The sequence below is a fragment of the Tessaracoccus caeni genome (assembly GCF_029211185.1).
GTDB lineage: Bacteria > Actinomycetota > Actinomycetes > Propionibacteriales > Propionibacteriaceae > Arachnia > Arachnia caeni.
In genome coordinates, this window is record NZ_JARGDO010000009.1 from 55,195 (window position 1) to 110,759 (window position 55,565).

The window sequence follows — 55,565 nt, forward strand, 5'->3', positions numbered from 1 at the left end:
CATCGGTGACCTTCGCAACCGCCGCCCCGGTGACATGTCCGGCGGCCAGGCGCAGCGCGTCGCCATCGCGCGGGCGCTGGCGGGCAAGCCGAGCGTGGTGTTCGCGGACGAGCCCAGCGGCGCTCTCGACCAGGCCACCGGCCACGAGGTGATGCAGTTGCTCACCACGACGGTGCGGCTGGCCGGTGCCAGCCTCGTCCTGGTCACCCACGACATCAACGTCGCTCGCTGGTGCTCCCGGCTCGTCGAGATCCGCGACGGGCTGGTGCACAGCGACCGTCGCCTCGACCGGCAGGCGCCGACCGCATCCCTGGCGGGTGAGCAGCGATGAGCCAGACCATGACGCGCCCGGCGCCGGCCCGCGTGACGGGGCTGGGCGGGCTGACGCTGACCCTCACCAAGGCCCGCTTCGCCGCCCGCCAGGGCGACTCGACGCTCTATCTCTCCGCCACGGTCGCCTACCTGGTCACGTCCGCGCTGGCCCTGACCGTCGCCGGCGGCACCTGGATGTTCTACAACCGCTACCAGGATCCGGCGCTCAACCCGTTGCTGGAATCCATCGGCCCAGACGGCGTGATGCTGTCGTTGTCCTACCTGATCCTCGCGCTGCTGGCTTGCGCCCTGGTGGTGCCGTCCATGATCTCCCTCGCCGCCGCGGCGGCGGTGCTGGGTGCCCGAGGCCGCGAACGACGCCTCGCCGCGCTGCGGCTGCTCGGCCTGTCGTCGGGCGACGTGACCCGGATGTCCCTGGTGGACACCGTCCTCCAGGCGGTGATCGGCAGCCTGGGCGGCCTGGTCATCTACCTCGTGAGCCTGCCCGCCTGGCGTGCGCTGGTGATGCAAGGCAAGGCCATCGACGCCTCCGAGATGATGCTGCCGTGGTGGATGATCCTGGCGGTGCTCGCCGGCACCATTCTGATCGGGCTGGCGTCGACGGCCTGGGGACTCCAGCAGGTGCGCATCTCGCCGCTCGGCGTCTCCCGCCGCTCCGTGCCGCCGGCCCTGCGGATCTGGCGGCTGTGGGTGTTCCTCGGGCTGGTCGCCCTGTTCTTCGTGATCAACACGCTGGTGCCGCTGAACAGCGGGATGATCGCATGGCTGGTGATGATCGGCGTGATCGTCGTGGTGGTGCAAGGACTCAATCTGGTCGCGCCGTGGCTGTTGCAGCAGGTGGCTAAGCTCTTCGCCCACTCGTCGAATCCGTCGATCATGTGGGCGGCGCGACGCATCCAGGCCAACGCGAAGACCACCTGGAAGCGTGCCGGCGGCATCAGCCTGCTGTGCTTCATCGGTGGCTTCGTCGCGCTCACCCCGATGAGCCTCGGGACCGGGGCCTCGCAGGACGTCTTCGACGCGCTGACCTGGGACTTCACCAAGGGCGTCATCATCACGCTCGCGGTGGGCTTCGTCCTGACGTCGATCTCGATCTTCATCACGCAGGCGTCCGCAGTGTTCGAACGCGCCGAACAGACGGTCGCCATGGACAAGATGGGCGCCCCGGCCACCTACACCACCCAGGTGATGTGGCTGGAGACCCTCGGCCCGGTGATCATCGCGGTGGTCATCGGCGCGGGCCTCGGCGCGCTGCTGGCCATCCCGATGTACAACATGGCGACGAGCATGGGGCGGCAGTCCTCCGACGGCATCCTCGCGATGGGGGTCGTGATGGCGATCGGCATCCTGCTCGCCATGCTCGCGCTGGCCGCCTGCAGCCCGCTGCAGCGCCGGGTGCTCTCGGAGCACCGGAGGGCCAACGACTAGCGCTTATGTATTGCCTCGGGCGTCCGTCGACCTCATCGTCGGCGGACGCCTTCTTTTTCCGCACGAATCAGTGACATTATTCTTGGGGCAAAAGAGGAGGAATGCTGTGGGGCGAACAGCCGTCAACCGGGTTCATCGCGCGGAGGTCGCGGAGGTCCGACCGTTGACCGACGGACTGGTCCGGGTGGTCTTCGCCGGCCAGGGACTCGAGGGTTTCGTCTCATCGGGCGTCGGCGACGAGTATCTGCGGCTCTTCCTACCAACCGAGGGCTATGACGAGCCGGTACTTCCCGAGCCTACCGACGACGGCTACTGGCGGTTCCCCGACGGCGTCACCAGCACCACCGTGCGCACCTACACGGTGCGGGCGTGGGACGAGGCGGCTCGCCGGCTGACCATCGACTTCGTGGTGCACGACGGCGGCGTCGCGGCGCGATGGGCGATCGGCGCTCGGCCGGGCCATGTCGTCGGGGTGAACACCCCGCGCGCCCTCTACGCGGCGCCCGAGAACATCGACTGGCAGCTGCTCGTCGCCGACGCGACGGGGCTGCCGGCCGCGCTGCGCCTGATCGAGCAGGCGCCGGCGGGCGTTCGCACGCGCGTCGTCCTCGAAGTGGCCGGACCAGATGACGAACTGCCCGTCACCGTGCCCGACGGCGTCGAGCTGACCTGGGTGCACGGCGGCAACGGCCACGGTGCCAGCCGGCTGGTCGACGTCGTGCGCGCCAGCGAGTTCCCCCGGGCCCCGGGCTACGTGTGGGTGGCGGGTGAGGCCAGGGTGACCCGCGCCGTGCGCCGTTACCTGCGCCACGAACTAGGCCTGCCCGCGGCCGCCTACAAGGTGGTCGGGTACTGGACCGAAAAGGCCGAGCAGTGGATGGAGCGCTACGAGGCGCTGCCTGAGGAGCTACGCGCGCGGCTGAGTGCGATGTGGGCCGACACCAACCGCGACTCCGAGGAGATCGCCGACGAGTACGAGGCCATCCTGGAGGCGCGCGGCCTCTGAGGGCACTCCGGTGCGACGCGCCACTAGGTCTGGTCGAGACCGGGGGAGTCGTCGCTGCGGCGCGCGAGCCTGCGCACGTCGATGCCGCGAAGCCGCGCGAACTCCGCCGAGGCTCCGGTGATCAGCAGATCCGTGCTGCAGAGGGCGGGCACGTCGGCGGCGCCCATCAGGGTCAGCAGCGTGCGGATCTGGTCGATCCAGGAGGTCAGCTCGCCGATCAGCGCATCCACGCCCTCCTCGAGAAGGACGTGCAGGAAGTGCCCGCTGACGCCGACCGCCCGCGTGCCGAGAGCCAGCGCCCGCACCACGTCCAGCGGCGTGCGCACCCCGCCCGAGGCGAGCACCTCCACGGGCTGCCGCGCGGACGGCTGGGCCGAGAGCGCGGAGGAGAACGGCAGAGCTTCGAGCAGGCATTCGACGGTGGTCTGCCCCCAGCCGGCGAGGTAGCCGTACTCGCGACCGGCGCGCCGGCGGTTCTCGATGGCAGCGAAATCGGTTCCGCCGCGTCCGCTCACGTCGACGGTGCGCACGCCCCGCGCGACCACCTGGGCGATGCTCCTCGCGGAGAGCCCGAACCCCACTTCTTTGACGACGACCGGCACGTCGACGCCGTCGACGATCTCCTCGATCCGGTCGAGCCAGCCGCGGAAGTCGCGCTCGCCCTCGGGCATCACCAGCTCCTGGGCCGGGTTCACGTGAATCTGCAGTGCGTCGGCGTCCAGCAGCCCCACCGCCTGGCGCGCCTGCTCGACGGTGACCCCGGCGCCGACGTTCGCGAAGAGGAAAGCCTCAGGCGCGTTCTCTCTGATCACCCGGAAGGTGGGCGCCAGTTCGGGACTGCGGAGCGCGACGCTGACCGATCCGCTGGCCATGGCTACGCCGGTCGCGGCTGCGGCTCGCGCCAGATCGGCGTTGATCCTGCCGGTCTTCTCGCTGCCGCCCGTCATCGCGTTGATGTAGAACGGTGCCGGCCAGGCGCGCCCGGTGACGGTGGTGCCGATGTCGACGGCGTCGCGGAAGAGTTCGCTGAAAGAGTGGTGCATGAATCGCACGTCGTCGAAGCCACCGCGCCTTTCACCACGCAGTTCTTCGGCGATCCGGACGTGCTCGTCCTTGCGGTTGCTGTCGCCGTTGCTCATCGGAATCACCCCATCTGCCCTTCGGGCTGGTGGACATGCAGGTTGAGCACCCGGATGTCGGCCCTCTCCCATGCGGCCAGCAGCCCATCGACGTTGGCGTCGTCGTCGATGAGCACGATGCCGCAATCGCCTCCGCCGGCGCCCGAGGTCTTCGCCGCTCCGCCGTGCTGCTCCGCCGTCTCGATGAGATGGCGCAGCGTCGGCGTCTCGATCGTCATGCCGGTGCGTTCCCCGAGCTCCCTCAGCAGCTCGCGGTTGCGCCGGATCGCGGCGAGGATGTCGTTGGTCCGTCCCTCGTCCAGCGCCTCGATGAGCGCGTCGACGCACCAGCGGCTCTGCGTGAGGAACTGCAGGTAGTCCAGCCCGCTCTGGGACTTGCGTGCCTGCACGGCTCCCACCAGACGCGACGTCGACGCCGGCGAGCCCGTCCATCCCACAAGCAGCCGGAGGCCTTCGGGCGGCGGCACGCGTCGCACGGATAGGCCGGGCCATTCCATGGTGAGCAGCTCTGCCGACGTGTGGTCGCGTCGCGCGGCGCGGACCCATTCCCGGTCGAAGGCGGTGTAGGCGATCCATCCTCCGAACATGCTGGCGACGATGTCGCCGCCGGAGCCCGACCGCTGCACCTCGATGCTCGCGAGCAGGGCGAGTTTCAGCTGCTCCATGCGGCTCAGATCCAGGCGATAGTGGGCGCACAGCGCGCGGACGGTGGCGACCGTCACCGCGGCGGAGGAGCCAAGGCCGAACTTGCGGCCGGAGTCGTCGTCGAGCTCGCTGGTGATGTTGAGGTCGAAGATCTTCAGCGGTTCGCCGAGCGCCAGCGCGACCTCCTCCACGACGCGGATCGCCGCCAGCACGAAGCTGAACGGGGCGTGATCCGGCTCGACGACCATGTCGCTGTCGCGTCGGTACCACTCCAGCCAGCTGCCCGCGTGGAGATCCGACGTGATCCGGCCCGTCTCGGCCGCGTCCCGCACCCGCACCGTGACGTAGCGGTCAACGGCGACCAGCACGGCGGGAAAGCCCGCCTCCACGACGGCGTACTCGCCGGCGACATAGAGCTTGCCCGGCGCCCTCACTTCAGTGGCCCACGCGTGGCTCATCAGATCACCTTCAGCGCGGGGCCGGCATGGGTCACGATCGTCCGCAGGTTCGGCACCGACGGGGCCAGCCTCTCGCGCAGCCGCGCCGCCAGCGCCTCAGCCTGATCGGCGCGGGTGAGCACCTTGACGTTGGGTCCGGCGTCCATCGTCGCCCACGCCGGCACCCCGGCTGCCCTGGCATCCCGGACGGCCCAGAGCGCCGCGTGGCTCGCATCCGTCAGGTAGTCGACCGGCGGGGTGGCCGCGCGCATGGTGGCGTGCATGCCCAGCGCGTTGGCCTCCGCCACCTCGCCCAGCCGGGCGAGATCCCGGTGGGCCACGGCGTCCAAGGCCTCCGCCAGCTGGTCGGCGTGCCGGCGCACCCAAGGCTCGTACTCCGGCGACGTCTGCACCGTCCGGCGCATCGCCTCACGACTGGAGACGGCCTTCTGACCCGCATCCAGGACGAGCACGACGATGGCCAGCTGGGCGGCGAAGTCGTCACCGTCCGCGCTCACGCCCAGCGGCTCCGCGTAGGACGACGCGTCGTCGGTGCCGGCATGCCAGATGGCCAGCCCGCCGAAGATCGAGCGCGACGCCGAGCCGGAGCCACGCCTGGCCAGCCGGGACAGCTCTCGGGGGTCGAGGCTCAGCCCCGCCGCTGCGGCCGCGGCACCCGTCAGCGCCGCGAAACCGGAGGCGGAGCTGGCGAGCCCAGCAGCTGTCGGCACCGTGTTCAGCGAGGTGATCTCCGCCGGAGCGCCGATGCCCGCGCGCTCGCGGACCAGGTCGAGCAGCGCCACGATGCGGGCGAGGGCTCGCTCTGTCACCGGTACGCCGTCGATGGTGGCCCGGTCCGCGTCGCCCTCGTGGGCGTCGTCGAGGAACCGGACCGTCGTGGTGGCGTACAGCTCGTTGAGCGTCAGCGAGAGGCTCGACGTGCGGGGGAGGATGAGCCGGTCGTCGGCCTTGCCCCAGTACTTGATGAGGGCGATGTTGGCGTGCGCGGTCGCCGTCGCGGTGCCAGGCCGGGTCATGCGGCCACCTCCTCGCTCGACGGGGCGTGGCTCCAGGTGGCGTCAGCGCCGGCATCCCGCATCGCAGCCTCCACCAGCTGGGCGTCCTGGCGGGTGCGGGCGAGCGCGATGACGCAGCCGCCACCGCCTCCGCCGGTGAGCTTGCCGCCGAGGGCCCCGGCGCCCAGGGCCGCAGAGACCAGCGCGTCGAGGCGATCGTTGCTGACCCCGAGCGCCGAGAGCAGCGCGTGGGACTCCGTCATCTTGGCCCCGAGGCGCTCGACGCGCCCCTCACGAAGGTCGTCCAGCGCCTCGGTGGTGATCTCGCCCAGCCGAACCAGGCGTTCGTTGGTGGCCTCGAAGAACTCGTCGTATTGCCGCCGCACTTGGGCGACCGTTTCACGGGTGCTGCCCTGGATGCCGGAGTCGGCGATGACGATCCAGGCGTTGAGCGTCAGGTCCAACTGGGTGGTGCGTCCGGCCTGGAAGTGGACGGGTGCCGTCGCCGAGGTGGCCACGGCATCGAGCCCGGAGGGACGCCCGTGGGCCACCTTCTCGGCCTCCTGGGTCAGGTCGAAGATCTCCTCCGGGGTGGCCGACGCGTCGTAGGCGTCGAGGACCGCGCGAATGACGGCGCCCGCCGCTGCGGCCGACGAGCCGAGCCCCCGCTGCGCCGGGAACTCCGACTCCGTGGTGAGGGCCAGCCGCGCCTCCGGTGCCCCGACGAACTCCGTCGCGACGGCGGCTGCGCGCTGGATGCTGGCGAAGTGCGACGGGGCATCGCTGAGGGCCCCAGACCAGCCGAGCGCGGTGAGCGTGCTCGGCGCGTCGTTCTCCCTCACCGGCTCCACCGTCGCCCGCATGCGCAGCGACCGCAGCGGCAACGCGATGGCGGGGTGACCGTAGACCACGGAATGCTCCCCGAAGAGGATGATCTTGGCCGCGGTCTGGCCGAGTCCGACGTGTGGCGTCACGAGAGCCCTTCTCATAGCAGGTTCTGCACGATCCAAGGGGAGGCGTACAGCGTCATGAACTGTACGCCGTAACCCACGCCCAGCTTGTTGAAGGTGCCGCAGGCGATGCCAACGAGAAGAACGCCGAAGATGTTGGCCACGCCCGCGTCGAGGAAGGCCAGCAGCAGGATGAAGCCGACGAACAGGCCGAGCACCGCCTCGTGCGGGATGTAGCGCATCACGAAGTAGGTGATCTGGTACGAGTAGCGCACCGCGATGATGTAGGTGACCACCAGCGCCAGCAGTGCTCCGACGAGCACCGCCGCGACGAACTGCCCGGTGCTGAGCAGGTGGTGCAGGTTGTTGTCGAGCGAGAGCACCGGGGGAGCGTTGAACAGCGCCTGCGCGGGGCCGATCGCCACCGGCGACAGCGGAATGCCGACGGCGAGCAGCGGGATGATCGTTCCGGACAGATAGGCCGCGTGCGCGATGCCGTTCATCGCCGTGATCGAGCGGTTGGCCTTCGTGAGGCGATCGCCGCCGCGCCCCTCGGCGGCCCTGCCCAGCAGGAAGGTCAGCCCGACGGGGCTGAGCACGAACAGGGGGGTGGTGATCAGGGACAGCAACCCGGTGCGCGCGGCCTCGCCCTTGGTCAGGATGTTGTGGGGGACCAGCGACTGTCCCTTCAGCTCCCGGCGCGAGATGTTCAGCTGGACGGGGCGGCGACGCGGCAGCGCGTCGCGCTTCTTGCGGTTGAGGAGGCCGAGGATCGACACCAGCATGGGTCCGATGGTGATGCCGAGGAAGAACGACACCGAGATGCTGCCGTCCTCTGGGATGACGCCCTGCGCGCGATACAGCGAGAGCAGCCCCTGGAACAGCAGCGACAGCGGGACGATGGCGAGCAGCGACAGCAGCCGGTTCGCGCCCAGCAGCGCCAGGACCACCGCGCCGATGACGAACAGCAGCGAGCCGTATTGGCGCAGGGTCTCCGCATAGGGGGTGATCGCCGTCGCGATGGCCAGGCTCACCGGGATCGCCACGACGGTGCCGATCGCGCTGCCGGCCGCCATCTTCTTGATGGTCTCCGCCGCCCTGCCCTGTTCCTTCAGATAGAGCGAGTCCTCCATCATCGGGGTGGACAAGACGCCGCCCGGCAGGCCGACGAGGGCGGTGGGGATGGCGTTGGTGAGATTGAGGGTGACGATGGCCGCGATGAAGAAGGTGAGCACCACGATCGGGGCGACGCCGGCCAGCACAAGCGCGAGGGTCACGGGCACCAGCACGCTGGTCTCGTCGGTGCCGGGGATGAAACCGATGAAGGTGTAGAGCAGGATCGCCGCGACGGCCGCGATCGGCAGCTGGACGAGCAGAGAGACGTCCATATCAGGAGGCGGATGTCGTGGTGGTGGACCCCGCCTCGGCAAGGGCCGCGCTGCTGTCGTCGGCGAGGTCGTCGTCGCCGACGATCCGCACGTCGCGCTTGGGGGAGATGAGCACGGCGCAGACGATGAAACCGATCACGGATCCGCCGAGGCCCCAGAGGAACAGGTTTGCGGAGAGAGCGGTGGCGATGAGCAGCGCGATGGCGGTGGTGGCCGCGCAGCAGATGAGCGACCAGGTCAGGTGTCCGGCCGAGACCAGGTCGTTCCACACCTCGATGTACTGCTCGTCGTGATCGAGCGGAGGGGCATCGGGTGAATCAAATTTAGGCACGACAACGTAGCTTAATTCTTCGGTGGGTTGTTGACAATCGCGCGGGCTGGCGGCGGAAAACGCGGAGTTCCTGAGAAATTTTGATTTTATTCTCAGAATTGAGAGACTTTGTTCGTGTCATTGAACTCGGCTCGGGGGAACCTGCTGTGAAGAAGAAGATCGTTGCCTTCGGGGTGGCCTCGTTGCTCGTCGCCGGTGGCGTGATCGCCGGCGCGGTGCTGCATAACGACGTCCAGCTCGACATCGACGGCGAGGTGATCGCCGCCGGCGGATTCAATGCCACCGTCGCCGACGTGTTGGCGGCGCAGAACGTCGAGGTGTCCGACGAAGACCTCGTGCTGCCCTCGCTCGACTCTGCGGTGTCCGACGGAAGCATGGTCACCGTGCGCTACGCCAGGGACATCGTCTTGGATATCGACGGCGAGCCTCTGACCATCACCACCACGGCCCTGACCTTGGACGAGGCTCTCGACGCCGCCGCCCTCGCCGACCCCGAGGGCATGGAACAGGCCTGGCTGTCGGTGTCCCGCTCGGCTGCCGTTCCGCGTTCGGGCCTGGACGTCGACGTGCGGATGCCCAAGACCGTCACGCTGAGCGTCGGCGGTGAGAAGGCCGAGGAGCTGACCAGCACCGTCGCCACCGTGGCCGACCTGCTCGCGGAGCAGAACCTCACCGTCGGGGAGACCGACAAGCTGACGCCGAAGGCGGGCACCGCGCTGGTCGACGATCTTGAGATCGTGCTCGACCGCGTCGTCGTGACCACGGAGACCAAGACCGAGAAGACCGCCTTCACGACGATCGAGAAGAAGGACTCCACCCTGCTCAAGGGCACCACCGAGGTGGCGACCAAGGGCAAGAAGGGCAAGATCAAGCGCACCTACGAGGTCACCACCGTCAACGGCAAGGAGACCGATCGGGAGGTCGTCAAGGAGAAGGTGCTGGCCGAGCCCGTCGACAAGGTTGTCAAGGTGGGCACCAAGGTCGAGGTGAAGACCTCCAACAGCTCGTCCTCCAGCGGTTCCTCCGGTGGCTCGTCGAGCGGTGCGGGCATCAACATGGCCAACGAGGGCATGTGGGACAGGATCGCCCAGTGCGAGTCCAGCGGCGACTGGAGCATCAACACGGGCAACGGCTACTACGGCGGCCTGCAGTTCAGCCTGGAGACCTGGCGCGGCGTCAATGGCCAGGACTTCGCGGAGTACCCCCACCAGGCGACCCGCGCGGAGCAGATCACCGTGGCCAACCGCCTCTACGCCCAGCGCGGCACGCAGCCCTGGTCCTGCGCCTAGGCTCTACGGCCTTCAAGGGTCTTCAAGATCCCGTCGGCAGGCATCGCGCCTGCCGGCGGGACTTTTTGTACTGGAGGAAGTGGCAGGATCGGGGGAGGAGGTGCCATGGACACACACGCCGACGGCGACGTCACCGGGGGCACGACGCGAGGGTGGGCTCGCGTCCTCGTCCCAGCCTTGATCCTGCTGGTCTGGCTCGTCGGAGCAGGGCTGGGCGGGCCCAAGTTCGGCCAGGTGGACGAGGTGTCGTCCAACGACCCGACCGCCTACCTGCCGAGTTCCGCCGACGCCACCACCGTGCACAAGGCGCAGTCCCGGTTCACCGACTCCGACGCGATTCCCGCCATCGTCGTTTTCGCGGCCACTCGGGAACTCGGCGACGACGATCTGGCCGCGCTCGCCGAGGCCCTCGACGACGCGCAGTCCGTCGACGGTGTGGCGGAGGGTTCCTCGCCGGTCCTCCCATCGGAGGACGGGATGGCCGCTCAGGTCTTCGTGCCCATCGACGCCGACTCCGATGTCGCCGACGTGGTGGTCCATCTGGGCGCGGCCCTTCGCGCCGCCGCACCCGACGGAGTGGACGTGTTCGTCACCGGGCCCGCGGGTTTCTCGGCCGACCTTGTGGAGGCCTTCGGTGGCATCGACGGCATCCTGTTGGGCGTCGCGTTGGCTGCGGTGTTCGTGATCCTGATCGTCGTCTATCGCTCGCTGCTGCTGCCCCTGGTGGTGCTGTCGACCAGCGTTTTCGCGCTCTGCGTCGCGCTGCTCACCGTGTGGTGGCTGGCCAAGGCCGGGGTTCTCCTGCTCAGCGGGCAGACCCAGGGCATCCTGTTCATCCTGGTGATCGGCGCCGCCACCGACTACTCGCTGCTGCTCGTCGCCCGATTCCGCGAGGAGCTGCGCCTGACGAGCAACCGCAGCGCGGCCCTGTGGACCGCCCTCAAGGGATGCGTCGAGCCCATCACCGCCTCCGGTGGCACCGTGATCGCTGGCCTGCTGTGCCTCCTGCTGAGCGATCTGAAGTCGAACAGCGGGCTCGGACCGGTGGCTGCGATCGGGATCCTTTTCGCCATGGTCGCTGCGCTCACCTTCTTGCCTGCGGCGCTGGCGCTGCTCGGCCGGGCGGCCTTCTGGCCCCGGATCCCGCGCTTCGATCCGGACGCCGACGCGCACCGCGACCAGGTGCTCACCACCGGTCTATGGGCGCGAGTGGCCCGGTTCGTCGCCGCGCATCCGCGGCCCGTGTGGATCGTCACCACGCTCGTCATGCTGGCCGGCAGCCTGGGCGTGCTGCAGCTCCAGGCGACGGGCGTGGCCCGTTCCGATCTGGTGCTGGGCGCCTCTGAGGCCAGAGACGGCCAGGCGGCGCTGGGCACCCACTTCCCGGGAGGTTCGGGCAGCCCGGCCCTCGTGCTCGCCCCGGAGGCGTCGCTCCAAGAACTCGCCGACGCGCTGCTCGCGCACGACGGCGTCGCTTCCGTTTCCGTCGTCTCGGCCGACTCGCCCAGCGGCAGCGCGCCCGTCACGGAGGAGGGCGTCATGGCCTTCGGTCCGCCGGGCACGCCCGTTCCGGAGCCCACCGTCGTCGACGGTCAGGTGCTGCTGCAGGCGACGCTGAGCGACGCCCCAGATTCGGCCGACGCGGAGGCTGCTGTCCGGGCGCTGCGGGACGAGCTGCCCGACGGCGTCCTGGTGGGAGGCGTGACCGCCACCGCCATCGACACCAACGACGCCTCGATCCACGACCGCAATCTGATCATCCCCGTCGTGCTGGCCGTGATCCTTGTGATCCTGATGGTGCTGCTGCGCAGCGTGCTGGCGCCGGTGCTGCTGATCCTCACCACCGTCGTCTCCTTCGGCACCGCGATGGGCGTGGCGGCGCTGGTGTTCAACCACGTCCTGGGTTTTCCGGGCGCCGATCCCGCCGTGCCGCTCTACGGCTTCGTCTTCCTGGTGGCGCTCGGCATCGACTACAACATCTTCCTGATGACACGAGTCCGGGAGGAGTCGCTGACGCGCGGCACCCGAGATGGCATGATCCGTGGCCTGACCATCACGGGCGGGGTGATCACCTCGGCCGGCCTGGTGCTGGCCGCCACTTTCGCTGCGCTCTCGGTGATCCCGATCCTGTTCCTGGTGCAGCTGGCCTTCATCGTCGCCTTCGGCGTGCTGCTGGACACCTTCGTGGTGCGCACCTTGCTCGTCCCGGCCCTCGCTCTGGACATTGAGGACCGAGTCTGGTGGCCGTCGCGTCTGGCCCGCGGCGTCCCACGCCACGCGCTGCCCTCCGAACGCTAGGTCGCCCGAGGTCTGGCGGCGTTGTTTAGCGCCGGGTGCTCCTGGGTATGTGGATGGTGACGGCCTATCCGTTGAGAGAAGGAGAACAAGATGAGTGCCGAGAACCAGTGTCCGGTGTGCGCGATGGAGGTCAATCCCCACCTCGCGCTTTCGGAGCCCTATGACGGGCAGTCCTACTACTTCTGTTCCGAGGGCTGCCGCGAGCAGTTCCTGAAGGATCCCAAGACCTACGTCGGCGAGTAGATCTTCGTCGATCCCCGCGGTCCACATGCCGAGCCGGCAGGGCGTCCCCCAAGCCCTGCCGGCTCTTTCCTCTCCTGTGGGCGAGCGGCGAGCCATTGCCAATGGCCTTGTCTTGTGGCAGCGTGGAGGTAGCCGAAGCGGTCAAACCACGTGCCGACTTTGCTGTGTTCCCGGGAGGGGGCCGTCATGGCACGTGGGCATGCGACGACAATCACGGACGAGGAGCGCGAGAAGCGCACCGCACAACTCTTTCATCGACTCGCGTCTTCGGGCGGATCCGCAGAGAAGCGGCGTCTGGCCAACCGGATCGCGGAACTCAATCTCCCGCTGTGCGACGCGCTGGCCAACAGATATGCAGGCCGAGGCTGCGATCGGGAGGATCTCGTTCAGGTGGCCCGGCTGGCGCTGATGGGCGCCATCGAAAGATTCCGTCCAGAGGCGGAGACGTCCTTCGTGGGATTCGCCGTCCCCACGATCACCGGCGAGCTGAAACGTCACTTCCGCGACAACGCCTGGATGGTGCGCCCGCCCCGCGCCGTCCAGGAGCTGCGGCCGCGCGTCCTCGCGACGCAGCAACGGCTGGCCCAGGAGCACGGCCGGGAGCCGACCCTCGACGACGTCGCCGCCTTTTTGGACGAGACACCGGAGGCGATCCGGGAGTGCCTCAAAGCCTCCGGTGCGTTCCACCTCGTCTCGCTGGATCGGCCCGCTCAACCGGACTCCGGCGTCCGTCTGGCCGACACCGTGCCCGACGATGGCGACGACATCGCAGTTCTGCTCGATCGCCTCGACCTACGCCGGGCGGTCCGCACGCTGCCTTCCCCCGAGCGTCGCCTGTTGCGGTGGCGGTTCGAGGACGGGATGAGCCAGTCCCAGATCGCGGAACGGCTCGGAGTGTCCCAGATGCAGGTGTCCAGGATCCTGCGCGCGCTCCTCGGCCGGCTCCGCCTCCTGCTGACTCCCGACGCCGCCTGCGCAGCGTAGTGCCGCGCGGCAATCCCCGGATCGATGTTTCGGGCGTCGATGTGTGGGTAGTGGGAGGAAGTCCAAGGAAAGGAACTCACCATGGCTCTCGTGTTGTGGATCATCGCCGCGGTCCTCGTGGTCGGCGGCATTCTGGCGCTCATCCGGAAGCAGATCCTGTGGGGCATCGTGCTGATCGTCGTCGGATTGATGGTCGGCCCGGGAGGCGTCAGCATCTTCACCTGACGGATGCGAAAAGGCGCTATGCGTCCTCGGGATCCAGGCCGCTCTCGATCACCCTGGTGGCCAGTTCCCTGAGCTTCAGGTTGCGACGTTGGCTCGCCTGACGTAGTCGCTCGAAGGCAGCCGGCGGCACCAGCCTGTGCCGCTCGACGAGAACCCCGGTCGCCTGCCCGATGAGGCGATGGCTCTGGACCGCCACCTGGAGATGAGCCTCCCGATCGGAGGCCTGGTGGATGGCGAGGATTCGTTGCAGGGCTGCGGCGAGGCCGGCGGCCAGCAGGTCCGCCGCGACCATCTCGTCGACGGTGATGCGACGCGGGCGTGGGAACTGCACCCAGGCCCGGCACTCCATGTCGGGCGTCGGCGGGAGGAGCAAGATGCCCGGCCGGAGGCTGACCGCGTCGGGGCTGGGTTGGCCGTCCAAGCCGACCCTCACGGGAAGCGGTAGCGAGTCGGCGGTCTCGATGCTCCAGTCGCCGAACCATCGCTGGTTCTCGCCGTCGCCCAGGCGGATGGTGCAGTCGCCGTCGAAAAGCAGCTCGAAGCCGTACTCGGCGATCTTGAGCAGGGTGCTCAGCTCGTCGACCGTGGCGAAGCTCCGTGCCACATGGGCCGCCGCCGCGCGGCGCTCCGTCGCCTCGTGCAGACGGGTGATGTCGCGCAGTACGCGCAGATGCGTGGTGCCGAGGGAGCCGTGATGGATGCTGGCGCCGGACGAGCGAACCCAGACGCGGCTGCGGTCGCGTCGATAGAGCACCAGCTCGCTGTCGCTATGGGCGGGGGAGAGGTGCGCGTCGTGGTGATGGCGGACCTCCGCGAGCCCCTCGGGGTCTTCCTCCTCCGACGGCCACCACGGGTAAGGCGGACGGTAGGGGCCATCGGCCGGCTGATAGCCGAGGAGGTCGATGAACGCCTGGTTCATCTCGATGACGGTGCCTTCGGCGTCGAAGAGAAAAACGCCGTCCTGAATGCACTCGACGACGGCGCGCCGCCAGTCCGCGTCGATCAGGTGGATCCTGGCTTCTTCCTCGGCGGAGAGGGGCGGGTTGGTCGGCGGGAGTGCGAACTGTTCCGAGTTCATCGCGCGACACGATGCGGTGCGGAGCGGTCAAGGACGAGACGATGATGCATGGCGAGGATCTCCTGCGTGCCGGTGGTAGGCAATATAGCCGGGTCCGGGTGTCGCGCCTCGTCGGATACGCTGAATCGACGTTGTCGGTCGCGGGAACGAGGAAATGGATGTCGGTTACCGAGTTGTCGGCGAGCGCTCAGAACTACCTCAAGGTGGTGTGGAGCCTCTCGGAGTGGTCGGACGCGCCCGTGACCCCCAGCCTGATCGCGGAGAAGAGCGGGGTGAAGCTGTCCTCCGTCTCCGACGCCGTGCGCCGGCTCACCACGCAGGGCCTGATGGAGCACACGCCTTATGGCGCGGTGACGCTCACCGAGCGCGGGCGCGGGTACGCCGTCGCGATGGTGCGCCGGCACCGGCTGATCGAGACCTTCCTCGTCGAGACCCTCGGCTACGGCTGGGAGCAGGTGCACGACGAGGCCGAGGCGTTGGAGCACGCCGTCTCCGACTTCATGGTGGAGCGGATCGACGAGTTCCTCGGTTTCCCCACCAGGGATCCCCATGGCGACCCGATCCCGGCCGCCGACGGCTCGGTCCCGCACCTGGTGGCTGAGCCGTTGGCGTACGCGCACGCCGGTCAGTCGGTGGTGGTGGAGCGGATCGCCGACGACGACCCCGCCCTGCTGCAGTTCTTCGTGGGCCACGGCATCGTCGTCGGGGCGCGCCTCGAGGTGACCGACGGCCCGCCGTATTCCGACGCGGTGCAGGTGCGCGTCGAGGACGCCGGCGAGCCCGTCACGCTGGGGCGGGCGCCGATGGCCGCGCTGTTCGTGTCAGGCGACACGACGCGCTGAACGTCGGCGGACGCGCTGGGCGAGGACTCCGTGGCGCGGACCGAAGAGGTACGCCCCCGCGAAGACGACCCCCTGGGCGAGCACGATCATGGCACCGGACGCGGTGTCCAGGTAGTAGCTGAGATAGAGGCCGGTCACGGCGCAGACGCTCGCCAACGACGGCGCGATCACCAGCATGCGGGGGAACCGGTCGGTGAGCAGGTAGGCGGTCGAGCCGGGGATGATGAGCATCGCCACCACCAGGATCACGCCCACGGCCTGCAGCGCGACCACCGACGTGAGCGCGAGCAGCCCGAGCAGCATGGCACTCAACAGGCGCGGGTTGAGACCGATCGCGTGCGCGTGGGTGGGGTCGAAGGCGAAGAGGGTGAAGTCGCGCCGTTTGGCGATCAGCACGACGAAGGTGAGGGCGCCCAGAATGGCCACCTGCACGAGCTCGGCGCTTGATACGCCCAGCAGGTTGCCGAAGATGATGTGGCTGAGGTCGGTCTGGGACGGGATCACCGAGATCAGCACCAGGCCGAGAGCGAAGAGGGTGGTGAAGACGATGCCGATCGCGGCGTCCTCCTTGACCCGGCTGGTGTCGCGCACCACGCCGATCAGGGCCACCGCGAGGAAGCCGAAGACGGCGGCCCCCAGCGCGAAGGGCAGCCCGGCCACGTACGCGAGCACCACGCCAGGCAGCACGGCGTGCGACACCGCGTCGCCCATCAACGACCAGCCGATCAGCACCAGCCAGCACGACAGCACGGCGCACACGATCGAGGAGACCAGCGCCGTGGCCAGCGCCCGCGTCATGAACTCGTAGCTCAAAGGATCCAGCAGGATGTCGATCATGCCGCGTCTCCCTCGGCCAGTACGTCGAAGCCGAACGCGTGCGCCAGGTTCTCCGGCCGCAGCACATCCCGGGGTGGGCCGTGCATGAGAACCCGGCGCATCAGCAGGACCGCGTCATCGGCCAGGTCGGGCAGGGCGTGGAGATCGTGGGTGGAGATCAAGACGGTGTGGCCGTCGTCGGCCAGCTCCCGCAACAGGCGAGTGATCGTGGCCTCGGAGGCCTTGTCGACCCCGGCGAAGGGCTCGTCGAGCAGCAGCGTCGCCGCCCCCTGGGCGATGCCGCGCGCGACGAATGCCCGCTTGCGTTGACCGCCGGAGAGCTGGCCGATCTGGCGCCGGGCGTAGTCGTTCAGGCCGACCCTTTCGAGGGCGGCGTCGACGGCCTCGCGGTCGGCCGGCCGAGGGCGGCGCGTGAACCCCATGTGGCCATAGCGGCCCATCATCACCACGTCGCGCACCGAGATCGGGAAGCTCCAGTCGACGTCCTCGCGCTGAGGCACATACCCGACGCGGCCCGTGCGTCGCGCGCAACCGGGCTGGTCGCCGTCGATCAGCACGTCGCCCTGGTCGGGGCGCAGCATGCCCATGATCGTCTTGAAGAGGGTCGACTTGCCCGAGCCGTTCATGCCGATGAGGCCGCAGACGCGGCCCCGCTCGATGCTCAGGGTCGCGCCGTCCAGCGCGAGGACGTCGCCGTAGCGGACTGTGACGTCGCGGACGTCGATCGCGGGGATCATCTCACTGCGTCCCTCCGGTGAGGCCGCCGACGATCACCTCGGTGTCGTGACGGATCAGGTCGAGATAGGTCGGCACGGGGCCGTCGGCCTCGGAGAGGGAATCGACGTAGAGGGTTCCGCCGAACGCGGTGCCCGTGGCCGCGACCACCTGCTGCATGGGCTTGTCGGACACGGTCGACTCGCAGAACACGGCGGGCACCTCGTTGTCCTCGACGAACTCGATGGTGGCGGCGATCTGCTGGGGCGTCGCCTGCTGCTCGGCGTTGACCGCCCAGATGTAGCGCTCCGTCAGGCCCGCGTCCCTGGCGAGGTAGGAGAAGGCTCCCTCGCAGGTGACCAGCGCCCGCTGCTGCTCGGGCAGCACGCTGAGCGCGTCGACCAGGTCGTCATGCACCGCCTCGAGCTGGTCCTTGTAGGCCGCCGCGTTCGCCGCGAAGTCGTCGGCATGCGCGGGGTCCAGCTCGCTGAACGCCTTCGCCATGTTGTCGACGTAGACGCCCACGTTGAGCGGGCTCATCCAGGCATGCGGATTCGGCAGACCGCGGTAGGCGTCCTCGGCGATGTCGATCACGTCGACGCCGTCGCTGACGACGTGATGGGGTACGTCGAGGTCGGCGACGAAGCGCTCGAACCAGAGCTCGAGGTTCAGCCCGTTGTCCAGGATCAGGTCGGCGTCGGCCGCGCGGCGGATGTCGCTGGGAGTCGGCTCGTAGTGGTGGATCTCGGCGCCGGGCTTGGTGAGCGACTCGACCCGGAGATGGTCCCCGGCGACGTTGCTCGCGACATCGGCCAGCACGGTGAAGGTGGTCAGCACGACGGGTGTGCCGGTGTCCTCCGGAGTCTCGTCCGGGTTTTCGGTGCAGGCTGCGAGGCTCAGAGCACAGAGCAGCGCGACTCCCGCTGCGCCGATGCGACGACGATATTCGTTGAACCTTAATCGAAAGTTCGTCATGCCTAACATCATAGTCCCCATTGCACTTCTATGCTGGGCGGATGCCTGATGTCGCCACCCCGCTCATCGCGTGGTACCGCGAGCATGCCCGGGATCTGCCGTGGCGGCGGCCGGGGTTCGGCGCGTGGGGAGTGCTGGTCAGCGAGTTCATGCTCCAGCAGACCCCGGTGACTCGGGTGATTCCGATGCTGGAGGCGTGGCTGGAGCGGTGGCCCACGCCCACGGCGCTCGCCGGCGCCACGCCCGCCGAGGTGGTTCACCAGTGGGCCAATCTCGGCTATCCGCGCCGGGCGCTCTGGCTGCGGCAGGCGGCAGAAGTGATCCGCGACCGGCACGACGGCGTGGTGCCGCGAGAGGTCGACGCCCTGCTGGCGCTGCCTGGGATCGGCGACTACACCGCGCGGGCCGTGGCCGTCTTCGCCTACGGTGACCGGCACCCCGTCGTCGATACGAACACCCGGAGGGTGCTGGCGCGCGTTCTCGACGGGCGCTCCCAGCCGGGACCGCCGTCGAAGCGAGACCTCGTCGCGATGGAAGGTGTGCTGCCCGCGGAGGTCTCTGACGCGGCGCTGGTCAACGCCGCCACCATGGAGCTGGGGGCGACGGTGTGCCTGGCCCGGGTGCCCCGCTGCGAGATCTGCCCCGTGACGAGCCTCTGCGCGTGGCGTGCGGCCGGCTATCCGGATACGGGCGATGCCCGTCGGAAGCAGGCGACGTACGAGGGCAGCGACCGCCAGGCCAGGGGCGCGGTGCTGCGGGCGCTGCGTGAGATCGATGGCCATGCGCTGCCGGTCGACGACGTGCACCCGGACTGGCCCGACCCGCTCCAGCGTGAGCGGGCGCTCGCCACGCTGCTCGCCGACGGCTTGGTCGAGCTCACCGACGGGATGCTGAGACTCCCGGGCGCCGGGATGCTTCCTTAGATCAAGCCCAGATCGCGGAAGGCTTGGACGACGCCTTCGCCTGTGGGGCCGGGGATGACGTGCTGCGCGGCGGCCAGCACCTCGACGGGTGCGCCGTCCACCGCGATGCCGATGCCGGCGTAGCCGATCATCTCCAGATCGTTCATCCCGTCGCCGATGGCGATGATGTCGGCGCGGTTGAGGCCCAGATGCTGCTCGACGGTAGCGATGCCGAGCGACTTGTCCACGCCCAGCAGGTACAGCTCGCCGGCATGGCCGCTGCGTCCGGTGACCGAGTTGGGCAGTGCGCCGATCTCGGAGCCGATGAGTTCGGCGATCGTGGTCACCTCGATCGGGGAACTCATGATCGAGACCTTGCTGAACGACGCGTCGCTGAGATCCTCGCGCGCCTCCACGGCGCTCAGTAGGCCCTCGCCGAGAACCTCGCCGCGGTCCAGCAGCGGCTCGAAGAATGCCCGCAGGCGATCCGCGGATGCCGGCGAGGTGAGAAGACGATCTGGTGATTCCAGGATGAAGGTCGCGTCGTGCTCGACGAGCAGAGCGGCGGTCTTGGCGGCCAGGTCTGAGGGGTAGCGCACGTCAGCCAGGACTTGGCCGTCGAGTTCGACGTAACCGCCGGCCGCGCAGACCAGCCCGTCGAAGAAGGAATGCAGGAAGCGGCGGGGAACCATGGTCTTGGCGCGTCCGGTGCAGAGGAATACGCGATGGCCGGCGTCGCGAGCCTGGTGCACCGCCTCGATGTGGGCGGGCGGAACCTGGCCGTAGTCGGCGAAGGTGCCGTCGAAGTCGATGAAGATGCTCTTAGTCATTGGTTCTTGGACGTTACCAGACCATCAGCGGTTGCTCCGAGTGCCGACCAGTCGGGCCCTCCTTATCGCTGCCCGGTGCCTTACGTAGACTGGGTCGCGATGACGACGGCCGCGTACACCAGATCGCGCCCCGGCCAAGGGGCGCTTCTGCTGCTGCCTGCGCTGCTCCTGCTGATCATGGGCCTGCTCGGGATGCACGTTCTTGGCCTGCACGGCACGCCCGCCGCTCAGGCGGGAGCGGTGCCGGCTGTGGTGGATGTGATCGCGCACGACGCGACGTCCAGCGTCGCGGACGCCGTCGTCGGCCATTCGCACGACGATCACCGCCACGATCAGGATGGAGCGGCCGAGCACCTGCACGCCGCGGTGGCGTGCGTCTTCCTGTTGTTCCTTGCGATGGTGGGGATCCTGCCGCCGCGCCTGCTGAGGCTCTGGGCTCCTGGCCTCGTTCGCGAAAGGGCGACGAGGCTCAGGCCGGTCGCGGTGACGCCCCGTCCGCCTTCCCTTCACGCTCTCTGCATCAGTCGCACCTGAGGTGCCCGCTGGGGGACGACGCGGCCCGCGTCCGTCACCCACCGGATGTCTGCACCGACCGGGCGGACAGATACCTCAGGAACTGACCAGGAGAACACCCCATGAAAATCCGTATCGCGGCCCTCGCCGCACTCACCCTCACTGCTGGACTCGTCCTGTCCGGCTGCGCCGGCAACGATCCTGCGCCGACCAACAGCCCTAGCCAGAGCCCCAGCCCGTCGGTCTCCGCCGATGCTTCGGAGGCTAATGACGCCGACAAGATGTTCGCCGCCATGATGATCCCGCACCACGAGCAGGCCATCGAGATGTCCGACGTGCTGCTGGCCAAGGACGGCGTCGACGAGAAGGTCGCCACCCTCGCTGAGGAGATCAAGGCGGCGCAAGGCCCCGAGATCGAGCAGCTCCAGGGCTGGCTGGAGGCCTGGGGCGTCGATACCTCCCACATCGACATGGGTCACATGGGCCATGGCGACGGCATGATGACCGAGGACGACATGGCCGCTCTTGAGGCCGCGCCCGGCGACGAGGCGTCGCGGTTGTTCCTCGAGCAGATGATCGTGCACCACGAGGGTGCCGTCGAGATGGCCGAGACCGAGGTGAAGCAAGGGGCCGACGCCGATGCCGTCGCGTTGGCGCAGCGGATCATCGACGCGCAGACCGCCGAGATCACGCTGATGCGCGAGCTTCTCGGCCAGCCGGGCGACACCGTCGACGAGGCGACTGGCGCGATCCTCGCGGCCCATGGCCTGGACGGACTCGACGCCCGCGGCATCATCGAGAAGCTCGACACCATGCCGCTGGCCGAGCGCCCCACCGACCTGATGGCGTCGATCAGGCCCACTGGCCTGGTGCTGGCCGACGACGAGCAGCGCGAGGCCACGGTGCCGATGCCGGAGGACGAGCTCTACGTCTCCTTCGCGCCGTACGTGAGCCAGACCCACGACTGCTGGTTCCACAGCCTCACCACCTGCACCGGCGAGCTGCGGGGTGCCGACGTGAAGGTCACCGTCACCGACGCTGCGGGGACGACCATCCTGGACGAGGCGTCGACCACCTACGACAACGGCTTCCTCGGCGTCTGGCTGCCGCGCGACATCGACGGCACCCTGACCGTCGAACACGACGGCAAGGTGGCCACGTCGCCGATCTCCACGAAGGGCGACGAGGCCGCCACCTGCGTCACGACGCTGCCGCTGGCGTAGCGCCCGTTCCGATTCATGCGACCGGGGTCTCGGCTCAGCGGAGCAGTTGTTCCGCGAGGAGTTCGAGGCCCCGGAGCCTGGCCGGCCAGGAGTCGATGGGGTCGGTCTCGCGGGCGCCCTGCACGGGGTGCACCATGATCTCGTCGACGTCGAAACGCGCGGCGGTCTCGCGAAGCTGGTCGGCCACCTGGGACGGATCGCCGATGGCCCAGCTCTCGACGATGGGTGCGACCATCTCGCGCAGGTCGTCGCTCAGGGCCGAGCGCACGTCGCGGCCGACGAAGCGCCCCTTCTCCAGCGCGCCTCCGGTGCGGAGCCTGGCCATGGCCAACATGTGCGGTTCGGCCAGCGCCCAGGCCTCTGCCTCGTTGTCGGCCACGGAGACGTTCACGCTGACGAAGGTGCGGGGCGTCGTGTCGCCCTGGCTGCGGAAGCCGCTGCGATACAGCGCCAGCGCACGTTCGGTGCCGATGCCCGAGAAGTGGTGGGCGAACACGTAGGGCAGCCCGAGCTGGGCGGCGAGTTCGGCCGAGTAGTCGCTGGAGCCGAGCAGCCAGATCTGCGGCGGATGCTGCACGTCGGGAGCCGGGCGCAGCCGGTAGGTGCGACCCAGCGGAAGCTGGAAGACGGCGCCGTCGCTGCTGAGCAGCGCTTGGATCTCCTCGACGTGCTGGGGGAAGTCGCGCACAGGGTCGGCGGCGCGACCGGAAGAGTCGACGTAGTGCCCGCCGGAAAGCTGCCCGCGGATGGCCGCTGAGGTGAGCTGGTCGGTGCCGGGTGCGCGCCCGATGCCCAGGTCGATCCGGTCGCCGTAGACGGCCGCCAGCAGCGCGAACTGCTCGGCGATGGCCAGCGCGGAGTGGTTGGGCAGCATCACGCCGCCGGAACCCAGCCGGATCCGATGCGTGTTCTGCCCCAGGTACATCAGCTCGACGGCGGGCGTCGTCGAAGCCACCGACTCGGTGTTGTGGTGCTCGGCCACCCAATATCGGGTGTAGCCCAGCCGGTCAGCGGCCTCCGCCAACTCGCGGCTGGCCCGGAGGGCCTGGCTCGTCGTCTGTCCCTTGCGTACGCCGATCAGATCCAACACGGAGAGCTTCATCCAGCCAGATTAGCCCGCTGCACCAGGAGCCTTCGCCGCCTCGTCAGCCGCGCTGATACGCGCCCCGACCGCCCCGCCCGTCCCCGACCTCCGGACCCTGAACCCATTCCAGGAAAATCGGCCATTGGCCGATTTTGCGGTGTCTGGTGACGAGAATCGGCCACTGCCCACTCGTTCTGGCTTGGGTTCGTCGTGGGAGAATCGCGGGATGGGAGACGGCAGGAAGGGTGTGCGTTCGGCGCTGCGACGCGGCCGGTTCTGGGGTGCCGACTACTGGTGGATCGTTCGCGCCCTCGCCGACGGGGTGGTTCGGCGCGACGTGCCGCAGCGCTACCTGCGGGGTGATCGCAGTCCGGTGGTGATCATTCCCGGTGTGCTGGAGGAATGGACGGTGATGCGCCTGGTCGCCGACCGGTTGAGCGACGCCGGCCACCCGATCCACGTGCTGCCGGAGTTGCGTCGAAATACCGCGACGGTGGACGACGCGGCGGTGCTCGTCGAGGCGTATCTGGCGGCGCGAGACCTTGGCGACGCCGTGATCGTCGCGCACAGCAAGGGCGGGTTGATCGCCAAGCGCGTGCTGCTCGGAGCCGAGTCGTCGAGGGTGCGCCGCGTGGTGACCATCGCCACGCCGTTCTCCGGTTCCGTGCTGGCCCGGCTGATCCCGTCGCGCGTCGTGCGGTCCTTGGCGCCCGACGACGCCACCATTCTGGATCTGTCCGCCCATCCCGAGGTGAATCACAAGATCGTCTCGATCTGCCCGTCCTTCGACCCGCACATCCCCGGAGGGTCACACCTCGACGGCGCCACCAACATCCCCGTCGACGCCATGGGTCACTTCCGCGTCCTCGCCGATCCGCAGGTGCTGGAAGAGGTAGTCCTCCACGCTCTTTGAGGTGCTCGCTGGCGCCCGCACCTCAAAGAGCGGTGGACAGCCAGCGGATGATGTCGGCGACCGGGCCGGGGCGGGCGTGGCGGTAGCCGGTGCCGGCCCAGAGATGGAGCCGGTCAGCGTCGCCGGCGAGGGCGGCGGCCTGGCGCATGGGCCGGGTGAGGTGATGCACAGCGGGGTAGCTAACTGGGGCTGCGGCGTCGTGCCTGTCGATGAAGCCGTTGCGCAAGGCCCTCGCTGGACGGCCGGTGAAGGCCCTTGTCAAGACGGTATCGACGGCGTCAGACCGAGCGAGTGCCGCGCGGTGGGTGGCCGACGTGCCCGCCTCGTCGGCGAGCAGGAACAGTGTTCCGACGACGACCGCTTCGGCCCCGGCCTCCAGCAGCCGACGCACAGCCCGCGGCCCGTCCACCCCGCCAGCGGCGATGAGTGGCAGGTCCGCCACCTCCCGGATCAGCGCCACCAACTCGTGGGTCTCGATCGGCGCCGGAAGCGTCGTCGGGTCGTGCACCGCGCTGTGACCGCCGGCCGCAAACCCCTGGACGATCAGTCCGTCGACTCCGGCGCGCTGAGCCTCGACGGCCTCGCCGGCGGATGTCACGGTGGCGAGCACCACGGAGCCCGCTCCGCGCAAGGCTGCGATGTCCGCGGGATCTGGCAGACCGAAGGTCAGCGAGACCACCGGCACAGGCTCTGCCAGCAGCATCGCCAGCTTCTCCGACCAGCCATCTTCATCACGGGCGACGGGCTCGCCGAGCGGCGCTCCCAAGGCGTGCGCCTCGGCCGCGATCTCCTGGGCATATGCGCGCACAGCTCCGTGATCGACGCCCTCGTGCGATGGCACGAACAGGTTGACCCCGAACAGGGCTCCCGTTCCCCTGAGGGCCGCGATCTCGGCAGCCATCTGCTCCGCTGACTTGTATCCAGCGGCCAGGAACGGGAACCCGCCGGCTCGGGCCACGGCTTCGGCCAAGGCGACGGTGGTGGGGCCGCCTGCCATGGGCGCGGCCGCCAGCGGCAGGGCCGAGCCGAGCAGCGATCGAGATGGCATCGTGGGCTCCTTTCTCGCAACCGGCCGACGACCATGTCCGCCCATCCTCGCCGCGCCTGTCTCCGAAGGCAACCATCTCGGCAGCCCGAGAGAAGCACCGATCAATGAGGCCGCCGGGGGCAGCACGCCAGATCGACGATCGACGCCGCCCAGAGCCGCGACGAGCTACGGCAACCGGCTCGGCGCGTCATCGCTCGGAGCCCATCGTCAATATCTCCCTCGCGGACGGCGATAGGCTGCATCCGAAGCCGACAGCATCGAAGGAGAGCCGGCATGGAGGAACGGACCGAGGAATTCGTCGAGGTCGACACGACGGCCGGGCGTGTGCGCGGACGCTGGCGTCCGACGACGGGTGGTCGCGGTGAGCCTCGCTCCGCCGCTTTTCTCGGCATCCCCTTCGCGGAGGCTCCCGTCGGGGAACTCCGGTTCGCCGCTCCGGCTCCGAAGGCGCCTTGGGAAGGCATCCTCGATGCGCTCGACTTCGGCGCCACCGCCCAACGCGGCGACCCCGGCATCACGCTCATCCCCGAGCCCTCCATAGAGGGGGAGAGCACTCTCAACGTGAACGTCTTCACCCCGCGCCCCGAGCCGGCAGCTTCAGGCGAGGGGCTCCCGGTGATGGTGTGGATCCACGGCGGCGGCTACGTTGCCGGCTCGCCGGCCAGCCCGTGGTACGACGGGCGCAACTTCAACCGCGACGGCGTGGTCACCGTCACCGTCTCCTACCGCCTCGGCTTCGACGGCTTCGGCTGGATCGACGGTGTGCCGCAGAACCGCGGCGTGCGCGACTGGCTGCTTGCCCTGGAGTGGGTGCAGCGGAATATCGCGGCCTTCGGAGGTGATCCCGGACGGGTCACCATCGCCGGGCAGTCGGCCGGGGGTGGAGCCGTCCTGACGCTGCTCGGCATGGAGAAGGCGCAGCACCTGTTCCACGGTGTCTATGCCATCTCCGGTGCGGTCGCTGACCTCACTGAAACCCGCGCCCGAGCCTTCTCCCAGAAACTAGCGGAGGCGGCCGGCATCGCCCCCACCCGGGAGGGCTTCGCCTCGGTGCCGGAGGAGCGCCTCCTCGAACTGCAGCGGAAGGCCGCAGACCTCGGCGAGGAAGCCATTGCCGCCACCGTCGACGAAGGACTCCCACTTGGCCCCGTCATCGACGGCGACCTGATCCCGAGACCCACTTCGGAGTCGCTCAGGATGGGCGTCGGTGCGGACACACCGCTGGTCATCGGCGCCACCGGCGACGAGTTCACCATGGCGTTCACCGGAGCCGCGGAGCGGCTGCGCGACGTTCCGCAGGAGGCGCTGCTGGACGGCCTCGGCCTCCGCGGCAGCGCCCGGGAGCGATACCTGAGCGACAACGCTGACATCGCGGCCCTCGGGCCCCTCCGCCTCGCCGGACGCCTGCTCACCGACCGCATGTTCCGCGTCCCGCTGCGCGCCGTCGTCGCGGACCGCGGCCGGGCTCCCACCTGGGTGTATCGCTTCTCCTGGCCGTCAGCCACCTTCGGTTTCGCGGAGCACTGCGTCGACGTGCCGTTCTTCTTCGACTGCCTCGACGGCCCCGCGATCGAGCCCCTGGCCGGGCCTAATCCACCGCAGGAACTGGCCGATCAGGTGCACGCTGGCGCCGTCTCCTTCGTCGTCGCCGGCGATCCCGGCTGGACGCGACACGACGAGGCCACCCGCATCTCCCGCGTCTACGACCTCCCCACCCGCGACGAGGCCGACGCCTACGCCTCCGTCGACGCCCTGATCTGAGCCGGGAAGCATCCCGGGCCGAGCACATGCGTGCCGCGGCCGGCATGTGGTTCGGTGTCACCGACCAGCGCTGAGGTGCCGTTGGCTCCTGTTTTGATCCCGGAGTAATCTCCAGTGAGTTCGAATTCGAAGACTGGAGAGATACCCGTGCCACAGCTCATGATCGTCGTCGGCAGCGTCCGCGAGGGCCGAATCGGCCTGCCCATCGCCGAGTGGGTGAAGCGGGCTGCAGAGGCCGACGGGCGCTTCGACGTCGACTTCGCCGACCTCGCGGAGATCGCGCTGCCCCTCATGGACGAGCCCCACCACCCGCGGCTGCGCAAATACACCAAGCAGCACACCATCGACTGGAGCCGCCGCGCCGACGAGGCCGACGCCTTCGTGTTCGCCTTCCCCGAGTACAACCACAGCTACAGCACGGCCATCAAGAACGCGCTCGACTACCTGCACGAGGAGTGGAGCGGCAAGCCCGTCGGTTTCGTGAACTGGGGCGGCAACTCGGGCGGCACCCGCGCCCAGGTGTCGCTGCGCCCGGTGGTCAGCGCGCTGGGCATGGTGATGACCAGGGGCAACATCGAGATCAACTTCCCGCAGAAGCAGCTGGGCGACGACGGCCGCTTCGAGCCGAACGAGCAGCAGTCGAGCGTCCTGCAGCTCCAGTTCGACGAGCTGCTGCGTCTCCACGGAGCCCTAAGCCCGCTGCGCTGACCCGCCTCCGAATAGAATCACGACTACGCAGCCGCGTCCCTTCGTCGAGAACAGGGACTCGATCAAATCGGCGACAAGGAGGGGAGATGTTTGAGAACCGCAGTTGGGTCACCGCTGAGGAGATTGCTGCGGATGTCCGCGAGAACCTCGAGCGCGGTGACGAGAGCCCTGCTCTGCGGTTGCTGATCGACGGCGTCAACCGCCTACCGTTTGCCGCGCAAGACGGAAGCCTTGGCGAGGCGTTGTCCGAACCGGCCACCACAGGTGATCCGCGCTGGGATCTGCTTCTTGCCGGCAGCATCCGCTATCGACTCCACCAGATGTCTGAGATTGCGCCCGCCTGGACGGCCAAGGAACCCCTGGGTACGTTCTGGTGGCCCGTGAAGGCGGGTGGTGCGCGCGCTGTCTGCGATATGGCGAACACCCCTGCGGAGTTGAAGCGGCTTGGCGTCTTCATCTCTAGAAGGGACTTCGCGCAAGCATGAGTGACGGCGGACGCGACCTTGGTCGGGACGAGATCATCCAACTGCTCCGAGAGGTCGGTGGCCTTTTGGAGGCGAGGGGGCTCACCGCCTCGATTTATGTCGTCGGCGGCACGGCAATGGCGCTCACGTTGAATAGCCGTCGAGTCACGAGAGATGTGGATGCGGCCTTGCGGGATCACCCCGATGAGCTTCGGGAAGCGGCGGACCAGGTGGCTGCGGCGCATGGATTGGGGCGGGACTGGTTCAATTCTGCAGCGATTGCGTTCACCACGAACGAGGCTGACGTCGACGCCGGTGAACTCACTGTGCCAGGGTTGGACATATCAATCATCAGCCCGAAGCACTTGCTTGCGATGAAGATCCGGGCCAACCGAGGTAAAGACCTCGACGACCTCGTCTATCTCTTCAACTTCCTCGGGATCGAAGAACCCCAACAGGCTGCCGACATCACCAACGAGTTGTTCGATGACACGTATGTGGGGTGGTTCGATCCTGACGAGGCTCTTTATATCGCCGAGGATGTCTTCCGAAGCGCGGAAGCCCGAGGGTTGCCCATTGGTTCGGCGCGCATTGATGAGCAGGATCTCGGCCTCGCCGCAGAGGCTGGAGGCGGATGGTCTGAGGCGGCTCGGAACTATGTCAGAGCAACCGCAGATGACCAGCCAGCCAACGGGGCACCGCAGCAGTAGTGCCGCGCCGCTTCACGGCTTCAGCGCCAACGCCGCCGCACAGACGGTGTACGTCAGGTTCTGCTGGCGAGTGAGCCGAGCCTTCGCGCGAGTGGTTCCAGCGAAAACGGGAAACACCACGTTGCCGGAGCCTCGGCTCGACAACGTGCAAGGGGCCGCGCGGGAGGATTCCCGCGCGGCCCCTTTTCAGAAGCGAGCTGTCTACTCAGCCGACGATCGCGGCCAGGCGCTCGGTGACGCCCTGGGCGGCGAAGGGGATCGACAGCGGGCTGGCGGCGCTGAAGGCCTGGGTCAGGTCGTCGCCCGACTCCAGCCACACGACGCGCTTGTTCTTCACCACGTCGAGCGAGGCGAGCAGCGGGTCGGCCTCCATCTCGGCCAGGGTGTAGCCGATGGGGAAGAACACCGCCACGTCGGCGTTGAGAGCCGGAACCTGCTCGGCGGACAGGGCCGCGTAGAAGCCCGTGGGCTCCACCTCGAGAACCGGCGGGTTCTGCTCGAAGCCGAGCGAGGCCATCAGATCCCAGCGGAAGTCGCCGGCGATGTAGGCGCCGTACTGGTCGCCGAACTTGGTGCCGGTGACGGCCTTGACGCCCTTGAACTCGGGATGGGCCGCGGCCTGCTCCTCGATGACGGCGCCGACGGAGTCGATGACCGTCTGGCCCTGCTCGTCGGCGCCCAGCGCCTGAGCGACCTGCTTCACCTGGACGTCCCACGCGGTGCCGTAGTCGGCGGTGCCGGCCGGCGCGTAGACGGTGGGGGCGATCTCGCTCAGCTTGTTGAAGACGTCCTCATCGGCTGCGGCGCGGGTGTTGAGGATGACGTCGGGGTCGAGCGCGGCGATGGCCTCGTAGTCGTAGCCGTTGCCGGGCTGCTCGAACAGGGTGGGGGTGACGTCGCCGTACTCGGCGACGGCCCACGAGCCGACGCCCTTGTTGTCGGCGCCGAAGCCCAGCCAGTCCGAAGCGCCGACGGGCTGCACGCCCAGGGCCAGCGCCACCTCGGCGTCGGACCAGCCGAGCGCCACGACGGTCAGCTCGCCGTCTTCGGGGGCGGGGATCTCGACGGCGCCGTACAGGGTGTCGGCGACGGTGCTGCCGGTGGCGGCGGGCGCGTCGGCCGACGGGGAGGCGCTGGGCGAGCCGCTGGTGGTGGGAGCGGGCGACTCGGTGCCGGTGCCGTTACCGTTGCCGCAGGCGGTCAGAGCGAGGGCCGCGAGCGTGATGCCGGCGACGACGATGCGTGAACGACGCATGTGTTTCTCCTTGGTTCGTTGGGCGGGTCTGATGGATATTCCCGGGCGGTGAGGCCGGCCGGGGTCAGGCGACGACGGGCGCAGCCGGGACGATGAGGGGGGTGCCCGTCTCGGGGTCGGGGATGACGCTGGCGCGTACCCCGAACACCTCGTCGACGAGCGCCGCGGTGACAACCTCTGACGGGTTGCCTTGGGCGACGATGTGGCCGTCCTTCATGGCCACCAGGTTGGTGGCGTAGCGGGTGGCCTGGTTGAGGTCGTGCAGCACGGCCACCAGGGTGCGACCCTCTCGCTGCAGCGCGCTGCACAGATCGAGCACGTCGATCTGGTGCGAGATGTCCAGGTAGGTGGTGGGCTCGTCGAGCAGCAGCAGCGGGGTGTCCTGCGCGAGCGCCATGGCGATCCAGACGCGCTGACGCTGACCGCCGGAGAGCTCGTCGACGACGCGGGTGGTGAGGTCGGTCAGCCGGGTGCGCTCCAGCGCGGCTTGCACAGCCTCCTCGTCCTGTCGGCTCCAGCGCTTCAGCATGCTCTGGTGGGGGTGTCGGCCTCGGGTGACCAGGTCGATCACGGTGATGCCCTCGGGGGCGATCGACGTCTGGGGCAGCAGACCGATCTTGGTGGCCAGTTCCTTGGTGCGCACCGACGACACGTCGGCGCCGTCGAGCAGCACCGAGCCGGAGAACGGCTTGATCAGCCGTGCCAGCGAGCGCAGCAGCGTCGACTTGCCGCAGCCGTTGGGTCCGATGATGACGGTGAATGAGCCGGTGGGCACGTCGATGTCGAGCCCATGCACGATGGGGCGCTCGTCGTAGCCGGTGGTCAGATTGCGCGCCTGCAGGCGGGCGTCGGCGGTCACGGTCATCGGTTCCTCTTTCCTTGCGCGGCGAGCAGCCACACGAGATACGCGCCGCCGACGCACAGCGTCACGACGCCGACGGGGAGCTGGGTGGGCGCGAGGATGGTGCGCGCCACCATGTCGCTGGCCAGCAGGAGCAGACCGCCGAGCGCGGCGGACGGGATGATCCGCACGCCCGGGGTGCCGCAGAGCCGCATGGCCAGCTGGGGCGCGGCCAGCGCGACGAAGGCGATGGGCCCGGCCGAGGCGGTGACCACGGCCACCAGCGCGACGGCGATCAGCAGCATCCGCACGCGCACCCGGTCGGTGTTGACGCCGAGCCCGCGGCCGATGTCATCGCCCATCTCCATCATGCGCATGTCGGTCTCGCTGAGCATCAGCGCAGGTACCGCCACGACGACGGCGACGATCACCGGGATGGTGTGGCGCCAGGCGATGTCGATCAGCGAGCCGGAGCCCCAGCTGGCCGCCGAGATCGCGCTCTCCACGCGCATGGTGGTGAGCAGCCACGTGTTGAACGCGCCGAGGAACAGGCTGACACCGATGCCGACGACGATGATCCGCATGCCGGTGACGCCGCGCTGGTACGCGAACAGGTAGACGATGACGCCGGTGAGGATGCCGCCGCCCAGGGCGCCGAGCGACATGGCGAGCGAGCCACCGGCGCCGAACACCATCACCAGCAGCGCGCCGGTGTAGGCGCCCGCCGAGAAGCCGATGATGTCGGGGCTGCCGAGCGGGTTGCGGGTGATCGACTGGAACACGGAGCCGCCCACCGCCAGCGCGGCGCCGCCGAGCAGGGCGAAGACGGTGCGGGGCATGCGCCAGCCGAGCAGCGTGCGGGTGGTGCGATCGTCGGCGGTGCCCTGCAGCGCGGAGATCAGGTCGGCGACGCCGAGCCCTGCGCTGCCGAGCGTGAGCGACCACACGGCGCAGGCCAAGGCCGCGACGATGACGAGGGCCGTGACGATCACCGCGCGCAGCTCTATGCGGGAGCTGAAGCCCCCGGCGCGGAGCGGGACGATGGCGCTCGGCCAGACGAGACCGGTGCTGTTGCGGGCGTTCACAGACCCCTCGCCCCCTTCCGACGGGTGAGCGCGATGAGCACGGGCGCGCCGAGGAAGGCGGTGACCACACCGGCCGGCAGCTCGTTGGAGACGGCGATGCGGCCCACGATGTCGGCGGTCAACAGCAGGATCGGCGCCGCGAGCAGGCTCAGCGGGATGATCCAGCGCTGGTCGGGGCCGACGATGGAACGCAGCGCGTGCGGCACCATCAGGCCGACGAAGGCGATCGGCCCGGCGGCAGCCGTCGCGGCGCCGCAGAGCAGGGTGACCGCCACCACGCCGGCGAACTTGGTGATTCCCGGGCGGGAGCCAAGGGCCACGGCCGCGTCGTCGCCCAGCGCCAGCGCGTTGAGTGCGCGGGGCAGCGCGAGCGCGATCAGTACGCCCACCACGATGAACGGCAGCGTCGCCCACAGCGTGTCGAACTGGCGGTTCTGCAGCGAGCCTGCGCTCCAGAACCGGATCTTGTCGAACACCTCGGGACGGGTGAGCGTGATCGCGTAGCTGAAACCGGAGAGCACGGCACCCAGCGCGGTGCCGGTGAGCACCAGCTTGGTGGGCGTGCCGCCTGCCTGCCCCGTCGTGCCGATGCCGTAGACGATGAGCGACGCCACCAGCGCGCCCACCAGAGCGAAGATCACGTGGCCGGTGGACAGCGACGAGCTGAAGAAGGCCACCGCGGTGTAGGCGCCGGCGTTGACGCCGAGGATGCCCGGGTCAGCCAGCGGGTTGCGGGTGATTGCCTGGATGATCGCGCCGGAGAGTCCCAGCGCGATGCCGACGGTGATCGCGATCAGCGTGCGCGGCACGCGGAATTCGCGCACCAGCAGCGCGGTGGTGGAACCGTCATCGGCTTGTAGAACCCGCCACACGTCGGCGGGCGAGATGCCGCCGGAGCCGACGAATAGGCTGGTGAGGGCCAGTAACACGAGCACCGCGACGCCGATGGCCGCCACCGCGATACGGCGCCGCAGCATGGCGGTCACCGGCGGTGCGGCCGTCGGGGCGACGGTCGGCGTGGCAAGCGACATGGGTCTCCGGTTCGGTTCAGCGGAGCGGGAACGTGCTCCAGAGTTTGGCTAGCGAAGCCTAACCTAATTGCCTGTGAGTGCAGAATCCAAGGCTGGCAGGCTGAGATGCAACGTGCCTCGATAGGCTCAGGTCAATCTCACGAGGGGGCGACATGCCGTTTGCCAAGGTCCGCGACGCCGTGCCGACCAGCCCTGCCGGCCGCCAGGCGCAGGAACGATCTGGCTGGTGGCTTGCGAGTCGGCTGCTGTTGAGCGGTTTCGCGATCGTCGGAACAGTAGTTCAGTACCGACTGTGGAGTCGGGGCGAGATACCCAGCGTTGAATGGGTGCCTTTCAGTGTTGCGGTCCTCGGGTTTGCGATCCTCATCTGGACGAAGTGGCGTACAGCAGCAACCATCGCGGTGCTTATGGGATATCTCGGCCTGGTCGGCTTGCCGGGCAGCTTCAACAGCGGCCTGTGGTTCGTTATGTTGGTGTTCCTGGTCGAAGTGAACTCCCGCAGACCAACGTGGCTTGGCATCGCGGCCGCTGGGGCCGTCGTCGTTGGATCGATGGTGGATTGGGCAACTGAACCGGGCGCTTCAACCATCCTGGTCTTCTACTCGTTGTCGCTAGCGCTCCTGGGGATGTTTGTCAGAAGTCAGGGCGAGAGCCGGCGCCAACTCGCGCAACTCCATGAGCTTCAGCGAAAGACGGAGCGACAGGCACTGGCGGCGAACATGCATGACAGCGTTGCTTCGACTCTTACGCAGGCGGTGGCAGTCGCCCGCGCGGCAATAGTTCGCCATCCGCCGGGTGAGGACAGCAGGCCGGTGCTTGAACTGATCGAGACCAATCTCTCGTCAGCGCTGGAGGAACTGCGTTCGATTGTCCGAGTGCTTGACCAGGACGACGCGACACGGCCAGGTGGCGGCGGATCCCTGGCTCTTAGCCTGGTACAGGCCAGGAGGAACTTGCTGGAAGCAGGCTTCCCGGCCACGCTCAATGCAACCGGCGATTTGGCCTCAGGCAGCGAGGCCGAGGAAACGGCCAAGTTGGTGCTGAGGGAGGCTACCGCGAACGTCGTTCGTTACGCCGCTGCGGGAGGGCCGGTACACATCGCAGCGGACCGAACGGATGATCTGCTCATTCTTGCGGTGATCAATCAGATGCCAGCTGTTCCGATCGTGGACCGAAGTAGTGGGGGGCGTGGGCTCCGCAATCTCGCCCAGCGTGTGGAGAGCGCGGGCGGGAGTTTTGAGACCCGTGCTGAAGACGGAGCCTGGGTGCTGAGACTGGAGATGCCAGTGAAGATGGTAGAGCGAAATGGATAGCCTAAAGATAGCCCTGGTTGACGACGACCCTATCCTCCTGGAGGAGTTGCCGACTGTGCTGGCGCCACATGGCATCCTCGTGCTCTGGACGGCGAATAGCGGAGACATCGCTCTGACGCAACTCTCGAAAGCGGATCAGCGTCCCGATGTTCTCGTCGTTGACGTAAGAATGCCTGGTTTGTCCGGGCATGAACTGACCGACCGGGTGACGAGTCTGCACCCGGATCTGCATGTGCTGATGTACACGTCCATCGATAGTGAGGATTCGTTCCGGGACGCGCTGGCATGCGGGGCGCTAGGGTACGTGGTGAAGCACGATCCGCCCGAACGGGTCGTTCCGCTGCTGCGGCTGGCAGCAAGCGGGCAACTGGCTGTATCTGAGTCTCCCGCAAGAATGCTCACCGAGAGCTTTTGTGTAGTCCGCCCAGACGTGTCGCCCCTAACCGCGAGGCAACGTGAAGTGCTCAAGCTGGCCAGTGAGGGTAACTCCAACGAGGCCATAGCCAGCAAGCTCGGGTGCAGCGTCAACACTGTGAAGAAGCACTTCAGTGCCATCTTCCATCGGTTGGATGCTCATGATCGCGCTTCGGCTGTATTCAAGGCCATCCACGCGGGGATCCTCTGAAAGCTTGAAAAGGCATGCTGGCCATTTCGGATTGCCTGGAATGCAGGGAGCTGCCGGGGCGGCAGAAGGCTGTCGTGGGACAACGAGCGCTACGTACGGCGGCGGTGGTACGTCAAACATGAAAGGTCGCTCCTTCGAGACGTCAATGGTCGGGAACCCGGCTCTTCCAGATCTGGTGACAGCGTCTTTCTGGACAACGGTCCCGCAGAGAGCCTAGGCGAGGGGATCGGCCGCCCGCACCTACCCAGAAGTGCTATAGCGGGAAGCTCTTGCTGCCTGGTTTCGTTGGGAATGCAGGCAGTCGCCAGCATGGCTTATGTAGAGGCCTTGTCCAGGGTGAATTGTCTGTAGATCGTCAATCCATCATGTGAAGAAGGTACAAATCATGCGAACCGCAAAGATTAGCGCCGTGTTGGCGGCAGCAGCGTTCATCGCGGCTGCGGGAACCCCGACGGCGTCAGCGGACTCCCTCGACTACTGCTGGCTCAATGCTGCCACGAACCAGAGCAAGTGCTTCGCAACGGAGGCAGAGCTGGTCCAGTCTGTCGCGGCCAAGCAGAACGCGACGTTTGGAACCCAGGCAGGGGTGAGTCCGATGGCCGAGCATCTGGTGGCGCAGCTCTACAAAGATCTCAACTACGGTGGAGGGTACCTGCAGATCTTCGACACCGAGGCCTGCAAGAAGGGGACGATCGACGGCAAGAACCTGCCCAGCTCTTGGGACAACAAAGTCAGTTCCTTCAAGGTCTATGGTGGATGCACGGTCAAGCTCTGGGAGGACAAGAACTACGGGGGCGCGAGCACCGGCTGGGTTGGCAGCATGAAATACGTCGGCAACGCACTGAACGATCAGATCTCGTCGATCCAGTGGCAGAAGTCAGTGTGACTTGCTGAAGCGGCGGCGTCGGCCTGTGCATGCGATGTGGTCCAGCGTGACCTTCTCAGACGAGAGGCATTCACCTCTCTCTAAGTTCGTTGCGGGCACCGCAATGCTCGTGGGGAGTGCTCTCCTGGTTTTTGGTAGACCATGGAACCAGAGCATTCCTCCCTACCGCATTGATCTCGATGTCTATCGTCTCGGTGGGCAGGCCTTCTTGGAGGGCTCGGCTCTCTATGGCCGCCTGCCCGACACTCAGATCGGCGTCAATCTTCCATTCACCTATCCTCCGATCTCGGCGGTCCTCTTCTCACCCATCGCCGCCACGCCCTTCTGGCTCGCGAACATCATCTTCACCGCCGCCACGCTCGCTTGCCTAGCGGTGGTGATCCGGCTGGTGCTGCGCGAGCTGGGCGTCGTGCGTTCCGGCCAGCTGACGTGGCTCACTGTCGGAGGCCTCGCAACCATGATGTGGGTGGAGCCGGTGTACTCGACGATCGGTTTCGGGCAGATCAACGTCTTCCTGATGACCTTGGTGGTCGTCGACGTCATCGTCGGTCGAGACCGGTGGTGGCAGGGATCGCTGATCGGGCTGGCCATAGCCATCAAGCTGACACCGGCGGTGTTCCTGGCCTACTTCGTCGTCCGACGCGACTGGCGGGCGCTGATCACCGGGATCGTCGCAACGCTCGTGGTCACCGGGGTGGGATTCGCTCTGCTGCCGAAGGCATCGGCCCAGTACTGGACCGAGACGATCCTCGACCCGTCGCGTATCGGCGGTCTCGCCTACGTCTCGAACCAGTCGATTAACGGCATGCTGGTACGACTCGGCGTCAGCGAGGGCGGCGGAATGGTCTGGTTCGGCATCTGTGCCGTCGTCGGCTTGAGCCTGCTCGTCGTGATGCGGCGGCTCGTCACGCAGGGGCACGACCTGGCTGCACTACTGACGATGGCATTCTACGCGCTGCTGGCCTCGCCCATCTCGTGGTCGCACCACTGGGTGTGGGTTGTGCCGGCCCTGATCCTGCTCGTGATGTGGGCGTGGCATAGCCCTGACCGCGGCGCGTTGTGGGGGATGGTCGCGGCGGGTGCGGTGGTCTTCTTTGGGCGCATCATTTGGCTGATGCCGCACGAGGAAGGGCGCGAACGTCAGTGGAACTGGTACCAGCAGATCCTGGGCAACGCCCATCTGCTGTGGGGCGTGGCGTTCCTCCTCGTCGTCACCTGGTGCGCTTTTCGCAAAACTCCGAGCGACAGATGACGATGGCCGGTCCGGGGTATGTCCCCGGGCCGGCCATCGTTGATTCAATTACTGCGTGATGCCGTGGCTGGCGGCCATCGAACCGTAGCGGTTGTGATAGCGGTCGTAGTTAGCCTCGATCTCCTCGTCGGGGAGCACCTCGATCTGACCGATGCCCATCGCGATCGCCACCGTGTGGGCCACGTCCTCCACCATGATCGCCGCCTGCAGCGCCTTGTTGATGGTGGGGCCGATGGTGAACACCCCGTGCTGGCGCATCAGGATCGCGGGGGAGCGGCCGATCTTGGCCACCACCTCCTTGCCGATCGCGTCGCCGCCGATCGGCGCGTAATCGCCGCACGGCACGGGACCGCCGAACTCGTCGGCGATCGCGGTGAGGCAGCACGGAATCGGCTTGCCCACGGCCGCGAACGCCGTCGCGTAGCGGGAGTGCGTGTGCACGACGGATGCGACGTCCGGGCGGTGGGCGTAGATCCCGAGATGCGACTGGGTGTCCGAGGACGGTCCCCGGTGTCCCTCGACGATCTTGCCGTCGAAGGAGACCACCACCATGTCGTCGGGCGTCATCTCCGAATACAGCAGGCCGGACGGCTTGATCACGATCACGCCGTGCTCGTCGTCGCGGGCGGAGAGGTTGCCACCGGTCCAGGCCACCAGGCCGGCCCGTGCCAGCGCCAGATTGCCCTCGCACACCTGTTGTTTCAGTTCTTCCAGCATGTGATTCCTACCTCTCCGGGGTGTCGGTGACGATCTCGAAGCTGGCGTCGTCGAGCCAGCCTTCGACGATCCGCCGGGCCTCGACGCAACGCTCCACCGAGTCGGGGGCGTCGTCGTTCCACATCTCCAGCATCATCCGGCCGCTCCAGCCCTGACGGGCCAGCTCGGCGAAGGCCTTCGGGAAGTCGGCGATGCCCTGGCCCATCGGAACCCGGCGCGGCTCGCCCACGCGGACGTCCTTCAGATGGATCGCCAGCATGTGGCCTTTGCCGGCCCTCAGCTCCTCCAACTCGTCGAGCTGCTGCTCGGCGATGTTGCCGACGTCGGGATACATCTGCAGCCAGGGGGAGTCGATCTCGCGGACGATGTTCATCCCTCGGCTGATCGAGGTGACGTCGTTGCCGTCCACGTTCTCGATGCCCAGCAGCACCCCGGCCCGTGCGGCCCGGGGGATCGCCGTGCGCAGCGACTCGACGTAGCGCTCCCGCTGACCGGGATCGGCCGGTTCGTAATAGGCGTAGTAGCCGGCCACCTGCAGCACCGGGATGCCGAGATCCTGGCACAGGTCGATCCCTCGGGCGAAGATCCGATCCGCCTCGGCGCGCACCGCCGGATCGGCCGAGCCCGGCCCCACCCCGCGGTGAACCGACAGGCACAAGCCGCCGAGTTGGATGCCCTGCCGGGCGGCGGCGTCGCGAACCTGCTGCCGGGTCTCGGCAGACCAGTCCAGGCGCGCCCGGCGCTCGGGCGTCTCGTCGACGGACAGGTCGATGAAGCTGAAACCGGCCGCGCGGGCGTCGGCGAAGAGCGCGTCCCAATCGCCGGTCCAGCGCAGGGCCTTCTCGTAGATGCCGAGGCTCACCTGGAGCGACGTCCGGACGCGTTCGGCGACCGCGCTCACGACCAGACCTCGGCCAGTTTCTGCTGCAACTCGGTGGCTGCGCCCAGGGGATCCTCCGACTTCACGATCGCCCGGCCGGCGATCACCACGCCGACCGGGGCACCCGCGAAGGTGTCCAGGTCGTCGACGGTGACGCCGCCGGTGATGGTGACGGTGAAGCCCATCTCCGCCAGTTCGTGGATCCGGCTCACGTCGTTGGGCCCCCAGCTCAGATCGCCGGCCGCCTCCCGGTCGCGGGAGCGCTTCACGATCACATGCTGCGCCCCGAGCTGTCGCCACTGCCGCGCGCGGTCGGCGTCGTAGGTCTCCCCGAGCTCGATCTGCACCTCGCCGCCGTACTCGTTGGCTACTTTCACGACCTGGCCGACCGTCGTGAGCGAGGCGCCGGCCACGACGCTCACCCAGGACGCCCCGGCCTCGAAGCAGTTCTGCGCGATCAAGGTGCCCGCCTCGGCGATCCGCACGTCGGCAAGGATGGTCTTGTCGGGGTAGAGCGCCCGGATCTCGCGCACCGTGCGCAGCCCCTCGGCGATGATCAGGATAGTGCCGCACTCGATCACGTCGATCTGGTCGATCGCCTGATTCAGCGGACGCAGCGCATCGACCAGCTCCTTGGTGTCCAGCGCGACCTGAAGCCGAGGCTTGGGCAATGCTGCCATCTCAGGAGTCCTTGCGGAACGCGAAGAAGGTCTGCGCGTTGTGCATCAGCAGCTTCTCGACGTACGTGCGGTCGAAGCCCTCATCGAGCATCCGGGGACCGTCGACGGCCGGGTTGTAGTCGACGCCGGTGGTGGCTCCGTAGGCCTTCTGGTACGACCGCTTGCCGGAGTCGGTGCCGAGCAGCAGCCGGTCGCCGAAGCCGGCCTCGCCGAGCTCGCGGAACTCCTTGATCCGGTTGGATTCCGGCTGGTACTTCAGCCGGGCGGTGCCGTCGAGCTCGAGGTAGACGCCGGTCTTCAGGATCTGGGTGAGGTACCAGATGTCGGCATTGCGCTGGATGTGGCCGATCGCGATCTGGTCGGCGGGAACGCCCAGCGAGATCATCAGCTCGGCCTGCTCCAGGCCGCAGGTGCCGGCGCTGGTGTGGGTGTTGATCGGGCAGCCGGTCTCGATCGACGCGATGGCCGCGGCCTCGATGCACTTGCGCTCGAATGTGGTGATCTTGCCGTAGGCGGTGGCCACCTTGATCACGCCGGCCTTGTAGGGGGTGCGGTCGACGATCGGCCCGGAGTAGTCGTGGGCGTCGATGCCCTCGGTGATGTCGGCGATGATCAGCTCGGCGATCTGCTCGACGCTGTACCGGCTCACCCAGTGCGACTGGCTCTCCAGATACACCTTCTCCTGATGGAAGCCGGTGGCCAGGATCACCTGCAGCCCGTCGACCTGCGCCTCGACCTCCGCCAGCCGGTTGACGTCGCGGCCGCAGTTGATCGGGCACATGTCCACGACGGTGCCGCCGTCGGGGGTCCACTTCTTCGACGCGGCGACGAAGTAGCCGGCCTCCTCGACCGCCTTCTCCACCGAGTCGAGCTGATGGTCGGGATCGATGTAGACCTCGCCGGCGCCGACGCGGATCAAGTGGTCATGAGCGTTCACCACGCCGAGGCTCTGGGGGGCCACATCTCCACGGAGGGTTCGTGCGAATGCCATTGTCGTTCTCCTTCGAATCTCGGCCGCTTGTCTGCGACCTGGCTGACACCTGAACACTAAGGACGCCGAACCTCCTCACCCAAGCCAGATGTGAACATATGTTCAAGGCGAGTTGCGAACTCTCCCCGGCGCACGCGGGGGAATTGCTGAAAACGCCCGACGGCGGCGTTCGAATTGACTTAGGATGAACATATGATCACACCGACGAGTTCTCCACAGGCCAAAGCGGCGGCCCCGTTGCACCGTTCCCGAACGCTGACCAGTCGCGAACACACGGCTCTGCTGCTGGAGGTCGCCCGGCGCTACTACCTGGAGGACCAGAGCCAGGCCGAGATCGCGGCGGAGGTGAACTTCTCCCGGGCGACGGTGTCCCGGCTGTTGTCCGAGGCGCGCCGGCGGGGCATCGTGAAGATGAGGGTCAGTCACCCGCTGGAACGCGTGGTGGGTATCGAGCGTGCGCTGGCTCAGACCTTCGATCTCCGTCAGGTGAGGGTGGCCGATCCGAGCGATCCCTCGGCCGCGCCGGCGGAGATCGCCCAGTGCGCGGCCGACCTGCTGATCGAGTGCAGTTCGGAGAACGTCGTCCTGAGCATCTCCAACGGCGCGGCGGTGACGGCGACCGTCGACGCCATGCCTCAGCTGATCTGGCCCCGCTCCCGGGTGGTGCAGATGGTGGGCAGCGTCGGCAACTCCGATCTGATCATGGACTCGCCGGAGACCTGTCGTCGGATGGCCCGTCGGCTGGGCGGCTCCTTCCATCCGTTGCCGGCGCCGTTGGTGGTCGCCACCCCGACGGTCGCCCAGGCGCTGCGCAGCGACAACCAGATCGGCACCACGCTGGAGCTGGGGGCTCGCGCCGACATCGCGCTGGTCGGCGTGGGCGCCATGACCGGTGGTCACTCCGGCACCATCCTGCAGCCCTATGAGGATGCCGAGGTGGCCCGGGAGATCGTCCGGATGGGTGGGGTCGCGCACCTGTGCGGCCATCACATCAGCGCCACCGGCGTTCATCTGGTCACCGACTTGTGTAACCGGACCATCGCCGTCGACCTCGAGCGGCTGCGCGAGATCCCCCTGGTGATCGGCGTCGCATGGGGAGAGGCCAAGGTCGACGCCCTGCGCGCGGTGCTGCGCGGGCGCTATCTTTCGGGACTGGTCACCGACCGGGCCACCGCCATCCGGTTGCTCGAACCGGCGACGAGCTGAGCGGCGTCAACGGTCCCACAAGTTCAGTTCCTGCACAGATGTGCAGATGATTGCGTGATCCTCCCTTCTTTCGGCGTTACCGAACGCGTGATACGCCGCCTTAATGAACATATGTTCGTCACTCGCTAGGTGGTGGGAAGGAATCGTCCTAGCCTCGCAAACAGCCGATGGCCCCATCGGCGTCAGGTACATACCGAACGGCACAGCCGCCGCGAGAAGAGGATGATCATCGATGACCACCTATGACCTCACCACCTTCGGTGAAGCCCAAATCCGCCTCACCGTCGAGAAGGGAAACCGTCTGGCCACCTGCCAGCAGCTGCGACTCACCCCGGCAGGATCCGAAGCCAACGTGGCCGGCCTGCTTTCCCAGCTCGGACGCAAGACGGCCTTTGCGTCGTCCGTCCCCCATGGCGGTCTCGCCACCCGGTTCATGAACGAATACCGCAGCGTGGGGGTAGACCTCTCCCACGTCGTGCGCACCGACGACGGCCGGATGGCGCTGTACTTCATGGAGCCCGGCGAATACCCGCTGCCCGCAAAGGTGACCTACGACCGGATGTACACCAAGTTCCGCGAGATCACCCCCGAGACCTTCGACTGGGACGCCCTGCTGGACACCCAGGTGCTGTTCGTCACTGGCATCACCGCCGCGCTCACCGAGAGCACCGCGGAGACGGTGACCTATGCCGTCGAGGAAGCCGCGCGACGTGGCGTCAAGGTGGCGCTCGACGTCAACTACCGCTCCCTGCTCTGGACGCCGGAGCGCGCCCGTTCGGTGCTCGAACCCCTGATCGACAAGGTGTCGATCCTGTTCTGCAGCCGGCTGGACGGCATCAAGGTGCTCGGCGCGGAGGGCGACGGGCCCACCGTCAACGCCGAGCTGCACCGACGCTACGGCGTCGATCACGTGGTCTCCACCGACCAGATCTCCGGCGTTTACTACAGCGGCCTCCAGGGCCAGCAGTCCTTCGCCGTCGAGCCCGTGCCGGTGGTCGACCGTCCGGGCGCGGGTGACTCCTTCGTCGCCGGAACCCTGCACGGCTACCTGAACGACGACGTGCTGGCCGGCATCGGCTATGGCCTGCGCACCTCGAAGCTCGCCCTGACCCACCACGGCGACCTCACCCACGTCACGCCCGCCGAACTCGAGCTGCCCACCAGCACCGACATCGTCCGCTGACTCTTCATCCCGGAAAGGAAGACCATGACCACACATGACGCGTCGACCATGACGGCGATGCAGCAGATCGACTCCCGTCCCCTCACCAGGAATCAGAAGAGCCTGATCTCCTTGGCCGTAGTGGGCAACATCTCCGAGTTCTTCGACATGTTCCTGATCGGCTTCGCCGTGAACATCCTGCTCAGGGATCCCAACTGGACGCTGCAGGGCCACGAAGCCGGCATCATCCTCGCCATGTCAGGCCTGGGCACGATGATCGGCGCCATCGGCTGGGGCCGGTTGGGCGACGCGATCGGCCGCAAGCGCTCCTTCTTCTGGTGCGTGCTGCTGTTCGTCGTGTTCACCGTCGCCTGCGTGTTCACCCCGGACAACTGGTGGATGCTGCTGGGCGTGCTTCGGATCCTCGTCGGCATCGGCGTGGGCGGCTTGAACATCGTCTCGATTCCCTACGTCCAGGAGTTCGTGCCCGCGAAGCAGCGCGGCCTGCTCTCCGGTCTGACCGCGGTGTTCATTCCGCTCGGCCTGTTCCTCGGGTCGGTCGCCTCCGGCTTCACCGGCGACAACTGGCGCCTGCTGATCGGCCTCGGCGGCATTCCGGTGTTCCTGCTGCTGTGGCTGCGCACCGTTCCGGAGTCTCCTCGCTTCCTGCAGACCAAGGGCCGCACGGCCGAGGCGCGCGAGGCGATCGCCTGGGCTCTGCAGATCCCGGCCGACCAGGTGGGCGCGCTTCCGGAGACCGGCGCCAAGCAGCAGTCCGCGTCCTACGCGCTGATCTTCTCGAAGTACCGCAAGAGCCTGATCATCGTCGCCCTCGGCTCGTTCAGCTTCATCTTCGGTGCCTCCGTGATCCAGTCGTGGGGCCAGTCGATCCTCGGCAACGCCTACAAGTTCGACGTGCAGACGGTGGCCAACCTGTTCATGCTGGTCTCCCTCGGCGACCTGCTCGGACGGCTCTCCTCGGCATGGCTGGCCGACCGGATCGGCCGCAAGCGCGTCATGCTGGTCTACGGCCTCCTCGGTGCAGTGGGCCTGCTGATCTCGGCGGCCTCCACCATGCTGGCCGGATCGGGCGGCAACGCCGGCTGGATCTTCTTCGTCGGCATCCTGATCGCGATGACCTTCGGCGACGGCGCCTTCGGGGTGCTGAACCCGTTCGGCGCCGAGCAGTTCCCGAACGAGGCCCGCGCCACGGGTCTGGGGCTGGGCTACGGCATCGGTTCCAGCGCCAAGGTGTTTGGCCCGATGCTGCTGGGCATGATGTTCGGTGCGGAGGTCACCGCGGACATCATCCCGGCTGCCTTCCTGTTCTTCGCGATCCTGCTGGTGCTCGGCGGCATCATCTACCAGTTCGCGACCGAGACCAAGGGCAAGTCGCTGGACAGCATCTAGCCATCTCGCCACTTCCACGCCCTCATGACGATGGGGCCCGGGACATCCGGGCACCATCGTCGTGTCATGCCACGTCTGTGGACGGGGCGACGGCAAGCACGTAAAATTCCCTAGTCCGGTGGGGATTGCTGCCTCACCGGTTCCGGACCACCCCGCGGAGACATCGCTTAGATCAGAGGGGTCTCGCGGGTGGAAAGGCGACCGGGAGTTCTGGCCCTCCGGGAGGATCGGGATTGGTTGCCGAGGTCGGAGGTGGACGCCTCCGGACTCAACCAGCCGGGTCGGGTCGGTCGGCGTGGACGCGCCGATCAGCCCGGCCCGGTCTGGCTGCACTGGTGGCGTCGTCGCTTGACCAAGTCCCCTTCGCCCGCGTAGCGTGGCACGGCTATGCGTGATTTCCCTCCTGAGGTCGCGGCCTCCGATATTCCCCCTACTCACAGCCCTGGCGCCTTCCTGCGCGGGATGGCTCGTGAGCAGTTCGGCCTGGTCGCATCCATGACCTTGCTGGTGGTGGCCTGGCAGTTGCCGAGCGTGCTTTCGCCGTGGCTGGTGGGCAAGGCGATCGACGCCGGCATGCTGGGACGCGACCCATGGGCGACGGTCGGCTGGACCGGCTTGCTGCTGGTCGCCGTCCTGTTCGGCGCGGCGGGCGGCATCCTCCAGCACACGCTCGTCGTGCGCAGCTGGCTGATCGCGCTCTACGGCACCCAGAAGCGCGTCGGGCACACCACGGGTCGCCTGGGTCATCTGCTCGGCCGGCGCGTGCCGACGGGCGAGGTGCTGAGCGTCAGCTCCTCCGACTCCGACACCTTCGGCGCCACCCTCGAGGTGATCGCCCGGCTGGTCGGATCGCTGCTCGCCTTTGGGCTGGTGTGCGTGCTGATGTTCACCACCTCGCCGCTGCTGGCGACCGTGGTGCTGGTGCTGTCGCCGTTCTTGCTGGCCGCGTCGACGCCGGTGCTGCGTCCGCTCAGCGCCGCGCAGCTCGCGGAGCGCACCCAGAACTCCGAACTGACCTCACTGGCCACCGACATCGTCGCGGGCCTGCGCATCCTGCGCGGGATCGGGGGCGAGGAGACCTTCGGTGCGAATTACGCGCGGCAGTCGCAGCGGGTGAGGCGGCTCGGCGTGCGCGTTGGAAGTTGGCAGGGCGTGGTGGAGGCCATCTCGGTGCTGGTCTCCGGTGGGCTGCTGGTGCTGGTGGTCTACCTCGGCACGCACGAATTGGCCGCCGACCGGCTCACCGTCGGCCAGCTGATCAGCTTCGTCGGCTACGCCATTTACTTGCTGTGGCCGCTGCAGACCTTCTTCGACTTCGCCCAGAAGTGGATCGCCGGCCTGGTGTCCGCGGGCAAGTCGGGGGCGCTGTTCGCGTCGCCGGTGCCGTGGCGCGCCGCCTCTCGTGAGGTGGCGCCGTCGCCGCGTCTGGTCGACGAGGCCTCGGGCCTTGCGGTCGAGCCGGGGCGCTTCCTCGCCCTGGTGAGCGCCGACCCCGATGCTTCGGCGGCCCTGATCGACCGGCTTGGCCGCTACCTTCCCACCGAGACCTTGGAAGCGGCGGAGGAGGACGAGGAGGGGCGCCTCAGCTGGCGTGAACGCCGGCGCGTGCTGCGCGAGAAGCGCGCCGAGCGCGACGCGATTGCGCAGGCCGACGCCGAGGTGGCCTCCCGCGCCTGGGGCGTCACCGCCGACGGCGTGGATCTGGCCGAGGTCGACCTGCGCTCCCTACGCGATCGGGTGCTCGTCGCCGACGCCTCCGCGATGCTGTTCGCCGGCACCCTGCAGGAGGCCGTCGACCCGTGGGGGACGCACACCCGGCAGCAGGCCGAGGCGGCGCTCATCACCGCCTGCGCGGAGGACGTCTTCGACGCGCTGCCAGGCGGGTGGCAAGGCGTCATCGACGAGAAGGGCCGCGGGCTCTCCGGCGGTCAGCGGCAGCGCGTCGTGCTGGCGCGCGCGCTCGTGGCCGATCCCGATGTGCTCTGCCTGGTGGAGCCCACCTCCGCCGTCGACGCGCACACCGAGGCCCGCATCGCACCGCGGCTCGTCGAGCACCGGGCGGGGCGGACCACCGTGGTGGCGACGGCGTCGCCGCTGATCCTGCATTCGGCGGACGAGGTGGCCTTCCTCTCCGACGGCCGGATCGTGGCGCATGGCACCCATGCAGAGCTGCTGTCGCGGGCGGACTACCGACGGGTGGTCGCTCGCGGAATGGACGAGAGCGATGACTGATCTGAGAATCGAAGCCCTTCCGGGCTCCGCCGAGACCTGGCGCGACGAGCCGCCCGCGGTCCGCGTGCCGGACGCGTTGCGCGTCGATCGCACGCTGTCGACGTCGGAGCGCCTGGCTGCCTGGAAACGGCGTCATGCCTTGCGCGGCGAGCACGCCCAGGCGGTGTTTCATGCGTCGCGGCATCCCGAGCGCGGGCTCCCGGTGGCGCGCGCCCGCAAGGCTTTCGCCTTCGTCGGCAGTCTGCTGTCGACGCGCAAGGCCTCCGCGACGCTGATGATCCTGTTCAACGTGCTGGCCGCTGCGGCCGCGCTGGTGATTCCACGTCTGCTCGGCGACCTCGTCGACGACGCGGCCTCCGGAGCCTCCCTCGGCACCACCGACTCCGTGCTGCTCGGGGTGCTGGCCTTCGTGCTCGCTCAGGCCGGGTTCACCTTCGTCGCCAAACGCGCCTCCGCGGTGCTGGGTTACGACCTGCTCGCGGCTGCCCGCGAATCGGTGGTGAACACCGTGCTGAAGCTGCCGTTGGGACGAGTGGAAGCGGCCTCCAGCGGCGACCTGGTCACCCGGATCACCTCCGACGTCGGCAAGATGAGCAACTCGGTGCGGTGGGCGCTGCCCCACATGGTGACCTCGGCCACCATGGTGGTGCTCACCGTCGTCGCGCTGCTGTTCAACTCGCCGCTGCTGACGCTGCCGGTGGTCGCGACGCTCGTGATCCTGTTCTTCGCTGTGCGCGCCTACCTGAAGCGCGCCGCCGCCGGCTACATCACCGAGTCGGCCACCTACAGCCGGATCAACTCGACGGTCACCGAGACCGTCGAGGGGGCGCGCACCATCGAGGCGCTGGGCTTGCAGGAGCTGCGCCAGAGCCGCCTCGACGACGACATCGCCGAGTCGGCGCAGGCCGAGCGCTACACGATGAGCCTGCGCAACCTGCTGTTCATCTGGCTCGACTTCGCCTTCCAGCTGCCGATCGTGCTGGTGATCCTGCTCGGCACCTGGGGCTTCGATCAGGGGTGGGTGACCGTCGGCCAGGTGACCACTGCCGCGATCTACCTGCAACAGCTCGTCAGCCCGCTCGACCGGCTGATCCAGGTGCTGGACACACTGCAGGTCGGTATCGCCGCGACGACCCGTCTGCTGGGAGTGGCTGAGGTTCCCGAGGATCGCACCCCGGGCGGCGTGCTGCCGGCTGCCTCCAACGTCGAAGGGCGCGACCTGCGCTTCGCCTACCGCAAGGACCACGACGTGCTGCACGGCGTCGACCTGGTGCTGGAACCGGGGGAGAGGCTGGCGATCGTCGGCCCGTCGGGCTCCGGCAAGTCGACGCTCGGCCGCCTGGTGGCCGGCATCAACCGGCCGCGCACCGGTCAGGTCGAGGTGGGCGGGGTCGACGTGATGGACCTGCCGCTTGATGTGCTGCGCACCGAGGTGTGCCTGGTCACCCAGGAGCATCACGTGTTCGTGGGCACCGTGCGCGACAACGTCGTGCTGGCCCGTGAGGGCACCGCCACCGACGAGACGGTGTGGCGCGCGCTGGAAGCCGTCGACGCCAGGGAATGGGTGGAGCGTCTGCCGGGCCGGCTCGACACGCTGCTGGGTCATGGCCGCGCGTCGCTGACCCCGGCGCAGGCGCAGCAGATCGCGCTGGCCCGCCTGATGGTGGCCGATCCGCACACCCTGGTGCTCGACGAGGCCACCTCCTTGATCGACCCGCGCACCGCCCGCCACCTGGAGGGATCGATGGGGGCGCTGCTGGCCGACCGCACGGTGGTCGCGATCGCGCACCGTCTGCACACCGCCCACGACGCCGACCGGATCGCCGTCGTCATCAATGGCCGGATCGCAGAGCTGGGCAGCCACGACGACCTACTGGCAGCCGACGGCGAGTACGCCCACCTCTGGCGCACCTGGAGCAGCTGACCCTCGCCTACGCTCCTTGAGGTGCGAGGCCGCTCGCGGCCGAGCCTCGAAGGGAGCGGTACCAGTGAGCGCGAATACCCTGGAGACATGGCTCGATCAGCTTCGAAGAGGAATCCCGTCGGACGTGGTACCGAGGCAAGGCGGCCTCGCCGGCGCTGGTTGCGGCGTTTGCTGATCGGCATGGCCGTCCTCTTGGCGGTCGTCCTCGGTGCCGGAGCCTGGGCTGTTCATGCCTGGGGGCCGATGTTCGGGATCTACCTGATCGCGCCGTCTCCGAAGCGGTACGCGAAGATCGCGCTCGGCTTCCTGGACCAGGGCTACTACGCGGAGGGCGCCGAGTGGGAGACTGCTCGGACACGCGTCGAGGAAGCGGCCGCTGGTGCGGAAAGCTACGCCGATCTTCATGCGGTGCTGGCCGACGCGACGAAGGTCGCCGGCGGTAAGCACTCGTTCTTCCTCACGCCCGAGGAGAGCGCGCAGAACTCCGAGGTGGCGCAGGCCGAGTACCTGGCGCCGGAGGTGAGCACCGCGGGCGGCGTGACGACGATCGTCGTGCCTGAGGTCGGCTCGGACGATCAGGCGCAGCTCCAGGACTATGCCACCGTTGCGGCCAAGGCCATCGCCGACGCCGCGCCGCAGACGTGCGGTTGGATCGTCGACCTGCGGGGCAACAGGGGTGGCAACATGTATCCGATGTTCTCGGGGCTCACCCAGCTCCTGCCGGACGGGCCCGCGATGACGTTCCGCACGCGCGACGGCGTCGAGACCGAGGTGACCATGAATCCCGACGGCGTGGCGGTGGGAGGCGGGGCGACGGTGCATGCCGTCCCGGAACAGTCGAAGGTGCAGGGCCAGCCGATCGCGGTGCTGCTGGATCAGGACACCGCCTCCAGCGGTGAGGCGGTCGCCACCGCCTTCCACGGCCTCGACCGCGTTCGCAGCTTCGGTGTGCCGACGGCTGGCTACACGTCGGCCAACTCGGTCCTTCCGCTCTACGACAAGGCCTTGCTGGTGCTCACGGGTGCCGTCTACGTCGATCGTGACGGCGTGAACCTGAACGAGGAACCGATCGTGCCCGACGTGGAAGCGAGCCCGACGACGGTGCTCGACGAAGCGACGGGCTGGTTGGCCGAGCAGGGCTGCTCCGGGTAAACGATCATCCGCTCTGGTCGTCTTGGGCCCCCGCAAAGCGCGACGCGGACCGTCGCGCCAAGATGGGGCCAGGAGGATCGATGAGAGCACTGGTGAAGCCGGCGCCGGGGCCGGGACTGGAGTTGGTCGAGCGACCTGAGCCCGTCTGCGGGCCGGGTGAGGTGAAGCTGCGAGTTCTGCGGGCGGGACTGTGCGGCACCGACCTGCATCTCGAGTCGTGGGACGACTGGGCCGCGGAGACGGTGCGCGCACCGCTGGTGCTGGGCCACGAGTTCTACGGCGAAGTGGTCGAGGTGGGCGCGGATGTCCACGGGATCGAGGTGGGCGCCCGGGCCTCAGGCGAGGGTCACCTGGTGTGCGGACGCTGCCGCAACTGCCGGGCCGGGCGTCGACAGATGTGCATCCGCACCGTCGGCGTCGGGGTGAACACCGATGGCGCCTTCGCCGACTACCTGGTGATCCCCGCCGACAACGTCTGGCTTCAGCCTGATGCGATCGACCCCGATCTCGGCGCGGTGTTCGATCCGCTCGGCAACGCCACTCACACCGCCCTGCAATGGCCGCTCGTCGGCGAAGATGTGGCGATCACCGGCGCCGGACCGATCGGTCTGATGGCTGCGGCGATCGCCCGGCACGCAGGAGCCCGGCACGTGGTGGTGACCGATGTCAGCGACGAGCGCCTCGCTCTGGCGCGACGACTCGGTGCCGACCGCGTCGTCAACGTCACCCGGGAATCTCTCCTCGACGCGCAGCGCGAGCTGGACATGCGAGAAGGATTCGACATCGGTCTGGAGATGTCGGGCTCGCCGGCCGCGATGAACGACCTGCTGGCCAACCTCAATCACGGCGCGCGGGTGGCGATGCTCGGGCTCCCCAAGGAGCCGTACCCGATCGACTGGGGCAAGGTGATCACCCACATGGTCACCCTGAAGGGCATCTACGGCCGGGAGATGTTCGAGACCTGGTATCTGATGAGCTCGATGCTCTCCACTTCACCCACGCTGGCCGACAACATCCGTTCCGTGATCACCCATCGTTTCCCTGCCGAACAGTGGCAGCAGGCGTTCGACGTCGCCCGCTCCGGCCGGTGCGGCAAGGTGATCCTGGACTGGAGCTGAACAACAACCCCGAAAGCAGGCTGCCGACCATGTACGACGACGTCCTCCGCGACGAGCTGACCACCACCCTCGACGAGATCCGGGACTCCGGGCTGCTGAAGACCGAACGCGAACTCACCACCCCGCAGTCGGCGCGGATCGCCACCCCGGCCGGACCCGCGCTGAACTTCTGCGCCAACAACTATCTCGGCCTGGCCGACCATCCGGCGGTGGTGGCCGCGGCGAAGGAAGGGCTGGATCGTTGGGGCTTCGGCATGGCGTCGGTGCGTTTCATCTGCGGCACCCAGAGCCAGCATGTAGAGCTCGAGCGGCGGCTGTCGGAGTTCCTCGGCACCGAGGCGACCATCCTCTACTCGTCCGCTTTCGACGCCAACGGCGGCCTGTTCGAGGTGCTGCTGGATGAGCGCGACGCGGTGATCTCCGACGAACTCAACCACGCGTCGCTGATCGACGGCATCCGGCTCTGCAAGGCGAGGCGCTACCGCTATCGCAACGCCGACCTGGCGGATCTTGCCGTGCAGCTGGAGGCGGCCTCCAGCGCCCGGCGGAAGGTGATCGTCACCGACGGGGTGTTCTCGATGGACGGCTCGCTCGCCCCGCTGCCCGGCATCTGCGACCTGGCCGAACAGCATGGCGCGTTGGTGGTGGTGGACGACTCCCACGCCGTCGGCTTCGTCGGAGAGCAGGGCCGCGGCACTCCGGAGGCACTGGGCGTCGCCAACCGCGTGGACATCTACACCGGCACCCTCGGCAAGGCGCTCGGCGGGGCCTCCGGCGGCTACGTCAGCGGCCCGCGCGAGGTGGTCGACCTGCTGCGCCAGCGGTCGCGTCCGTACCTGTTCTCCAATTCGCTGGCGCCGTCGGTGGTGGCGGGCTCGCTGGCCGCGCTCGACCTGATCGCCACCCAGGACGACGCCCGCCGGCAGTTGCGTGCCAACACGACGCTCTTCCGTGAGCTGATGACCGAGGCCGGGTTCGACCTGCTGCCCGGCGATCACCCGATCACCCCGGTGATGTTCCCCGGCGACGATGGCGCCCGGCTGGCGGCCGCGATCGCCGACCATATGCTCGCCCGATCCGGCGTGTACGTGATCGCCTTCTCGTTCCCGGTGGTGCCGCGGGGACGCGCCCGGATCCGCGTCCAGCTGTCGGCCGCGCACAACGAGGCCGACGTGCGAACCTGCGTCGCCGCCTTCATCGCCGCCCGCGACAGGGTGGCTGCGGTGTTCGACCGCGCGAACCAGCGTGGGCGCGAGATGGGAATCGAGTCTGAGCAGCAGGTCTACGACATCATCGACCAGTGAGCGTTCCGTCCGAAGGTGACTCTTCAGGTGCCGTGGGCATCGACACGTATGTGTGGATCTCGGCGCTTGTGTTCGGTGGAGCCCCTCGCGCGGTGTTCGAGGAGGCGGTGGGTGAAGGCCTCTTGATCGTGTGGAGCGCGGCGATCACTAGCGAGATCCGGCGTATCCTCGCCGCGAAGTTTCCCGGCCTTTGTGGCCGACTTCGAATCGCTTCGGCTCGCGCTGGGTGATCGCCTTGTGAACGTCGAACTCGGCGGCATCACGATCGAGGTGTGTCGTGACCCTGATGACAATCGAGTTCTGGAAACCGCCGTGTTGGGCGCGGCCGACTGGATCGTCTCTGGCGACAAGGATCTGCTCACGTTGGGGCGAGTCGGTTCGGTCACCATCCTGACGCCGAGTGATTGGTTGGCTCGTCGCATCTGGGAGACCCCGACGGTACCCCTCTCGTGAGGGCCTCCCGTGCCCTCGTTCGTTGTGGTTCTCTAGACGGTGACACGGCGAACAAGGAGAACAGACGTGGACACCCAAGAGTTCCTTGACCGAATGAACGCGGGAGAAGCGGCCAGGCCGGGTACCCATCTTGCGGCGAAGATGAATGATCTTGCCGACGAGGCGATCCGGATCTGCATGGAGCTGAACACCCGGTACACCACCCAGGAGGAGCGCGTCGAGATCATGTCGCGCCTCACAGGGCGCGAGGTTCCGGTGTCTTTCCAGATCTTCCCGCCGTTCACCAGCGACTGTGGAAAGAACATCCAGGTGGGCGAGCGTGTGTTCGTCAACAGCGGGTGCCGCTTCCAGGATCAGGGCGGCATCAGGATCGGCGACGACGTGCTCGTCGGTCACAACGTCGTGCTGGCCTCGCTCAATCACGACCTGGATCCGATGCAGCGGGGCACCACCATTCCGGGTCCCATCGTGATCGGCGACCGGGTGTGGATTGGTGCGAACGCCACGGTTCTCGCCGGGGTCACGATCGGCGATGGCGCCGTTGTCGCGGCGGGCGCGGTGGTCACTCGCGACGTCGCATCCAACACCGTGGTCGGCGGCGTTCCGGCGCGTCGGCTCCGTGACCTCTAGATGTACTTCGGGTCTGGGAGAAGCTGACTCGCGGCCCAGGAAGCGAGGAGTTGCATGCGTTCCGCCGCCGCCGATCCCGGTTCGGCGACGTAGACGGTGAGGGTGAGCCCGGGTTCCGCCTCCATGCTCATGCCCTCGTAGGCGAGGGTCATCTCGCCGACCACTGGGTGGTTGAAGGTCTTGGTGCCCGCGCCGTGGTGGCGGACGTTGTGGCTGCCCCAGAGGCGGCGGAACTCGTCGCTGCGCGTGCTGAGCTCGCCGATGAGGTCGTGAAGATCTTTGTTGTGCTGGTCGCGGCCCGCCTCAGTGCGCAAGATCGCGACGGAGACCTCGGCGAAGGCATCCCAATCGGGGTAGAACTGGTAGGCGCGTTCGTCGAGGAAGGTAAAGCGCGCGATATTCGGCGGCTGGGCGGGCATGTCGTAGATGTCCGCGTAGAAGGCACGGGCCAGCAGGTTGGCGGCGATCAGGTCCATCCGTCCGTTGCGCACGAAGGCAGGGCCGGCGGTGACGCCATCGAGCACCCATTGCAGGCTGGGGTGCGGGGTCCACGTCTTGGGGCTGCGACGCCGGGGCGGACGAGCGATGGGGCTGGCGGCGTGGGCGAGATCGAAGAGGTAGGCGCGCTCGGCATCGTCGAGAAGGAGGGCCTTGGCGAGGGCGTCGAGGACTTCCGGGGAAGCGCCGCCGATGGCGCCTCTCTCAAGACGGGTGTAGTACTCGACGCTGACCCCGGCCAAAGCAGCGACCTCACTACGACGCAGCCCGGCCACGCGTCGATTGGTCCCCGAGGGGAGGCCCACCCGCTCAGGGCTGATCTTCGCCCGGCGGGTCGTGAGGAACTCACGGACCTCTGCGCGACTGTCCATCCCGTCAGCCTAGGCTGCCTGGTGCGATTGAAGGAGCCCCTGGCAGTGCCTGTCTTGCTGGGCCCCCGCTTGGGTAAGCGGTCTGACTCGCCGAGAAGCACGACGCGATCCTCAATCTGGCGGACGCATCAGGCATCCGTGGTCTCGCTCTCCTGCGCCGATTGCTCCCGGGCTGACTCAATTGCCCGCGACCACCATGTGGGGTCTTGCCTCGCAGCAGCCCCCGCAGGACCGGGTCGGGGCCTAACAACACGCCCTAGTTGAGGTGGGTCGCGCGGAGTTCGTCCTGGAATGCGGCGATTTGTTCGGGGTGCCCATACATACCTGCGTATTGCGGCACGGTGGTCTGGGTGGTCGGGTCGAGCATCGTTCCTACCACGGCGAGCTCGAACAGCAGCGGCACCAAAGCGATGCTCTTCTCGGTGAGCGAGTACGCACCCTGCATTCCGCGAGGGACGTCTTGCTTCGTGAGCATCCCCATCTCCACCAGGTCGCTCAGCCGACGGGAGAGCGTGGGTGGAGTGATCCCCTCCTGGGACTTGGTGAGCAGCTCGCGGAACGAGCGATATCCGCAGAAGATGACGTCGCGCAGGATGATGAGGCTCCACGGGTCGCCCAGCATCTCGACTCCGCGGTTGATCGGGCACCGGGAACGCGGCTCGCGAAGCATCTCATCCCTCCAAGAAAAAGTAGTTGCCTATTGATACTACCCTGTGTACCCTCAAGGTAGTACGAAGATGTAACTACTTTCTAAGGAGGTGCGATGTCCAGGCGAGTGATAGCGAACATCGTGCTCACGCTCGACGGCTGCACCACCGGTCCCGGCGGTGTTCGTGACATGAGCGTCGTCGCCCCGCACGGCGTGAGTGATCAGGCCCGCGACGCTTTGGTGCGGATGACCGACGCCACCACTGTGCTGCTCGGTCGCGCCAACTACGAGGGATTCCACGGATGGTGGCCGTCCGTCGCGGCCCAGGCAGATGCGGATCCTCGTGACCGGGCCTTCTCCCGGTGGCTGAACGAGGTCGAGAAAGTGGTGTTCTCCCGCACCTTGGGCTCCGTCGACTGGTCGAACGCACGGCTCGCCACCGCCGGTCCCGCAGACACGGTCCGGGGCCTACGGGAAGCCTCCGGTGGCGATATTCGGGTGCTCAGCAGCCAGCAGGTCATCCGTCAGCTCTTGAACGCCGACCTCATCGACCGGCTCGAACTCACCATCGCACCGACCATCGTCGGCGACGGAGGGCAGAAGCTCTTCGATTTCGGCATGGCAGCCTCGGCGTGGACGTTCTCCACCGTGGATCAGACCGACAGCGGGGCGCTGCGGCTCGTGGCGGATCGCCGCAAAGACACAGAGCCGGCAAGCTTCCCAGCGAGCATGGCGTAACGAAAGGCAAGACAATGACCGAACTCATTCAGCTCCCGGAGCAGCGCATCCTCTTCGTCCGCGGCAAGGTGCCCACGTCGGAGCTTCCCGCGTTCCAGGGTCAGGCGTTCCAGGCGATCTGGTCTGTTCTCGATCCTGCGCAGGCGATCGCTCCTGCGCACCCGCACGTGCGCTACTACCTGGTTTCGGCGGACGAGATGGACGTCGAGGTGAGTGTGCCCGTGACCGACGACGCGACCGGCAACGAGACCGTGAAGATCGGTGCGCTGCCGGGTGGAACGGCGGTGACGTGCCTGCATGTCGGCAGTCATCAGGGGCTCGGTTCCGCGTATGGCGCGCTTGCCTCTGCGGAAACAGGAGACCTGTCGCCCAACGGCCCGCCGTGGGAGGTCTATGAGTGGATCGCCGGCGACAAGGTTCTCAGCTCCGAATCGTGGTCGCGGCCCGACGAATGGCGCACCTTGCTCGTTCAGCCGCTGGCGTGACCGGTGCGGTGATCGGGAGACGATGCCGAGCCAAGGGCGCAACCGCCCGTTGGGCCGTCGCGGCTTCTATTCGCCCAGAACCGTGCGCAAGAGGGGGGCGTTGACGTCCTTTTCGGAGATCTGCTCGCGGTTGTTCGGGTCGATCGGGATCGGCCACAGGTGTGCCACAACAGGATCGAGCGGGGTCACCGCGACGCCGGTCATTCCGGGCTGCCATTCGGTGTCGAAGAAGTAGAGGTATTCCGCGTCCTCGGCGCTGGTCACCTGGAATCCGTTGCACACTCCACGAGGGACAAAGACCTGTCGGCCGGGGATCAGCTCCACGGTTACGACGTTGCCGAGGGTGCTGCTGTCCGGCCTCGC

At 68.0% G+C, this 55,565-nt stretch carries 56 protein-coding genes and 1 pseudogene (2 of these 57 only partly in view); 33 read left to right on the forward strand and 24 right to left on the reverse strand.

What is annotated here, in order from left to right; genetic code table 11:
- The 3 genes from P0D62_RS09625 to P0D62_RS09635 all read left to right on the forward strand — a co-directional run.
- Positions 1–331 carry the final stretch of an ABC transporter ATP-binding protein gene (locus P0D62_RS09625; protein WP_275702419.1) on the forward strand. Its footprint begins 407 nt before the window's first position, so 331 of the gene's 738 nt are visible here — the last part of the coding sequence; its start codon lies off the left edge, out of view; it ends in the stop codon at positions 329–331.
- An 8-nt stretch (positions 332–339) separates the two neighbouring features.
- Entirely contained in the window at positions 340–1,761 is a 1,422-nt protein-coding gene (locus P0D62_RS09630; RefSeq protein WP_275702420.1) for an FtsX-like permease family protein, read from the forward strand.
- Between the two features lie 106 nt (positions 1,762–1,867).
- The gene (locus P0D62_RS09635) at positions 1,868–2,767 is read left to right on the forward strand and encodes a siderophore-interacting protein (RefSeq protein ID WP_275702421.1); all 900 of its coding nucleotides are present in this window, start codon (positions 1,868–1,870) and stop codon (positions 2,765–2,767) included.
- Between the two features lie 23 nt (positions 2,768–2,790).
- Here P0D62_RS09635 and fni read toward each other — a convergent pair whose 3' ends face one another.
- From fni to P0D62_RS09665, 6 genes are read right to left on the reverse strand one after another with little or no spacing between them, the layout of a single operon-like run.
- Complete coding sequence (gene fni / locus P0D62_RS09640; protein WP_275702422.1) at positions 2,791–3,906, reverse strand: type 2 isopentenyl-diphosphate Delta-isomerase; 1,116 nt, start codon at positions 3,904–3,906, stop codon at positions 2,791–2,793.
- A 5-nt stretch (positions 3,907–3,911) separates the two neighbouring features.
- Positions 3,912–5,009, reverse strand: a complete 1,098-nt coding sequence (locus tag P0D62_RS09645; protein ID WP_275702423.1) for a phosphomevalonate kinase — start codon at positions 5,007–5,009, stop codon at positions 3,912–3,914.
- On the reverse strand, positions 5,009–6,025 hold the full coding sequence (gene mvaD, locus P0D62_RS09650; RefSeq protein WP_275702424.1) for a diphosphomevalonate decarboxylase: 1,017 nt from the start codon (positions 6,023–6,025) through the stop codon (positions 5,009–5,011). The genes P0D62_RS09645 and mvaD overlap by 1 nt, the downstream gene beginning before the upstream one ends.
- A complete protein-coding gene (gene mvk, locus P0D62_RS09655; protein WP_275702425.1) occupies positions 6,022–6,978 on the reverse strand; it encodes a mevalonate kinase in 957 nt (318 codons plus the stop codon). The genes mvaD and mvk overlap by 4 nt, the downstream gene beginning before the upstream one ends.
- A gap of 11 nt (positions 6,979–6,989) precedes the next feature.
- Positions 6,990–8,342 carry a tripartite tricarboxylate transporter permease gene (locus P0D62_RS09660; RefSeq protein WP_275702426.1) on the reverse strand — a complete coding sequence of 451 codons (1,353 nt, stop codon included), beginning with the start codon at positions 8,340–8,342 and terminating at the stop codon, positions 6,990–6,992.
- Between the two features lies 1 nt (position 8,343).
- Entirely contained in the window at positions 8,344–8,673 is a 330-nt protein-coding gene (locus P0D62_RS09665) for a hypothetical protein (protein ID WP_275702427.1), read from the reverse strand.
- Between the two features lie 146 nt (positions 8,674–8,819).
- Here P0D62_RS09665 and P0D62_RS09670 point away from each other — a divergent pair, with 146 nt between their 5' ends.
- The 5 genes from P0D62_RS09670 to P0D62_RS09690 all read left to right on the forward strand — a co-directional run bounded on the left by P0D62_RS09670 (position 8,820) and on the right by P0D62_RS09690 (position 13,712).
- Complete coding sequence (locus tag P0D62_RS09670; RefSeq protein WP_275702428.1) at positions 8,820–9,962, forward strand: resuscitation-promoting factor; 1,143 nt, start codon at positions 8,820–8,822, stop codon at positions 9,960–9,962.
- 105 nt (positions 9,963–10,067) lie between these two features.
- Positions 10,068–12,260: an MMPL family transporter gene (locus tag P0D62_RS09675; RefSeq protein ID WP_275702429.1), complete on the forward strand. Its 2,193-nt coding sequence runs from the start codon at positions 10,068–10,070 to the stop codon at positions 12,258–12,260.
- Between the two features lie 90 nt (positions 12,261–12,350).
- Positions 12,351–12,503: a YHS domain-containing protein gene (locus P0D62_RS09680; RefSeq protein WP_275702430.1), complete on the forward strand. Its 153-nt coding sequence runs from the start codon at positions 12,351–12,353 to the stop codon at positions 12,501–12,503.
- 186 nt (positions 12,504–12,689) lie between these two features.
- On the forward strand, positions 12,690–13,487 hold the full coding sequence (locus P0D62_RS09685; RefSeq protein WP_275702431.1) for a sigma-70 family RNA polymerase sigma factor: 798 nt from the start codon (positions 12,690–12,692) through the stop codon (positions 13,485–13,487).
- A gap of 81 nt (positions 13,488–13,568) precedes the next feature.
- On the forward strand, positions 13,569–13,712 hold the full coding sequence (locus tag P0D62_RS09690) for a GPGG-motif small membrane protein (RefSeq protein ID WP_275702432.1): 144 nt from the start codon (positions 13,569–13,571) through the stop codon (positions 13,710–13,712).
- Between the two features lie 16 nt (positions 13,713–13,728).
- Here the strand turns inward: P0D62_RS09690 and P0D62_RS09695 are convergent, their stop codons facing one another.
- The gene (locus tag P0D62_RS09695) at positions 13,729–14,790 is read right to left on the reverse strand and encodes an ANTAR domain-containing protein (protein WP_275702433.1); all 1,062 of its coding nucleotides are present in this window, start codon (positions 14,788–14,790) and stop codon (positions 13,729–13,731) included.
- Between the two features lie 158 nt (positions 14,791–14,948).
- Between P0D62_RS09695 and P0D62_RS09700 the strand changes: the two genes are divergently transcribed.
- A complete protein-coding gene (locus P0D62_RS09700; protein WP_275702434.1) occupies positions 14,949–15,632 on the forward strand; it encodes a metal-dependent transcriptional regulator in 684 nt (227 codons plus the stop codon).
- On the opposite strand, the gene P0D62_RS09705 is transcribed toward P0D62_RS09700, so the two are convergent.
- The 3 genes from P0D62_RS09705 to P0D62_RS09715 are packed head-to-tail and all read right to left on the reverse strand — an operon-like array spanning position 15,612 to position 18,158.
- Positions 15,612–16,469: a metal ABC transporter permease gene (locus P0D62_RS09705; RefSeq protein ID WP_275702435.1), complete on the reverse strand. Its 858-nt coding sequence runs from the start codon at positions 16,467–16,469 to the stop codon at positions 15,612–15,614. The genes P0D62_RS09700 and P0D62_RS09705 overlap by 21 nt on opposite strands.
- Positions 16,466–17,206, reverse strand: a complete 741-nt coding sequence (locus P0D62_RS09710) for a metal ABC transporter ATP-binding protein (RefSeq protein ID WP_275702436.1) — start codon at positions 17,204–17,206, stop codon at positions 16,466–16,468. Before P0D62_RS09710 ends, P0D62_RS09705 begins: the two co-directional genes overlap by 4 nt.
- A 1-nt stretch (position 17,207) precedes the next feature.
- Positions 17,208–18,158 carry a metal ABC transporter substrate-binding protein gene (locus P0D62_RS09715; protein ID WP_275702437.1) on the reverse strand — a complete coding sequence of 317 codons (951 nt, stop codon included), beginning with the start codon at positions 18,156–18,158 and terminating at the stop codon, positions 17,208–17,210.
- Between the two features lie 41 nt (positions 18,159–18,199).
- Between P0D62_RS09715 and P0D62_RS09720 the strand changes: the two genes are divergently transcribed.
- Positions 18,200–19,081: an HhH-GPD family protein gene (locus P0D62_RS09720; RefSeq protein WP_275702438.1), complete on the forward strand. Its 882-nt coding sequence runs from the start codon at positions 18,200–18,202 to the stop codon at positions 19,079–19,081.
- On the opposite strand, the gene P0D62_RS09725 is transcribed toward P0D62_RS09720, so the two are convergent.
- Positions 19,078–19,890: an HAD hydrolase family protein gene (locus tag P0D62_RS09725; protein WP_275702439.1), complete on the reverse strand. Its 813-nt coding sequence runs from the start codon at positions 19,888–19,890 to the stop codon at positions 19,078–19,080. The genes P0D62_RS09720 and P0D62_RS09725 overlap by 4 nt on opposite strands.
- Positions 19,891–19,989: 99 nt before the next feature.
- Between P0D62_RS09725 and P0D62_RS09730 the strand changes: the two genes are divergently transcribed.
- Together P0D62_RS09730 and P0D62_RS09735 are read left to right on the forward strand one after the other, a co-directional pair.
- Entirely contained in the window at positions 19,990–20,424 is a 435-nt protein-coding gene (locus tag P0D62_RS09730; protein WP_275702440.1) for a DUF6153 family protein, read from the forward strand.
- Positions 20,425–20,525: 101 nt separating this feature from the next.
- Positions 20,526–21,626, forward strand: a complete 1,101-nt coding sequence (locus P0D62_RS09735) for a CueP family metal-binding protein (RefSeq protein ID WP_275702441.1) — start codon at positions 20,526–20,528, stop codon at positions 21,624–21,626.
- 34 nt (positions 21,627–21,660) lie between these two features.
- Here the strand turns inward: P0D62_RS09735 and P0D62_RS09740 are convergent, their stop codons facing one another.
- A complete protein-coding gene (locus P0D62_RS09740) occupies positions 21,661–22,728 on the reverse strand; it encodes an LLM class flavin-dependent oxidoreductase (protein WP_275702442.1) in 1,068 nt (355 codons plus the stop codon).
- A 208-nt stretch (positions 22,729–22,936) separates the two neighbouring features.
- Between P0D62_RS09740 and P0D62_RS09745 the strand changes: the two genes are divergently transcribed.
- Positions 22,937–23,623 (forward strand): esterase/lipase family protein, encoded by a 687-nt coding sequence (locus P0D62_RS09745; RefSeq protein WP_275702443.1) that lies wholly within the window; start codon positions 22,937–22,939, stop codon positions 23,621–23,623.
- Positions 23,624–23,645: 22 nt separating this feature from the next.
- On the opposite strand, the gene P0D62_RS09750 is transcribed toward P0D62_RS09745, so the two are convergent.
- Positions 23,646–24,671, reverse strand: coding sequence for an NAD(P)H-dependent flavin oxidoreductase (locus P0D62_RS09750; RefSeq protein ID WP_275702444.1), 1,026 nt, complete (start codon positions 24,669–24,671; stop codon positions 23,646–23,648).
- A gap of 273 nt (positions 24,672–24,944) precedes the next feature.
- On the opposite strand from P0D62_RS09750, the gene P0D62_RS09755 reads away from it, so the two are divergent.
- From P0D62_RS09755 to P0D62_RS09770, 4 genes are all read left to right on the forward strand, one after another.
- Positions 24,945–26,432, forward strand: a complete 1,488-nt coding sequence (locus P0D62_RS09755) for a carboxylesterase/lipase family protein (RefSeq protein ID WP_275702445.1) — start codon at positions 24,945–24,947, stop codon at positions 26,430–26,432.
- A gap of 147 nt (positions 26,433–26,579) precedes the next feature.
- The gene (locus P0D62_RS09760) at positions 26,580–27,140 is read left to right on the forward strand and encodes an NADPH-dependent FMN reductase (RefSeq protein ID WP_275702446.1); all 561 of its coding nucleotides are present in this window, start codon (positions 26,580–26,582) and stop codon (positions 27,138–27,140) included.
- Between the two features lie 86 nt (positions 27,141–27,226).
- Entirely contained in the window at positions 27,227–27,625 is a 399-nt protein-coding gene (locus P0D62_RS09765) for a hypothetical protein (protein WP_275702447.1), read from the forward strand.
- The gene (locus tag P0D62_RS09770) at positions 27,622–28,314 is read left to right on the forward strand and encodes a DUF6036 family nucleotidyltransferase (protein ID WP_275702448.1); all 693 of its coding nucleotides are present in this window, start codon (positions 27,622–27,624) and stop codon (positions 28,312–28,314) included. Before P0D62_RS09765 ends, P0D62_RS09770 begins: the two co-directional genes overlap by 4 nt.
- Before the next feature lie 205 nt (positions 28,315–28,519).
- Here the strand turns inward: P0D62_RS09770 and P0D62_RS09775 are convergent, their stop codons facing one another.
- From P0D62_RS09775 to P0D62_RS09790, 4 genes are all read right to left on the reverse strand, one after another.
- Positions 28,520–29,569 (reverse strand): ABC transporter substrate-binding protein, encoded by a 1,050-nt coding sequence (locus tag P0D62_RS09775; protein ID WP_275702449.1) that lies wholly within the window; start codon positions 29,567–29,569, stop codon positions 28,520–28,522.
- A 64-nt stretch (positions 29,570–29,633) separates the two neighbouring features.
- Positions 29,634–30,434, reverse strand: a complete 801-nt coding sequence (locus tag P0D62_RS09780) for an ABC transporter ATP-binding protein (protein ID WP_275702450.1) — start codon at positions 30,432–30,434, stop codon at positions 29,634–29,636.
- Positions 30,431–31,495, reverse strand: a complete 1,065-nt coding sequence (locus tag P0D62_RS09785) for a FecCD family ABC transporter permease (protein WP_275702451.1) — start codon at positions 31,493–31,495, stop codon at positions 30,431–30,433. Before P0D62_RS09785 ends, P0D62_RS09780 begins: the two co-directional genes overlap by 4 nt.
- Entirely contained in the window at positions 31,492–32,526 is a 1,035-nt protein-coding gene (locus P0D62_RS09790) for a FecCD family ABC transporter permease (RefSeq protein WP_275702452.1), read from the reverse strand. The genes P0D62_RS09785 and P0D62_RS09790 overlap by 4 nt, the downstream gene beginning before the upstream one ends.
- A gap of 152 nt (positions 32,527–32,678) precedes the next feature.
- Here P0D62_RS09790 and P0D62_RS09795 point away from each other — a divergent pair, with 152 nt between their 5' ends.
- From P0D62_RS09795 to P0D62_RS09810, 4 genes are all read left to right on the forward strand, one after another.
- Complete coding sequence (locus P0D62_RS09795; protein WP_275702453.1) at positions 32,679–33,839, forward strand: sensor histidine kinase; 1,161 nt, start codon at positions 32,679–32,681, stop codon at positions 33,837–33,839.
- Positions 33,832–34,464 carry a response regulator gene (locus P0D62_RS09800; protein ID WP_275702454.1) on the forward strand — a complete coding sequence of 211 codons (633 nt, stop codon included), beginning with the start codon at positions 33,832–33,834 and terminating at the stop codon, positions 34,462–34,464. The genes P0D62_RS09795 and P0D62_RS09800 overlap by 8 nt, the downstream gene beginning before the upstream one ends.
- Positions 34,465–34,849: 385 nt before the next feature.
- Positions 34,850–35,350: a peptidase inhibitor family I36 protein gene (locus P0D62_RS09805; RefSeq protein ID WP_275702455.1), complete on the forward strand. Its 501-nt coding sequence runs from the start codon at positions 34,850–34,852 to the stop codon at positions 35,348–35,350.
- Positions 35,351–35,558: 208 nt separating this feature from the next.
- A complete protein-coding gene (locus P0D62_RS09810; protein ID WP_275702456.1) occupies positions 35,559–36,602 on the forward strand; it encodes a glycosyltransferase 87 family protein in 1,044 nt (347 codons plus the stop codon).
- Positions 36,603–36,650: 48 nt separating this feature from the next.
- Here P0D62_RS09810 and P0D62_RS09815 read toward each other — a convergent pair whose 3' ends face one another.
- The 4 genes from P0D62_RS09815 to P0D62_RS09830 are packed head-to-tail and all read right to left on the reverse strand — an operon-like array spanning position 36,651 to position 39,870.
- Positions 36,651–37,319 (reverse strand): L-ribulose-5-phosphate 4-epimerase, encoded by a 669-nt coding sequence (locus P0D62_RS09815; RefSeq protein WP_275702457.1) that lies wholly within the window; start codon positions 37,317–37,319, stop codon positions 36,651–36,653.
- A gap of 7 nt (positions 37,320–37,326) precedes the next feature.
- Positions 37,327–38,220: an L-ribulose-5-phosphate 3-epimerase gene (locus P0D62_RS09820; protein ID WP_319947000.1), complete on the reverse strand. Its 894-nt coding sequence runs from the start codon at positions 38,218–38,220 to the stop codon at positions 37,327–37,329.
- The gene (locus P0D62_RS09825; RefSeq protein ID WP_275702458.1) at positions 38,217–38,879 is read right to left on the reverse strand and encodes an orotidine 5'-phosphate decarboxylase / HUMPS family protein; all 663 of its coding nucleotides are present in this window, start codon (positions 38,877–38,879) and stop codon (positions 38,217–38,219) included. The genes P0D62_RS09820 and P0D62_RS09825 overlap by 4 nt, the downstream gene beginning before the upstream one ends.
- A gap of 1 nt (position 38,880) precedes the next feature.
- Positions 38,881–39,870 (reverse strand): phosphotriesterase family protein, encoded by a 990-nt coding sequence (locus P0D62_RS09830; protein WP_275702459.1) that lies wholly within the window; start codon positions 39,868–39,870, stop codon positions 38,881–38,883.
- 192 nt (positions 39,871–40,062) lie between these two features.
- Between P0D62_RS09830 and P0D62_RS09835 the strand changes: the two genes are divergently transcribed.
- The 10 genes and pseudogenes from P0D62_RS09835 to P0D62_RS09880 all read left to right on the forward strand — a co-directional run bounded on the left by P0D62_RS09835 (position 40,063) and on the right by P0D62_RS09880 (position 52,461).
- On the forward strand, positions 40,063–41,076 hold the full coding sequence (locus tag P0D62_RS09835) for a sugar-binding transcriptional regulator (RefSeq protein WP_275702460.1): 1,014 nt from the start codon (positions 40,063–40,065) through the stop codon (positions 41,074–41,076).
- Between the two features lie 232 nt (positions 41,077–41,308).
- Positions 41,309–42,259, forward strand: a complete 951-nt coding sequence (locus P0D62_RS09840) for a sugar kinase (RefSeq protein ID WP_275702461.1) — start codon at positions 41,309–41,311, stop codon at positions 42,257–42,259.
- A 24-nt stretch (positions 42,260–42,283) separates the two neighbouring features.
- The gene (locus tag P0D62_RS09845; protein WP_275702462.1) at positions 42,284–43,648 is read left to right on the forward strand and encodes an MFS transporter; all 1,365 of its coding nucleotides are present in this window, start codon (positions 42,284–42,286) and stop codon (positions 43,646–43,648) included.
- Positions 43,649–44,035: 387 nt separating this feature from the next.
- A complete protein-coding gene (locus tag P0D62_RS09850; protein WP_275702463.1) occupies positions 44,036–45,880 on the forward strand; it encodes an ABC transporter transmembrane domain-containing protein in 1,845 nt (614 codons plus the stop codon).
- Positions 45,873–47,804 (forward strand): ABC transporter ATP-binding protein, encoded by a 1,932-nt coding sequence (locus P0D62_RS09855; RefSeq protein ID WP_275702464.1) that lies wholly within the window; start codon positions 45,873–45,875, stop codon positions 47,802–47,804. The genes P0D62_RS09850 and P0D62_RS09855 overlap by 8 nt, the downstream gene beginning before the upstream one ends.
- Positions 47,805–47,891: 87 nt before the next feature.
- Positions 47,892–48,956: a S41 family peptidase gene (locus P0D62_RS09860; protein ID WP_275702465.1), complete on the forward strand. Its 1,065-nt coding sequence runs from the start codon at positions 47,892–47,894 to the stop codon at positions 48,954–48,956.
- A gap of 80 nt (positions 48,957–49,036) precedes the next feature.
- Positions 49,037–50,074 carry an L-threonine 3-dehydrogenase gene (gene tdh, locus P0D62_RS09865; RefSeq protein WP_275702466.1) on the forward strand — a complete coding sequence of 346 codons (1,038 nt, stop codon included), beginning with the start codon at positions 49,037–49,039 and terminating at the stop codon, positions 50,072–50,074.
- Between the two features lie 29 nt (positions 50,075–50,103).
- Positions 50,104–51,291, forward strand: a pseudogene (locus P0D62_RS09870) (glycine C-acetyltransferase); the annotation flags it as partial.
- Positions 51,292–51,570: 279 nt separating this feature from the next.
- A complete protein-coding gene (locus tag P0D62_RS09875; RefSeq protein ID WP_275702467.1) occupies positions 51,571–51,831 on the forward strand; it encodes a putative toxin-antitoxin system toxin component, PIN family in 261 nt (86 codons plus the stop codon).
- A gap of 66 nt (positions 51,832–51,897) precedes the next feature.
- Positions 51,898–52,461 (forward strand): DapH/DapD/GlmU-related protein, encoded by a 564-nt coding sequence (locus tag P0D62_RS09880; RefSeq protein WP_275702468.1) that lies wholly within the window; start codon positions 51,898–51,900, stop codon positions 52,459–52,461.
- Here P0D62_RS09880 and P0D62_RS09885 read toward each other — a convergent pair.
- Together P0D62_RS09885 and P0D62_RS09890 are read right to left on the reverse strand one after the other, a co-directional pair.
- Positions 52,458–53,330: a helix-turn-helix domain-containing protein gene (locus P0D62_RS09885; protein ID WP_275702469.1), complete on the reverse strand. Its 873-nt coding sequence runs from the start codon at positions 53,328–53,330 to the stop codon at positions 52,458–52,460. The genes P0D62_RS09880 and P0D62_RS09885 overlap by 4 nt on opposite strands.
- 256 nt (positions 53,331–53,586) lie before the next feature.
- On the reverse strand, positions 53,587–54,000 hold the full coding sequence (locus P0D62_RS09890; RefSeq protein ID WP_275702470.1) for a winged helix-turn-helix transcriptional regulator: 414 nt from the start codon (positions 53,998–54,000) through the stop codon (positions 53,587–53,589).
- A 93-nt stretch (positions 54,001–54,093) separates the two neighbouring features.
- Here P0D62_RS09890 and P0D62_RS09895 point away from each other — a divergent pair, with 93 nt between their 5' ends.
- Positions 54,094–54,717 carry a dihydrofolate reductase family protein gene (locus tag P0D62_RS09895; RefSeq protein ID WP_275702471.1) on the forward strand — a complete coding sequence of 208 codons (624 nt, stop codon included), beginning with the start codon at positions 54,094–54,096 and terminating at the stop codon, positions 54,715–54,717.
- Positions 54,718–54,731: 14 nt separating this feature from the next.
- The gene (locus tag P0D62_RS09900) at positions 54,732–55,202 is read left to right on the forward strand and encodes a GyrI-like domain-containing protein (RefSeq protein ID WP_275702472.1); all 471 of its coding nucleotides are present in this window, start codon (positions 54,732–54,734) and stop codon (positions 55,200–55,202) included.
- 66 nt (positions 55,203–55,268) lie between these two features.
- On the opposite strand, the gene P0D62_RS09905 is transcribed toward P0D62_RS09900, so the two are convergent.
- Positions 55,269–55,565, reverse strand: the 3' portion of a protein-coding gene (locus P0D62_RS09905) for a dTDP-4-dehydrorhamnose 3,5-epimerase family protein (RefSeq protein WP_275702473.1). The gene runs 279 nt beyond the window's last position; only the last 297 of its 576 coding nucleotides appear in the window; the start codon falls outside the window, past its right edge — the gene reads right to left on this strand; the stop codon is at positions 55,269–55,271.

Coding starts and splice junctions, on each gene's coding strand:
- P0D62_RS09630 (WP_275702420.1), top strand. CDS start 340: ATGACGCGCCCGGCGCCGGCCCGCGTGACGGGGCTGGGCGGGCTGACG.
- fni (WP_275702422.1), bottom strand. CDS start 3,906: ATGAGCAACGGCGACAGCAACCGCAAGGACGAGCACGTCCGGATCGCC.
- P0D62_RS09645 (WP_275702423.1), bottom strand. CDS start 5,009: ATGAGCCACGCGTGGGCCACTGAAGTGAGGGCGCCGGGCAAGCTCTAT.
- mvaD (WP_275702424.1), bottom strand. CDS start 6,025: ATGACCCGGCCTGGCACCGCGACGGCGACCGCGCACGCCAACATCGCC.
- P0D62_RS09660 (WP_275702426.1), bottom strand. CDS start 8,342: ATGGACGTCTCTCTGCTCGTCCAGCTGCCGATCGCGGCCGTCGCGGCG.
- P0D62_RS09675 (WP_275702429.1), top strand. CDS start 10,068: ATGGACACACACGCCGACGGCGACGTCACCGGGGGCACGACGCGAGGG.
- P0D62_RS09680 (WP_275702430.1), top strand. CDS start 12,351: ATGAGTGCCGAGAACCAGTGTCCGGTGTGCGCGATGGAGGTCAATCCC.
- P0D62_RS09685 (WP_275702431.1), top strand. CDS start 12,690: ATGGCACGTGGGCATGCGACGACAATCACGGACGAGGAGCGCGAGAAG.
- P0D62_RS09690 (WP_275702432.1), top strand. CDS start 13,569: ATGGCTCTCGTGTTGTGGATCATCGCCGCGGTCCTCGTGGTCGGCGGC.
- P0D62_RS09695 (WP_275702433.1), bottom strand. CDS start 14,790: ATGAACTCGGAACAGTTCGCACTCCCGCCGACCAACCCGCCCCTCTCC.
- P0D62_RS09700 (WP_275702434.1), top strand. CDS start 14,949: ATGTCGGTTACCGAGTTGTCGGCGAGCGCTCAGAACTACCTCAAGGTG.
- P0D62_RS09705 (WP_275702435.1), bottom strand. CDS start 16,469: ATGATCGACATCCTGCTGGATCCTTTGAGCTACGAGTTCATGACGCGG.
- P0D62_RS09710 (WP_275702436.1), bottom strand. CDS start 17,206: ATGATCCCCGCGATCGACGTCCGCGACGTCACAGTCCGCTACGGCGAC.
- P0D62_RS09715 (WP_275702437.1), bottom strand. CDS start 18,158: ATGACGAACTTTCGATTAAGGTTCAACGAATATCGTCGTCGCATCGGC.
- P0D62_RS09720 (WP_275702438.1), top strand. CDS start 18,200: ATGCCTGATGTCGCCACCCCGCTCATCGCGTGGTACCGCGAGCATGCC.
- P0D62_RS09725 (WP_275702439.1), bottom strand. CDS start 19,890: ATGACTAAGAGCATCTTCATCGACTTCGACGGCACCTTCGCCGACTAC.
- P0D62_RS09730 (WP_275702440.1), top strand. CDS start 19,990: ATGACGACGGCCGCGTACACCAGATCGCGCCCCGGCCAAGGGGCGCTT.
- P0D62_RS09735 (WP_275702441.1), top strand. CDS start 20,526: ATGAAAATCCGTATCGCGGCCCTCGCCGCACTCACCCTCACTGCTGGA.
- P0D62_RS09740 (WP_275702442.1), bottom strand. CDS start 22,728: ATGAAGCTCTCCGTGTTGGATCTGATCGGCGTACGCAAGGGACAGACG.
- P0D62_RS09745 (WP_275702443.1), top strand. CDS start 22,937: ATGGGAGACGGCAGGAAGGGTGTGCGTTCGGCGCTGCGACGCGGCCGG.
- P0D62_RS09750 (WP_275702444.1), bottom strand. CDS start 24,671: ATGCCATCTCGATCGCTGCTCGGCTCGGCCCTGCCGCTGGCGGCCGCG.
- P0D62_RS09755 (WP_275702445.1), top strand. CDS start 24,945: ATGGAGGAACGGACCGAGGAATTCGTCGAGGTCGACACGACGGCCGGG.
- P0D62_RS09765 (WP_275702447.1), top strand. CDS start 27,227: ATGTTTGAGAACCGCAGTTGGGTCACCGCTGAGGAGATTGCTGCGGAT.
- P0D62_RS09770 (WP_275702448.1), top strand. CDS start 27,622: ATGAGTGACGGCGGACGCGACCTTGGTCGGGACGAGATCATCCAACTG.
- P0D62_RS09775 (WP_275702449.1), bottom strand. CDS start 29,569: ATGCGTCGTTCACGCATCGTCGTCGCCGGCATCACGCTCGCGGCCCTC.
- P0D62_RS09780 (WP_275702450.1), bottom strand. CDS start 30,434: ATGACCGTGACCGCCGACGCCCGCCTGCAGGCGCGCAATCTGACCACC.
- P0D62_RS09790 (WP_275702452.1), bottom strand. CDS start 32,526: ATGTCGCTTGCCACGCCGACCGTCGCCCCGACGGCCGCACCGCCGGTG.
- P0D62_RS09795 (WP_275702453.1), top strand. CDS start 32,679: ATGCCGTTTGCCAAGGTCCGCGACGCCGTGCCGACCAGCCCTGCCGGC.
- P0D62_RS09800 (WP_275702454.1), top strand. CDS start 33,832: ATGGATAGCCTAAAGATAGCCCTGGTTGACGACGACCCTATCCTCCTG.
- P0D62_RS09805 (WP_275702455.1), top strand. CDS start 34,850: ATGCGAACCGCAAAGATTAGCGCCGTGTTGGCGGCAGCAGCGTTCATC.
- P0D62_RS09815 (WP_275702457.1), bottom strand. CDS start 37,319: ATGCTGGAAGAACTGAAACAACAGGTGTGCGAGGGCAATCTGGCGCTG.
- P0D62_RS09825 (WP_275702458.1), bottom strand. CDS start 38,879: ATGGCAGCATTGCCCAAGCCTCGGCTTCAGGTCGCGCTGGACACCAAG.
- P0D62_RS09830 (WP_275702459.1), bottom strand. CDS start 39,870: ATGGCATTCGCACGAACCCTCCGTGGAGATGTGGCCCCCCAGAGCCTC.
- P0D62_RS09835 (WP_275702460.1), top strand. CDS start 40,063: ATGATCACACCGACGAGTTCTCCACAGGCCAAAGCGGCGGCCCCGTTG.
- P0D62_RS09840 (WP_275702461.1), top strand. CDS start 41,309: ATGACCACCTATGACCTCACCACCTTCGGTGAAGCCCAAATCCGCCTC.
- P0D62_RS09845 (WP_275702462.1), top strand. CDS start 42,284: ATGACCACACATGACGCGTCGACCATGACGGCGATGCAGCAGATCGAC.
- P0D62_RS09850 (WP_275702463.1), top strand. CDS start 44,036: ATGCGTGATTTCCCTCCTGAGGTCGCGGCCTCCGATATTCCCCCTACT.
- P0D62_RS09855 (WP_275702464.1), top strand. CDS start 45,873: ATGACTGATCTGAGAATCGAAGCCCTTCCGGGCTCCGCCGAGACCTGG.
- P0D62_RS09860 (WP_275702465.1), top strand. CDS start 47,892: ATGGCTCGATCAGCTTCGAAGAGGAATCCCGTCGGACGTGGTACCGAG.
- tdh (WP_275702466.1), top strand. CDS start 49,037: ATGAGAGCACTGGTGAAGCCGGCGCCGGGGCCGGGACTGGAGTTGGTC.
- P0D62_RS09885 (WP_275702469.1), bottom strand. CDS start 53,330: ATGGACAGTCGCGCAGAGGTCCGTGAGTTCCTCACGACCCGCCGGGCG.
- P0D62_RS09890 (WP_275702470.1), bottom strand. CDS start 54,000: ATGCTTCGCGAGCCGCGTTCCCGGTGCCCGATCAACCGCGGAGTCGAG.
- P0D62_RS09895 (WP_275702471.1), top strand. CDS start 54,094: ATGTCCAGGCGAGTGATAGCGAACATCGTGCTCACGCTCGACGGCTGC.
- P0D62_RS09900 (WP_275702472.1), top strand. CDS start 54,732: ATGACCGAACTCATTCAGCTCCCGGAGCAGCGCATCCTCTTCGTCCGC.